Source organism: Xanthomonas sp. F10, from assembly GCF_014206815.1.
Lineage (GTDB): Bacteria > Pseudomonadota > Gammaproteobacteria > Xanthomonadales > Xanthomonadaceae > Xanthomonas_A > Xanthomonas_A indica.
Window position 1 is genome coordinate 1,016,866 of the sequence record NZ_JACHNP010000001.1, and the last position, 56,194, is coordinate 1,073,059.

A 56,194-nucleotide genomic window follows, 5' to 3' on the forward strand; every position below is an offset into this window, starting at 1 on the left:
GATAGGTGCCCCATGACGCGCGCGTTCAATTTCAGTGCCGGCCCCGCTGCCTTGCCGGAATCGGTCCTGCGCCAGGCGCAGGCGGAGATGTTGGAGTGGAACGGCGTGGGCGCCTCGATCGTGGAGCTGAGCCACCGCGGCGCCGAGTTCATGGAGGTGGCGGCACAGGCCGACGCCGACCTGCGCCGGCTGATCGGCATTCCCGACGACTACGCGGTGCTGTTCCTGGCCGGCGGCGCCACTAACCAGCAGGCGCTGCTGGCGTTGAACTTCGCCGCGCCCGGGCAGACCGTGGACTACGTGGTGACCGGGCACTGGGGCAAGACCGCGATCAAGCAGGTCGGGCCCTACGTCGACGTGCACGTGGCCGCCAGCAGCGAGGCCGGCGGCTTCCGCGACATCCCGCCGCGCGCCGACTGGCAGTTGCGCGAGGATGCCGCCTACGTGCACATCACCGCCAACGAAACCATCCACGGTGTGGAGTTCCGCGACACGCCCGACGTCGGCGCGGTGCCGCTGTTCGCCGATTTCAGCTCCAGCATCGCCTCCGAGCCGATCGACGTGTCCAAGTACGCACTGATCTATGCGGGCGCGCAGAAGAACCTCGGCCCGGTCGGCGTCACGGTGGTGATCATCCGCCGCGACCTGCTCGAACGCGCCGGCCAGCCGCGCGCGGACATCTTCGACTACCGCTCGCACGTGGCGCGCGACTCCATGCTCAACACCCCGCCGACCTGGAACTGGTACCTGGCCGGGCTGGTGTTCAAGTGGATGCTGGCCGAGGGCGGGGTGGAGGCGTTCGCCGCGCGCAATCAGGCCAAGTCGGCGCTGGTGTACGCGGCGATCGACGCCTCCGGCGGCTTCTACCGCAACGAGGTCGCCGCGTCGGTGCGCTCGCGGATGAACATTCCGTTCTTCCTGCCGGACGAGACGCTGACCACGCGTTTCGTCGCCGAATCCAAGGCGGCCGGCCTGCTGGCGCTGAAGGGCCACAAGGCGGTCGGCGGCATCCGCGCGTCGCTGTACAACGCCATGCCCCTGGCCGGCGCGCAGGCACTGGTCGCGTTCATGCGCGACTTCCAGCAGCGCCACGGCTGAGTCGCCGATTTTTGTAGGAGCGGCGTCAGCCGCGACCGGATCGCGCCGGCGATCCGGACCACCGAGGAACCCCGATCCATGGCCGCAAAGCCGAAGAAATCCCCCGCCGCCGACGCCACGCCGGCCAAGTCCGCGAAATCCGCGAAATCCGCCGCCACGCCGGCCCTGGCCGACGTGCGCGCCAAGATCGACGAGATCGACCGCACCATCCAGGCGCTGATCGCCGAGCGCGCGCAGTTCGCGCACCAGGTCGGCAAGGCCAAGGGCAAGCTCGCCGCGGCGGTGGACTATTACCGCCCCGAGCGCGAGGCGCAGGTGCTGCGCATGGTGGTGGACCGCAACCAGGGCCCACTCAGCGACGAAGTGCTGGTGCACGTGTTCCGCGAGATCATGTCCGCGTGCCTGGCGCAGCAGGAGCCGCTGAAGATCGGCTACCTGGGTCCGGAAGGCACCTTCAGCCAGCAGGCGGTGCTCAAGCACTTCGGCCGCTCGGCGGTGGGCCTGCCGATGGCCACCATCGAGGAAGTGTTCCAGGAAGTGGAAAGCGGCAACGCCGACTTCGGCGTGGTGCCGGTGGAGAACTCGGGGCAGGGCACGATCCAGGTCACCCTGGACATGTTCCTCACCTCCAACCTGAAGATCTGCGGCGAGACCGAGCTGCGCGTGCACCAGTTCCTGCTCTCGCGCAGCGGGCGGCTCGACGCGATCGAGCGGATCTACGCGCATCCGCAGTCGTTCGCGCAGACCGCCGGCTGGCTGCGCGCGAACCTGCCCAAGGTGGAGAAGATTCCGGTCTCCAGCAACGCCGAGGGCGCGCGCCGCGCGCGCAACGCCGACGACGCGGCGGCGATCGGCGGGGAGAGCGCGGCGCACGTGTATGCGCTGAAGAAGGTCATCATGAAGTCGATCGAGGACGACGCGGACAACACCACGCGCTTCCTGGTGATCGGGCGGCAGATCTTCCCGCCGTCGGGGCACGATCGCACGTCGGTGCTGGTGTTCATCCACGACAAGCCGGGTGCGTTGTTCGATGTGCTCAGTCCGTTCGCGCGGCATGGGATCAGCATGAACCGGATCGAGTCGCGGCCATCGCATCAGGCGAAGTGGGAATATGGGTTCTTCATCGATCTGGCGGGGCATGTGGAGGATGAGGCGATGAAGTTGGCGTTGGCGGAGTTGAAGGCGCATTCGGCGCAGATCAAGGTGTTGGGGTCGTATCCGGTGGCGGTGCCTTGAGGTGGTTGCGCGGTTGCTTTGGCTCTGACCGAGGCGAGGCGCTTTGGTCACGAGGAGATGTCCATTTGTAGGAGCGGCTTCAGCCGCGACGGGGCATTCCCTGAGAAATGAATCCTTTCAACAGCAAGAGCTTTAACGGCAACAGCAACAGCAACAGCTTTCGCGCTTTGCGCGAGTCACTTTTCTTTGCTTGTGCAAAGAAAAGTAACCAAAAGAAACACACCCCCGGGCGGGCTGCCTCGCGCTGCGCGCGGGGTCCGCGGACACGACGGGAATTTTCGGAAGGCACATCCATGTGCCTGCCGAAAACGACGCGCATCCTGCGCGTCGCCCCTCACGGGGTTTTACCCACCGTGTCCGCCAGCCCTCACGGGGGATTGAGAGCAACAGCAAGAACAACGGCAACAGCAAAACTGCGGCAACAGCAACAGCAACAGCAACAGCAACAGCAACAGCAACAGCGGTGATGGAGTGGGGGCGGGCGTCGCCGTGGTAGTGCAAGCGCGCGGTAACGGCGGCAGTGTCGTCTGAGTGGTAGTGGATCTTCGGGTGGTTGGACTTTCAGGAACGATGATGAGCAACGAGCAAGGCTGGATCGCAACGCGCGGCACTGCGCTGCAGGGCACGCTGACGGTGCCGGGGGACAAGTCGGTGTCGCACCGGGCGGTGATGTTCGCGGCGTTGGCCGATGGCACGTCGCGGATCGAGGGGTTTCTCGAGGGCGAGGACACGCGTTCGACCGCTGCGATCTTCGCGCGGCTCGGGGTGCGGATCGAGACGCCGTCGCCGTCGCAGCGCATCGTGCATGGCGTGGGCGTGGATGGGCTGCAGGCGCCGCAGGGCGAGCTGGACTGCGGCAATGCCGGCACCGGCATGCGCCTGCTTGCCGGGCTGCTCGCGGCGCAGCCGTTCGACAGCCTGCTGGTCGGCGATGCGTCGCTGTCCAAGCGGCCGATGCGTCGGGTGACCGAGCCGCTGGCGCTGATGGGGGCGCGCATCGACACCGAGGCCAATGGCGTGCCGCCGCTGCGCATCCATGGCGGGCAACCGCTGCGCGGCATCGACTTCGTCTCGCCGGTGGCCAGTGCCCAGGTCAAGTCGGCGGTGCTGCTGGCCGGGCTCTATGCCGAGGGCGTCACCTCGGTGCAGGAACCGCATCCCACCCGCGACTATACCGAGCGCATGCTCTCCGCGTTCGGCGTGGATATCACGTTCGCGCCCGGCCAGGCGCGCCTGCGCGGCGGCCAGCGCCTGCGCGCTACCGATATCGCCGTGCCGGCGGACTTCTCCTCGGCGGCGTTCTTCATCGTCGCCGCCAGCATCATTCCCGGCTCCGACATCACCCTGAAGGCGGTCGGGCTCAATCCGCGCCGCACCGGCCTGCTCGCCGCGTTGCGGCTGATGGGCGCAGACATCGTCGAGCACAACCACAGCGAGCACGGCGGCGAGCCGGTGGCGGACCTGCGGGTGCGCTACGCGCCGCTGCGCGGTGCGCGGATTCCGGAGGACGTGGTGCCGGACATGATCGACGAGTTCCCAGCGTTGTTCGTCGCCGCGGCCGCGGCTGAAGGCCAGACAGTGGTCAGCGGCGCGGCGGAGCTGCGGGTCAAGGAGTCGGACCGCCTGGCGGCGATGGCCACCGGGCTGCGCAGTCTGGGCATCGTTGTCGACGAGACCCCGGACGGCGCCACCATCCACGGCGGCACGCTGGGTGCGGGGACCATCGAGAGCCACGGCGACCATCGCATCGCCATGGCCTTCGCCATCGCGGGGCAACTGGCGCAGGGCGAGGTGCGGATCGAGGACGTGGCGAACGTGGCCACCTCGTTCCCGGGGTTCGACACACTGGCGCGTGGTGCTGGATTCGGGTTGCGCACAGCGTAAACGCGTTCACTACACCGGCCGCGTGTGGACGCGGCCGGCGCAAGCATCACGCCCGGATGTGCGCGATTAGTGCGACGGCTGCGGACGCGGCGGATCGTTCGTCGGCGTCGAGGGCGCGTCGGCGCGATAGCTGTAGCTGCTGGTGTCGTCGGCGCGGTCCATGGCCAGCCACCAGCCGGCGATCGCCAGGGCGAGGGCGATCACGATCATCCAGGCCCAGGGCGAGCCGCGGTCGGCCCGTGCGTGCGGTTCCCGGCGCGCAGACGACGGGCGGGCCGAGCGCTTCCACGCATCCAGCGGCTGTGTCGACTTGTACGGGGTGGGCATGGCGGCAACTCCGGTGCCTTGGGAGCGATGCCAGTGTCGCCCAAGACCCGTGCCGGTGGTGTCACCCCCATGTGAACGCTGCCCGCGCGGCCGGGTGCCGGTTCAGTTAGGGGCCCGGCTTGAAGTCGAACGGGATCTCGATGCTGGCCGGTACGGCGCGGCCATTCTGCTGCGCGGGGCGGAACTTCCAGCGGCGCACGGTCTCCATCGCCGCGCGGTCCAGGTCGCGCGAGCCGCTGCGCCGCACCAAGGCCACGCCGGCGGGCGCGCCGCTGGCGTCGACCTCGACCCGCACCACCACGGTGCCGGCATCGCCGCGGCGCAGCGCCGCCGGCGGATAGCGCGGCGGCGGGGTCTGTCCTTCCAGCGGCACCGGGCGGTCGCCCGGGGCCAGCGCGGTGGCCGTGTTGCCGGCGCCATCGCTGCCTGCGGTAGGCGCCGGTGCTTCCGTGGTCGGCGGCGCTGCCGGTGCGGTCTCCACCAGCTTCGGCGCGTCGCCGGCGGGCGCCGGCTTGGCCTGCGGCATGCTGCTGGCTGCGCTGCCGGCCGGCAGCGGCTCGGGCAGCGGCTTCACCTGTTCGGTCTCCTGCTGCACCTGCGCTGGCTGCGGCTTGTAGAAATCGTTGTCCTTGCGTCCGACCAGCCACACCATCAGGAACAGCAGCAGGCCGGCGACGAAGGCGATGCCGACGATCGCGAGCAGGCGCCGCGGCAAGTGCAGCACGATGCCGGGCTTGGAAGACGAAGGCGACGTGGACATGGGGCTCACCGTGGGGAACCGCCCGATTCTGGCATAGCCGCGGTGAATCGTGCGCCGCGGCGGGCGCGGGTCGGCAAAACCGCGACGGACAGGCGATAATCCTCGGTTCGTTCCCCTGGCACCCCGCGCCCATGCTCGATCCCGCTCTGCTTCGCCAACAGCCCGCCGACCTCGCCGAGCGCCTGCGCACCAGCCGCGGCTATGCGCTGGACGTGGCCGCCCTGGAGGCCCTGGAGGCCGACCGCAAGCGCATCCAGGTGCGGACCCAGGAACTGCAGAGCCTGCGTAACAGCCGTTCCAAGGCGATCGGCCAGGCCAAGGCCAAGGGCGAGGACGTGACCGCGCTGATGGCCGAAGTGGCCGGCTTCGGCGACGAGCTGAAGGCCTCGGAGCAGCGCCTGGACGAGATCCGCGCGCAGCTGGAGACGCTGGCGCTGGAGATTCCCAACCTGCCGCAGGCCGACGTGCCGGCCGGCAAGGACGAGGCCGACAACGTCGAACTGCAGCGCTGGGGCAGCCCGCGCAGCTTCGATTTCGAGGTCAAGGACCATGTCGAACTCGGCGCACGCCACGGCTGGCTGGACGGCGAGGCGGCGGCCAAGCTGTCGGGCGCGCGATTCACCGTGCTGCGCGGGCCGATCGCGCGCCTGCACCGCGCCCTGGCGCAGTTCATGCTGGACCTGCACACCGGCCCGCACGCCTACCAGGAAACCAACGTGCCGGTGATCGTCAACGCCGACAGCCTGTACGGCACCGGCCAGTTGCCGAAGTTCGAGGAAGACATGTTCGCCACCGCGCTGGGCGAACAGAAGCGCTACCTGATCTCCACCTCGGAGATCTCGCTGACCAACCTGGTGCGCGACGAGATCGTCGAGGCCGAGCGCTTGCCGCTGCGCATGACCGCGCACTCGCTGTGCTTCCGGTCCGAGGCCGGCAGCGGCGGCCGCGACACCCGCGGCATGATCCGCCAGCACCAGTTCGAGAAGGTGGAACTGGTCAGCGTGTGCCGCCCGGAAGATAGCGCCGCCGAACACGAGCGCATGACCCGCTGCGCCGAAGTGGTGCTGGAAACGCTGGGCCTGCCGTACCGCAAGATGCTGCTGTGCACCGGCGACATGGGCTTCTCCGCCAGCAAGACCTACGACCTGGAAGTCTGGCTGCCCTCGCAGCAGACCTATCGCGAGATCTCCTCCTGCTCCAACTGCGGCGATTTCCAGGCGCGGCGCATGCAGGCGCGCTGGCGCAACCCGGCCACCGGCAAGCCCGAGCTGCTGCACACGCTCAACGGCTCCGGCACCGCGGTCGGCCGCGCCATGATCGCGGTGATGGAGAACTACCAGAACGCCGACGGCTCGATCACCGTACCCGACGCGCTGCGCCCGTACATGGGCGGGGCCGAGCGGATCGGCTGATTGCGCCGACCCGGGCATCGGCTCCGGGCGATCCTCTGGCGTCGCCGCTGTTGTGGCGGCGACGCGCTGCGTGCGACTGCGCGTACGGGCTTGATTGCCCATGTCGCACGCGACGCGCTGTGCACCTGCATGTTGTCGACCTGGCGGGGCAGGGCAGTTGCCTGCCCGCCCATGCACGCCATGCAGCACTCGCCGCAAACGGCGTCCCGCGTGCACCAGACCTCGCACCCGTCACTTCGCGCTAGCCCGGCCAGGGTTACCCTGCGTCGTCCAGGCGTGCCTGCGTCCTGCGAGCGCGACCGGCGTCCCTGCAGCGCAAATCGTTGTGGGAGTAGAATGAACCGGATCCGATTGTCCCCATCGTTCTAAATATCGAAAGAACATGCACGACCTCAACGATCTGTACTACTTCGCCATGGTGGTCGACCACGGCGGGTTTGCCGCCGCCGAACGCGCCCTGGGCATCCCCAAGTCGCGCCTGAGCCGCCGCATCAGCCAGCTGGAGAGCGATCTGGGCGTGCGCCTGCTGCAGCGCTCCACGCGCCGTTTCGCCGTCACCGACCTGGGCATGAGCGTGCATCGCCATGCCCAGACCATGCTGGCCGAGGCGCAGGCTGCGCGCGAAGTGGTCGACCGGCTCAGCGCCGAGCCGCGCGGGCTGGTGCGGGTCAGCGTGCCGGTGTCGCTTGCGCAGATGCAGCTGCCCAAGCTGCTGCCGATGTTCCTCGACCAGTACCCCAAGGTGCGGTTGCAGTTGAACATCAGCAACCGCCGCGTCGACATCATCAACGAAGGCTACGACGTCGCCCTGCGCGTGCGTTCGCGCCTGGACGACGACGGCAGCCTGGTGATGCGCAGCTTCGGCCAAGTCCAGGAACTGCTGGTCGCCAGCCCCAAGTACCTGGACCGCGCCGGCCGCCCCAAGGACCCCGAGGAACTGACCTCGCACGTCACCCTCAGCATCAGCGAGGACGAGGCGCGGCAGCGCTGGGAACTGCACGGCCCGGCCGGCGAAGTGCGCCGCGTCGACCTGCAGCCGCGCGTGGCCGGCTTCGACTTCCCCCTGCTGCAGTCCATGGTCAAGGACGGCTTCGGCATCACCCTGCTGCCCGAGACCGTCTGCGCCGAAGCCGTGCGCAACGGCGAACTGGAAGTGGTGCTGCCGGAGTGGTCGCTGCCACAGGGCATCTGCCACGCCGTGTTCGCTTCGCGCCGCGGCCTGCTGCCGGCGGTGCGCGTGTTCATCGACTTCCTCGCCGAACACCTGCCGCGCCAGATCGAAGCCTCGCGCCTGGACTGCGGCGGCAACTGCCCCGAACGCACCAAGGCCAAGCATTCGACCCTGGGCGCGATGGCGGTCGAGGCGGGTTGATCGAGACGCCGGCCGGGCACGCTGGCCGAGCAAAACCGACGCGGGCGTGCGAAAATGCGCGCCTGTGTTTGTGGCCCGGTCGTGCTGCATCGTGTCGTTAGAGGCAGCGATCGCCTCAAACGGGGCAGGCACAGTAGCGTCGCACTCCTGCGACGTTGCGCTTCAAGCGGCTGCGACGCTCGTCCGCAGCACCGCCGCGTTCGCAAACGGAGAGATGGCCGAGCGGTTTAAGGCACCGGTCTTGAAAACCGGCGAAGGGTCAAACCTTCCGTGGGTTCGAATCCCACTCTCTCCGCCATTCGCTTCCAAGCCATTGATTTGAATGTCTGATTTGGTTGGGAGGCAGGAAGGATGCAGAAGAAGCGCTCGCATGCGCGTCCCACATCATTTCAACCGGTCGTCCACCGGCCGCTGGTCGTTCGTCCCACGTGTGCGTGTCGATTTGCGAACCGCGAAAGGCTGCAGAGCCCAAGGGCGGGACACCTGGCGATCTAGCGGAGCAGGACCTCCGCAGCATTTACGTCCTGGAGGCATCACAACCTCAAGGCTTGGCCGGCACCGATTGCGCGCGGTACTGGCTGGGCGACGCATCGAAGCTGCGCTTGAATGCAACCGCGAACGCGCTTTCGGACGAATAACCGACGGAAACGCCGATCGCGCCGACGGACAGGGTGGACGTCAGCAGGCGATGAGACGCCAGGGCCATGCGCCACCGGGTCAGATAATCCATCGGCGTCTCGCCGGTGACGCGCTCGAAATGGGCGGCGAAACTGGAGCGCGACATCCGTGCGGCAGCAGCCAATTCTGCGACCGTCCAGCGATGACTGACGTTCGCGTGCATGGCGCTCAGGGCACGATTGAGTGAGGGCACGCCCAGCGCGGCGAGCCATCCCATCTGCTGCCGGCCTGTCTCCAGATGGGCGCGCAAGGCCTCGATCAAGAGCGCCTGCGCAAGGTGTCCAGCGAGCAGATCGCTGCCTGGCCGAGGTTCGCGCAGTTCGACGATGAGCCGCCGTACGCTGGCTTGAAGCGCCGCCTTGTGGTCCTGGGACCGAATGTGGACCACGGGCGGTACGGCTGCAAGGATGGCCGCGGCATGGTGGCCGCGTAACGAAAAGAACCCCCCGATGCCTCGACACACGCCGCCGCCGTTGAGTTCAGCGACGTGGCCAGGCGGCACCTGGGTCAGGAAGGGGATGGCGTCTTGCCACGTCAAAGGCGTGCCTGCATATAGCTGCATGGCGGCGCCTCCTTTCACAAGAATCACATCACCCGGTTCCAGGGCAATCGGAAAGTCGGCGTCCTGCATCGCGAGCCTGCACTCCCCCGAATCGATGGCAAAGCATCGGATGCCGTCGGCTGGCGGGAAACGCAGTCCCCAGTCGCGCCCTGCATCCAGTCCGCGAAATCCATACGAGTTGAGCTGAACGAGGGTGAGGATGTCGGAAAGCGGATCGGTCATGTCTGGACGATAGCGATAGATGTTTCGACGATCGAACATGGGTTCGGTTGCGCGGCAACGATATTGTTGCACCTGAAAGACGTGGTGGGCCGCCGCGGCTTGAAGTCCGGCCGATGGCCGCGTTTTTCTCCTTGAGAAGCAGCATGATGAATTCGGCGTATCGGTCGCAGGCAAGCACGACAGTGAAATCCAGACGGTCGAGCTACGCATGGGGCGTGCTCGCTGTGTTGAGCGGCGCGGTGGCCCTGGTGTCTTATCGCTATCTGTTCGACCGAGGTCCCGTGCCGCCTGGGGTCGCAGCCAACCGGCATGTGCATCCATGGTTGATCGTGCACGCGACCAGCGCCGCGACGGCGCTGCTCTGCGGGCCATTCCAGTTCGTTCGCCGTCTTCGTCTGCGTCACCCGGGGTGGCATCGGGCGACCGGACGCGTCTATGTCGCGGGCTGCATGGTCGGAGGCGTCTCCGCGCTGTTTCTTGCCGCCGGCATCTCCACCGGCCCTGTCGCTGGCGCGGGGTTTGGTGCGCTTGGAATCGCTTGGATGGCGACAACGGCCATCGCGTTACGCAAGGTCCTGACAGGTCGGCTGGCTGAGCATCGGCACTGGATGATGCGCTCTTTCGCCTTGACCCTGTCTGCGGTGACGCTGCGTCTTTACCTGCCTTTCTCGACGTTTATCCTGGGCATCGAATTTGTCCTGGCCTATCGGGCGATTGCCTGGTTATGCTGGCTACCGAACCTTCTGGCCGCCGAGTGGCTGATTAGAGCTTCACCGTCGGTCCTCGAGCGAGACGACGTTGGTCCCGATTTCAAGCGGTCAGAATAGGCATCCGATTCGAGGGATCGGTCAATTGGTAATCGACGGCTCGTTGGTGACGAATGACGCTGGCATCTCCATGCATTGAATGCATGCGTGTGTAGTTCGACGCTGGGTTATGTGCATTTTGGCGGGGTGAGTCCGTGAGGCTGTTTGTTCTAGTGGGTGTCGGTTAAATCTTTATTCGGCGAAACGCGATTGATCTATTTTTCAGATCGCTTCCAGTGTGATAATCGATCACGATCCACAAGGTGGTGATTTTTTTAGTAAGCATCGAGCAGGTTGTGATTTTGCGCCATGATTTTCATGTCGTTTTAAATGGGCCATTTTGGGATGAAAAGTGGCGCAGCAAGATGGCTGAAAGATCTCTTGGTCAGCAAAAAGTAGAGATGTCGTGGCGAAAGGAACGTGGATTCGATGCGCTCATCTGTCGAAGGTATGCAATGGGGGTGGTCGCGGCAGATTCGGTAGTGACTTTATGGCCTGCCCAGGCGGGCCCTGAAGCACGTGGTTGAATGGATGCGGCACGATCGTCATGACGTGGGCCCTGGAAGGGCTCGATGATGATTCACGAGACACTTGATGCTGGCCCGGGAGCGCCATGAACGGTGTTGCCGAACGACATCTGTAGATAGAATTATTAATTGGCTTCCATTCAGTTGCAGGTTGCATTTTTTTGCAGCCCGGTGCTACCGTCGCGCCGAGCTTCCAGATTGGTGCTTGCTTTGGTGAGCAAACTTTCCCTAGGGCAATGGCGGACGCGGATGATGGCCGGGATCGGTGGCCTTGCTGCCATCGTGGCAGGGTGGGGCATCGGTCTGTTCGAGGCGAAGGAAAAGCCGCTCCCCCCGAGTCTGCCGGTGGGGCAACCCATCGCCGCGGGAGAGTGGTCGTTGCGGTTCGATCGCGTCAGCCTGAGCGACCGCCTTCCGAATGGCGACGTCATTGCCAGGTTTGGGCGCAAGGCGATCGTGCTCGAGCTGCAGGCGACCAATCGGACCGCGCGCACGAGCAGTTCGTTTCTGCGGGCGGTCAAGCTGACCACACCGATCAAGGGCATCGATCCGCTGCCGACGGCCTATCTCGTGCGCGACCGCGAAATGACCACCGAGTTGCAGCCCGGCTTGCCGGAAAAGATCGCCTTGGTCTGGACGTATCCGGCTGCAGAACGCACGGCGGCGCGCCTGCGCTTTGATGTCACTGCAAACACCTTCAAGCCGTTCGACAATCTTTACGCGCAGCCGATCTGGACCGATCCGCATCCGGCGGGGTTTATTGATCTGCAGCTTGTTGCGGCATCGTCCGACGCGTCAGCAGGTGCGTTGTGAAGCGCCTGAGGGCAGTGCTCATCGTTGCGGTCGGCGTCGTCGCCCTGGCGGGAATGCGTTGGACCATCCCTCGCTACGACCGCATTACCGGTCCGATCGCGTTCTCCGGCAATCCGGGAGAGTGGGTGCATGCCGACAATCTCGTCGTCGCCGCAGGTCCCGCGCGGCTTGCGCGGGCCATTCGCTTCAACACCGTCGGTAAGCCGCGAGTGCGCACCAGCGGTGGCGTGTGGCTGGTGATTCCGGTGCGATCGCGCGTAGAGCGTACGACCGGCCATCTCTACGGTCGAACCTGGGTGAGTGCTGACGGCCGCCGCTATCGCGCAAGCAGCCGTGCGGAAGAGGGTGTCGCGGTGCTGTCGTCGACCAAGACGCTTCAGCCCGGCCTGGAACGCAAGGATCTGCTGGTGTTCGAACTGCCGACCGCGCTTGCGGCTGGCGGCGGCACGCTGCTGCTGTCCGAACAAGGCGAGCCGCGCCTGAGCGCCGAGGCGCAGGTGCGCTATCCGGCGCTCTCTGTTGGTTCGTCGATAGATCTGCTCGACCTGGATGCGCTGCATGCCAAGCTCTGACGCCGACCTCGCCCAGGGCCTCGCCGAGCGGCGCACGCGCCGGCTGGCGATCGCCGCGTTGGCGGTGCTGGTGCCATGCACGGTCGTGGCAACCGGCTGGCGCGACATGAGCGAGATCCTCCACGTGCGTCAACTGCGGCCGGTCGAAGTCGCGCCAGGGCAACGTGCGGATTACATCGGAGCCGGGGTGCGACTCGGTGCCCTCGACGCGCTGCCGTTCGAGGCCGGGTTACCGACGGATCGGACATTTATGCGCGCGCGATTGCTCATCGAACCGCGCGATCCGCATGCCGGCAGCCGATGGCTCGACTGCAGGGTCGACCTCGTCGACGCGACTGGCCGTTCCTGGGCGTCCATCGACACGGTGCCGGATCTGTTGCAACGTGCGCTGGCCAAACCGGGCGAGCCGAAAGGTACCCGCTGTGACAGCCTGGCCGTGTCCGATGTCAAACCAGCAAATGCTGTCGCGATCGACGCCTACTACTTGGTGCCGCGTCCGCTGCCGCCGACCCTGCGGGTGACGCTGAGCACACGCGAAGGGCGCCCTGCCTATCTGCGCTTTGCGCCGCAGGAGGTGCGATGAAAGCGATTTCTGCAAACCTCGGCGCGCTCGCCCTGGTTCGCGACAGTGGCCGCCTCTGGTTTCGCTACCTGCCGCAGTTGCTGGCGCTGGCGCTGGCCGGGGCGCTGCTCAACGAGGTGCTGGTGCAGGGCGCGGTGTGGCTGGGTTATCACAACCGCCTGGCAGGGCTGTTGTCGCTGACGTTGGTGGTGCTGTTCAAGTTGGTGGTCATCGTGCTGATGTTCGAGACGCTGCGCCCGGCTTTGCCGGCGATCGCCGGCGCGTCGCAGGCGGCAACGACCGAACCTCAAGAGCAAGGGCGCGAGGCGGTCGCGCCGCGCTGGCGGCGTCTATCGGTTGTCGTCTCCCAAGCACTGGTGCCGTTCTTCGCCTATTACGCGGCCTGGGGATTCCTCGGCGACACGATCCGCGCCTATGCGCGTGAGGGCCTGGGCCGGTACAACCCGTTCGATCCCGTGTACAGTGGGTTGCTGTTCGATGTGTCCGGCGGCTGGTGGCTGGTCGCCTCGGTCGCCTTGCTGTGGCTGATCCGGCGCGCGGCGAAACAGCAGAAGCAGCGCAGCGCGCATCCGATGTGGAGCATGTTGATCGTGCTGTGCGAAGCCGGTTGGACCTTCGTCGGCATGTACGTGCTCACCGAATGGAAGGGTGGGCTGTTCCGCTGGCTGGCGCATCTGCGCATCGCCGATCTCGGCCAGCAACTGTGGCAGGGCATCAGCCATCCCATCGGCGTCGCGCATGCCGCGCTGCCGGGCGCGGTGGAGCAGGCGCCGCCGGGTGTGGCGGAAACGCTGGTGGCGATCTTCTTTTCTGCGTTGTTGCCGGTGGTCTGGCTGGCCTTGGCCGCGCTGATCTACCGCTACGACGTGCACAACGTCGAATTGAACGCGCCGGCCGGGTGGTCGCGCAAGGTCGACGGCACGCTCGGACTGTGGCGGAAATTGCCGACCTGGCTACGCGACTTCATCGGCCATTTCTGGGCGGGCACCGCCTCGCGCTATCGCGCTGCGGCCAACAGCGTGCAACTGGCCGGCGCCACCGGGCTGGCGGCGCTGGTGACGCTGATCGTGCTGTATCGCGCCCTGGACTGGGCCTCGGCCTGGGCCTGGATGGGCCTGACCCGCCTGATCGGCCCGCATCCGCAGGTGGTGTGGCAGGCGATCGCCAATCAGCTGTCGGTGGTGCTGGGCACGCCCAGCGATCCCGGCGACGGCATCCTGCCGCAGACGCTGAAGATCTGCCTGCTCGCGGCGACGCTGGAGCGCGCCTTTCGGGCCGGTCGGAGCTGGCGGGCGTTGAAGTAGTCCGCGCCGCCCGAGCCGTCGGCATCGGGCGGGGGGCGCGTCAGCCGGCGATAGAATCAGGGCCGCGACGACTGCGTGGCGAACTCGTCGAACAGCGCTTGCAGGACCGGCGTCCTGGGCATCCTGTCCAGCGGGATCTCGGCCTGTTCGAACCAGCTCCGGTCCGCCTCGGGATGCGGACCGCTGAGCACGACGGTGCCGCGGCCGAAGCTGTAGCGCGCCGCGGCCACATCGCCATTGGCGTAGGTGGCGAGCGCACGGAAGCCACCCTGGGTGCTCTTCGGGAAGTAGGGGCCGTCCTGGAAGAACACGCTGTCGGGGCGGCCCCTCCAGCGCACCGCGACGGCCTCCTCATCGATGGTGGTGACGGGGAAGCCGGGCCGGCCGACCTCGCCATCGAGATCGTCGCCGATCAGGCCCATGTTGGTGTCATCGGCAAGATAGGCGCCCATGCACAGGCCCAGATAGCCGCCGCCCCGCGCGACGAAGTCGCGGATGGCGGCGATCCGGCGCTCGCCCATCGCCTGCAGCGCGGCCGGAATGTCCTGCCCGCCGCCCGGTTGCACATAGACCGCATAGCCGCGCAGGGTGGCGGGCGTGACGTCTTGCGCCTCCTTCGGGCCGATGATGTCGACCTTGTACTGCGGACTCAGTGCCTCGATCGCGTCTTTGGCGGTTTCGGAGCAATCGTCGCAGCCGGCTGCGCCACGATAGACCGCGACACGGATCGTGGGTTGCGCGTTCGCCGCGGACACGCACGCGAACGCGAGGCAGCACAGCGCCGCCAGTCGCAATGGAAGTTTCATGGTCGGCGCTCCTGGCGCAAGTCGGAGATTCAGTGCTTGTGCGAACGCGGCAATGCGACCAGTCGGTAGTCGCCGTCGCCGATCGACGGCCCGATCTTGCAATCGGTGAGGCGAACCGCTTCCTTGCCGGCCACCTTGCGCGGCAGGCAACTGCCGCCATGCGTGCAGAACGCGCCGCCCGACGGCGTGTCGCGCGCGATGTCCACCGGCAAGGTCTGGCCCTTGTTCCAGGTGTTCTGCATGTCGTCCTTCACCGTGGCGAGCATCACCGCGTGACAGTCGGGCGCCGGCGCGCGTGCACTCGCCAGGGCGGGTACTGCCGCCAGCGCGATGATCGTGGCCAGAAGGGTGTTGCGCATGGGTGTCTCCTGTTCGTTGTGGGTAGGCACGGCACGGACGCAAAGAGCGGCACGGCTGTCGCTGGAGACTGGCCTGGGCGACGTACATTCAGCCGATCCGCCTGCAACCAGGCATGAACAAGCCCGTGCCTCGCTGCGCAGGCAACTTTTCACAGGGTGGATCCCGCGGCGGCGAGCGCGTACATGCGCCCATGAAAAACGCCGCGACGGGTCTCGTCGCGGCGCTTGGAACAGAACAGGACTGGGATGTCCCCGGAAGCGACGCCGGGCGTCGGCATCAGGACAGGCGCGCTCAGCCGGCAGCCGGCGCCTTGGTATCGCCCGCCTTGACGTCGCCCGGCTGGCACTCGCCCAGGCGCTTGCCGTCCAGCTTCATGTGCGTCTTCATCGACATGCCGCCCGGCAGGCCGCTGACCGTGGAGTGCGATTCCGACGCCATCTCGGTGGCGCTGAAGGTGCCGGTGCTGGTGCCTTCGATCTTGATGTCGCCCATCGCGCAATGCATCTTCGCGTCGATCTTGCCGTCCTTCATGTTGAAGGTGTCGTACACGCAGTTCTTCTGCATCGGCGAGGCGCTGCCGAAAATGCTCGAAGGATTGTTGATCTGCTCGGCGGTCAGGCACACCTTTGTGGTGCTCGGCGGCACCTTCGGCATCTGCGGCATGTTGCCGGAGCCGCCGGTGGTCTCACTGCTCACCTGCTCGATCCGCATCTCCCATTCGCCGGGCTGCAGCTTGGTCGCCTGCACCTTGGCCACGTCGGCGACCGAGGCGTTGGACATCGCGACATTGTCGCCGTTCTTGTCGTCGCCCTTGCTGCAGGCGGCGAGCAGCACACACACAGCAAGCGTTGCCGGCATGGTCAGACGCATGAACTTCTCCCTAAGTTATGTGAAGTGCGCGGAGCATAGCCGGGGGCGTGATTAAGATCACGTCGACGCCGCGGACTGCCGCCGGTGCGCGCATGAGCATGCAGCAGGCGTCCGCGAAGGGGAAGGATCGATCGCGGCAGATTCACTCCGTTGCCGGACAAGACAGCCCCTCGGCCACTGCGCAGGCGCGCGAGCCCGCCGACAGCGGTGCGCAGTGCGAATGCGTGTGTGTCGTGCACGGATCATTCCGTTCGGCTCTGCTAGCGTCGGCGCCGCCGCGCGTGACCTCCACGCCATCCGCTCCAGGTTCGCCCTTCGATGCCCAGCCTCGCCGAACGTCCCGTCATCCTCGAACGCAAGCGCACCCTGAAGATGGCCCGCTCCGCACACGCCTACGTGCGCGGCAACACGGCCAGGTTCTACGAATGGCTGGCGGCGTCGCCGGCGGCGCGCCGCGTGCCGATGGGCCCGGCGATCTGGATCTGCGGCGACTGCCATCTCGGCAACCTGGGTCCGGTTGCCGACGGCGAGGGACGTGTCGAGATCCAGATCCGCGACCTCGACCAGGGCGTGATCGGCAATCCTGCGCACGATCTCATCCGCCTGGGCCTGTCGCTGGCCACCGCGGCCCGCGGTTCGGACCTGCCCGGCGTCACCACTGCACGGATGATGGAGGCGATGGTCGACGGCTACGGCGCCGCCATCGAGGATCCGACCCGCGATCACCCCGGTGCCGAACCGGAGACCGTGCGCAGCATCCGCCGCGAGGCCTTCGGCCGGCGCTGGCGCCACCTGGCCAAGGAGCGTCTGCAGGCGGTGGAGCCGCGCATCCCGCTGGGCGAGAAGTTCTGGGCGTTGGCGCCGGAAGAGCGCGAGGCGTTGGAACGGCTGTTCGCCGATCCGGCAGTGGCGCAGATGGTGCTGTCGCTGAAGGGCAAACCCAAGGATCGCGAGGTACGCCTGGTCGATGCCGCGTACTGGATGAAGGGCTGCAGTTCGCTCGGCCTGCTGCGCTACGCTGCGATCGTGGCCTTGAAGACCGGCAAGGGCCACTGGTCGTATGCGCTGGTCGATCTGAAGGAGGCGGTTGCCCCGATCGCGCCGGCGGCGCCGGATGCGCGGATGCCGGCGGACAACGCCGAACGCGTGGCCGCCGCGGCGCGGGCGCTGTCGCCGTACCTGGGCAGCAGGATGCTGCCGGTGCATCTGTTGGGCCGCTCGCTGTTCATCCGCGAACTGTCGCCGCGCGACCTGAAGCTGGAAGTGGACCAGTTCAATCACGTCGAGGCGGTGCGCTCGGCGCGCTATCTGGCCTTCGTCGTCGGCAAGGCGCATGCGCGGCAGATGAAGCCCAGGACACGTGCCGCGTGGCTGCAATTGCTGGATGCGGACCGGCGCAAGGCCATCGACACGCCGTCGTGGCTCTGGGAGAGCGTGGTCGCGCTCGCCGGTCATCACGAAGCCGGCTATCTGGAGCACTGCCGTCGTTACGCGCTGGCCGCCTGACGGCAGTCATCGCCAGGCGCGATCCGTTTCAGTCGCGCGCGTAACCCAGATCCAACGCCATGTCCCACCGGTCCAGCCCCGGACCGTAGCCGTTCGCCACCACGCGTTCGACGGCGAAGCCGAAGCGCGCATAGAACGCCTGGGTGTGCTGGCTGGTGTCCAGTTCGATCCGCGCCACGCCGCTGCGCCGGCAGGCGTCGAGCCGCGCTTCGGTCAAGGCACGGCCCAGGCCCTGGCGGTGCAGGCGGCGGTCGACCATGCCCCAGCCGAAGCCGGCGACGCGGCCATCGTCGTTCAGCGCGTGGCCGCCGCAGGCCACGACCGCGCCTGCGCGGACGATGACCAGGTAGTGCCAGGCGCCGGCGTCGCGCTCCAGGAAGCGCGCGAAGGCGGCGCGTTCGCTGTGGTCGAAGAACTGCGGGACGTTGCTGTCGAACAGCGCCAGGCAGGCGGCGTGGTCCTGCGCCGCGTACGGACGGATGGTGTTCACCCGGGCAGTGTGCCGCAGGCGGCCGGTCATATCGTGGTGGCGTCGGGTGCGGGCGCTCGCATCGGCCATTTCCGACTCGGGTGTCGGAAAATTTCGCCGGGCCTGTCCGGGATCCGCAGCGGGGTGGTGTCCGGAAGCGGGAAGGGGGAGGGTCAGATAATTCTGACGTGAGATCAGGATTGTCCTGATAACGTTTTCCCCACTGTGCCAGCATACTGGCCTCGGCCTGACGCAGGGACCGTCGCGCGCCTTCCGAGGAAGCGCAGGCAGGTCACTCGACCCTGCGTGCCGAGCCTTGAGTAAGCTCGGCAGGGTTTTGATGACAACAGCATGACGTTTCGCGAAGTGCAGATGAGCACATCGTGAAGCGTCGTCGTTTGTCTACGAATTCGTATTGCCCTGAATAATTCACGCAGATAGTCTGATCGTGCGGTATCCGCTGCGTTGGGGTTATACGAGATGGCCATCAGGGTTTTTCTGGTCGATGATCACGCTCTTGTCCGTACGGGCATGAAGCTGATCCTGTCGAATCAAACGGATATCGAGATCGTCGGCGAGGCCGACAGCGGCGAAACGGCGCTCCCGCAGATCCGGCAGCTGAAGCCGGACATCGTCCTGTGCGATCTGCACATGCCCGGCGTCAGCGGGCTGGAAGTCACCGAGCGCATCGTCAAGGGCGACCACGGCACCAAGGTCATCATCGTCTCGGTGCTGGAAGACGGCCCGCTGCCCAAGCGGCTGCTGGAAGCCGGTGCGTCCGGTTACGTCGGCAAGGCCGGCGATGCGCAGGAATTGCTGCGCGCGGTGCGCGACGTGGCGATGGGCAAGCGCTACCTCGGCGCCAACATCGCGCAGAACCTGGCGCTGGCCAATCTGGAAGGCGGCGGTTCGCCTTTCGATGCGCTGTCGCCGCGCGAACTGGAGGTAGCCTTGCTGCTGACCCGCGGCCTGCGCCAGGAAGACATCGCCAAGCGCCTGAGCCTCAGCGCAAAGACCGTCAACACACACAAGGCGCGACTGTTCGAGAAGGTCGGCATCCAGGACAACATCGCCCTGGCGCGCCTGGCCACGCAGTACGGCTTGCTGGATCCGACGCACCCGCTGTAATCGGAGGCGCCTGGCGATCTGTAAAAGAGCGGCCTTCGGGCCGCTTTTGCTTTTTTGCTTGCGCGAGCGCGCAGACGTGTCCGCAGTGGATCGACCGCAACCATGCGTCTTCCGGCATCGCCGACGTCCCCAGCACTCGCGCGTGCCGCGGTCGGAAACTGGGTGCCGCCGCGGCATTACGTGGTGCAAGCACGGGGGAGGAGGTGGTACACGCGCTGCGCGCAGCATCATTCACGACTGCAGGAGCGTCCAGCGACGCGGACATGCATGCATTGGTGTGACTTCCAGACACTTCGGTCGCCTGCCTTCCGTGCAACACGTACTCCATCCACCGCCCGTTTTCGTAGGAGCGGCTTCAGCCGCGACAGCCGTACCGGTGATGGTTGTCGCGGCTGAAGCCGCTCCTACGAGGTGATGGCGTATCTCGTTGAGCCACGGCAAAGCGCGCTTTGGCGAGGCTTTCGAGCCACTGCCACTGCCACTGCCATTGCCACGCCACTGCCACCGCCACGCCACTGCTGCGCCGAACGGGATGCGCGGAGAGAGTGCGCGTGCAGACGAGCGTCTTGCGCCGTAGCGACGGACGCGCTTCACGGGCCCCCTAGAAAAAAGCGGCCCGAAGGCCGCTTTTTTCATGCCGCAACAGCAGGAGTGAGGATCAGGTGCGATCCTTGTGCTCGTCGCCGTCCGCCTTGTCCGCGGCATGCGGCGCATGTGCTGCGGACTGCGGCGCGGCGGCAGCAGCACGTTCCTTCCTGCCCGCTTCGTCTGCAGCCGCGACCTGCGTCGAGGCAGTGGCGGCGGACGTTGCGGTGTCGCTGCTTGCCGGCGTGGCCGATGCGGCCTCGGTCGGCGCGGCGGCCGCTGCATCACCACTGTGCGGGACGTTCGCCGGCGCACCGGCGAAGGCGTCGAGCATGGTGGTCTGCACGGGCGCGTAGGCCGGCTTGGCCGGGGCAGCTTCTTCCGCACGTGGCTCCGCGAAAGCGGCGGGCGTGGCGGTGACGGCCGGTGCTGCGCTCGGCGCGGCTGCGGCTGCCGCCGGCGCGGTCACGCTCGCCGGATCCTCGACCGTGGCCGTGGCATCCGCGGCGTCCGGCTCCGCGACCGGGGCCTTGGCGGCGGTCGCGGTCGGTTGCTCGACGGCAGTGGTGACCGCCTGCGGCTGGGGCGCGGCCGGTGCGGCGGCCGGTGTTGCGCGTTCGGCCGGTGCCGCGGCGCGCTCGGTGCCCACGGTCTGCTGCGCTGCCGGCGTCGTCTCGGCGACCGCTGCCGCAGGTGCGGCAGCCACCACCGTGTCGGCGTGGGCGACGGCGGCATCGCTGGCGCCCTGGGTGGCAGCGGCCGGCGCGGTCGGCGCAGGCGCTGCGATGACGGCGTCGGCCGGCGCGGTCGGCTGCATCGGTGCGGTGGCCGGCGCAGGCACGGGGTCGACGGCGATCGGCGCGGGGGACTGGGCTGCGTCGTCGGCCGGTGCCGGTGCGCTGCTGGCGGCGGCTGCACGCTCGCGGCGCGGCTCGCGCTTTTCCTGCGGCTCGCGCTTCTCCTTCTCCTGTACGGGCGGCTGCGGCTTGGACGCGGGCGCGTCGCCGGCAGCGTCGTCGTCGAAGTCGAACTCCGGCTGGCTGCGGCTCGGCGCCTGCGCGCTTTCGCCGTCGCTGTCGCCGGCGTCCAGATCGGCGTCGTCCAGACCGGCGGCATCGCCGGCGGCGCCGGCTTCGCCATTGCCACGGCGGCGGCGGCGGCCACCACGACGGCCGCGACGGCGGCGGCCACCGGCATCGCCGGTCCCGTCCTCGCCCTCGGCGCCTTCGCCGGCAGGCACGGCCTGAGCGGTTTCGGCGGCGCTTTCGCGCTCATCGATGCTGGTCGCTGCGGCGGTCGGCGATTGCGCCGGCGCGGCGGTGGCCTCGACGGCCGCTGCCGGCTCCTGGGACGTGGCGATCGCGCCACCGGCGACCGCGGCGGCGGCCAGGGTGGTGGCGTCCTGCACCGGCGTCACCGGGCTGGTCGCGACAGGCGCGGCCTGCTGCTTGGCGACGGCCTCCTCGGCGCGCGGCTGACGCGGCGGCTTGTCGCCCTGCGCGGCAGCCTGCGCCGGCTCCTGCTGCGGCTTGGGCTGGCGCGGCGGGTTCTGCGGCTGCTGCTGCTTCGGCGGCTTGGGCGTCTGCGGCTGCTGCTGCGGCTTGGCCTGCTGCGTGGCCTGCTCGTTGCGCGGCGCCTTGGGCTGTGGGTTCTGCTGCCCGGCCGGCGCGGCGGCGCCATTGCCGTTGCCGGCGCGGCGCTCGTCGCGGCGTGCGTTGCCGCCGCCGTTGTTGCCGTTGCCGCGGGCGGCATTGCCGCCCTGGCCACCGTTGCGGTTGCCGTCACGGCGCGCGTTGCGGTCGCTGCGATCGCCACGGTCGTTGCGGTTGCGGTTGCCGTCCTGCGGGCGCTGACGCTGCGCCGGCTCGGCGGCGGCCGGGGCGGGGGCCGGGCTGTCGCCGGCGCCGAAGATGCGCTTCAGCCAGCCGACCACGCCGGTGGCCGGCGGCGCGATCGGCGTGGGCGCGACGACCGGGGCCGGTGCCGGCGCGGCGGCCGGTTCCTCGACCACTTCGCGCACCGGGGCCGGCTGCGAGTGCTTCACATTGGTCACCGCAGGCGCCGGAATGTTCAACTGCGCCTTGGTCAGCGCATGCACCGGCAGCTTGCGCGGGGTGCCGCGCTGGTAGCTGGGCTTGGTGCTTTCCTCGCCCAACTCGTTCTCGCGCAGGCGGGTCACTTCGTAGTGCGGGGTGTGCAGCTGCTCGTCGGCGACGATCACGATCGGCGCGTCGTGGCGCTTCTCGATCTCGCTGAGCGCGCGGCGCTTCTCGTTGAGCAGGTAGTTGGCGATCTCCACCGGGGCCTGCACCAGCACCTGCCCGGTGTTCTCTTTCATCGCATGCTCTTCGGCGACGCGGATGATCGACAGCGACAGCGACTCGACGCTGCGCATGCGGCCGTGGCCGTCGCAGCGCGGGCAGACGATCTGGCTGGATTCGCCCAGCGACGGGCGCAGGCGCTGGCGGCTCATCTCCAGCAGGCCGAAGCGCGAGATGCGGCCGATCTGCACCCGCGCGCGGTCGTACTTGAGCGCGTTCTGCAGGCGGTTCTCGACCTCGCGCTGGTGCTTGTTGGAGGCCATGTCGATGAAGTCGATCACCACCAGGCCGCCGAGGTCGCGCAGGCGCAACTGGCGCGCGACTTCTTCGGCCGCCTCCAGGTTGGTCTGGAACGCGGTGTCCTCGATGTCGCTGCCCTTGGTGGCGCGCGAGGAGTTGACGTCCACCGCGGTCAGCGCCTCGGTCTGGTCGACCACGATCGAGCCGCCGGAGGGCAGGCGCACGCTGCGCTCGTAGGCGGCCTCGATCTGCGACTCGATCTGGAAGCGGTTGAACAGCGGGATGTCGTCGGTGTAGTGCTTGAGCTTGCGCAGGCTCTGCGGCATCACCTGCTGCATGAATTCCTTGGCGTCGCCGTACATCTCCTCGGTGTCGACCAGGATCTCGCCGATGTCGGCGCGCAGGTAGTCGCGCAGGGCGCGGATGATCAGCCGCGATTCCTGGTAGATCAGGAACGGCGCCGGCTTGGCCAGGGCGGCCTCGGCGATCGACTTCCACACCTGCAGCAGGTAGTCCAGGTCCCACTGGAGCTCTTCGGCATCGCGGCCGACGCCGGCGGTGCGGATGATCACGCCCATGTCGTCGGGGATGTTCAGCTTGTCCAGCGCTTCCTTCAGCGCGGCACGGTCCTCGCCCTCGATCCGGCGCGAGACGCCGCCGGCGCTGGGCGAGTTCGGCATCAGCACCATGTAGCGGCCGGCCAGGGAGATGAACGTGGTCAGGGCCGCGCCCTTGTTGCCGCGCTCCTCCTTGTCCACCTGCACCACCACTTCCTGGCCCTCGCGCAGCAGTTCGCGGATCGTCGCCTTGTTGTGGTCGACGCCGGCCTGGAAGTAATCGCGGGAGATTTCCTTCAGTGGCAGGAAGCCGTGGCGCTCGCCGCCGTATTCGACGAAGGCCGCTTCCAGCGAGGGTTCGAGCCGGGTGATGCGGCCCTTGTAGATGTTGGACTTCTTCTGTTCCTTGGACGGCTGCTCGATGTCGATGTCGTACAGGGTCTGGCCGTCCACGATGGCCACACGCAGTTCTTCTGCCTGCGTGGCGTTGATCAGCATTCGCTTCATTGTTGCGTTCCTCGCGCTGCTACCGCGCGGAACGCCATGGGGTTTCGCTTCTGGTCACGCTTCGTCGCCCATCGCGCAGGCGCGGGGTGGGCGTCTTGGGTTTCCAGCGCTACGACACCACGGCGAGCCGCGGGAGCGCTTCTTGCTTTTAGGTGGTTCAGGACCGGCGGCGACTCCAGCCAGGCTGGGCGCCGCACGGGGCATGTTCAGCGCGGACGCTTGCGGCATCCGGCGATGGCCGGGCAGGCCGGTGAGCCGCTAACATGGCCGCCCCGGGGGCGGTGGTCGCGCACTGTGCCGGAATCGTCGTAAGCCGGGCTTCTGGCCCTCAACTAACTTCCAACGAAATCAAACCCTTATCTCGCCCCCCGAGTGTAACAGAATAAACTGCCTGATGACTTCCCCCCCGATCCCTCCGAAGCCGCGCGATGTCGCGACCAGCGCGGTGCGCATTCTCAAGGTCCCGGAAGACAGGGCCGGACAGCGCGTAGACAATTTCCTGCTCGGCCAGCTCAAGGGCGCGCCGCGCAGCCTGATCTACAAGCTGATGCGCAGCGGCCAGGTGCGGGTCAACGGCGGCCGCACCAAGGCCGAGCGCAAGCTCGAGGCCGGCGACGAGGTGCGCATCCCGCCGGTGCGGCTGACCGAGGAGGGCGAGAAGAGCGCGCCGCCGGATGCGTTCATGGCCCGGCTGGAGGCGGCGATCGTGTACGAGGACGCGCGCTTGCTGGCGCTGAACAAGCCGTCCGGGGTCGCCAGCCACGGCGGCAGCGGCATCAGTTTCGGCGCCATCGAGACGCTGCGTGCGCTGCGTCCCAATCAGTCGCTGGAGCTGGTGCACCGGCTCGATCGCGACACCTCCGGGCTGCTGATCGTGGCCAAGAAGCGTTCGGCGCTGACCGAGCTGCAGGCGCTGATGCGCGAGGACGATCGGGTCCAGGGCCGCGGCATCAGCAAGCGCTACCTGACCCTGCTGGTCGGGCGCATGCCCGATGGCACCATGAGCGTGGATGCGCCGCTGCACATCGGCCTGCGCCAGGGCGGCGAGCGCCACGTGCAGGTGAACGCGGCGGGCAAGCCGTCGCTGAGCCATTTCCGGGTACTGGAGCGGCGCGGCGGGCATTCCTACTGCGAGGTGCGGATCGAGACCGGCCGCACCCACCAGATCCGCGTGCACGCCCAGCACCTGGGGCATCCGGTCGCTGGCGACGACAAGTACGGCGATCCTGCAGTCAACAAGCGCCTGCGCGAGCAGATCGGACTCAAACGTCTGTTCCTGCATGCCGCCTCGCTGGAGTTCGCCCTGGACGACGGCAAGACACCTTATCTATTGAACGCGCCGCTGGCCGACGAACTGGCCGAGGCGCTGAACCGCCTCGGCTGAGGCCGGCGCGGCGGGAGCGGCATGCGGCCGCCCCGCGTTGCGTTCAGCTGTCGTGATGGTCGTGGTCGTGGTGCCCGTCATGGTGGGCCGGGGCCGGCCGTTGTGCCGGGTGCGATTCGGCCGGCCGCGGCGCCGGCATGCGCGGCGGCGGAGAGAACCGGGCCACGCGCTGCTCCTGGCGCGGTTCCGGCATCGGCGCACGCATCGCCTCGCGCGGCATCTCCGGCGCGCGCGCCTCGCGCTCGGGCGCCGGCGCATGCCAGGCCTGGGCGCGCGGCGCTTCGGCCGGCATCGCCGCGCGCGGCGGCTGCGCGCGGGCCATCTCGCGGGCGAAGCCGGACGGCTGCATGCCCGGGTCGCCGTGTCGCGGTGGTTCGGCGAAGCGCGGCGCCGGCATGCCGCCATGATTGGCGACGGCCTCGCGCGGCATCGGCGTGGGCGACAGTGCCTGCGGCACCGGCCGGCCGTGGAACTGCGGCACCGGCATCGACGGAGCCGAGCGTGGCGCGTTCGGCTGGGCCATTGCCAGGGCGCGTTGCGGTGCCGGGGCACGCGGCGCGAAGCCGGGCAGCAGGCGCTGGTCGCGCGCGGCGGCCATGGCCGCCGGGGTGCCCGGAGCCGGCAGGCGCTGCATCGGCGGCGCCATCGCCGCCACCGGGCGACCGGCCTGCAGCATCTGGCTGGTGAAGTGCGGCATGGTCTGCGGCATCGCCGGCGGCTGGGCGCGGGCCGGCCCGAACGCGGCCGCCGGAGTGCGCGCGCCCATCGCCGCGGCAGCCAGCGCGGCGCCCGGGGCATGCGCGGCGGCGAAGGCCTGCTGCGCGGCCGGCCCACCCATCGGCATCGCCGGGGCTGGCGCGCCGCGGTAGTCGTTGTGCACGTAGCTGTGGTTGTCGTAGTGGTTGTTGATGATGGTGGTGCGCGGTGCGTACACGCTGTTGCGGTAGACCACGTAGTTCGGCGCCGACGGCGGCGCGTTCCAGTTCACCCCCCAGTTGTTCCAGCCCCAACTGTGCCATGGCGGCGCCGGTTCCAGCCAGCCGAACACGCTGTGGTGGTGGTGTTCGAGCGCGTCGCCGACCAGCACGCCCACGCCGAAGGAGATGATGCCGGCGGTGACCAGGTCGCCGGTGTCGTAGTAGGGGCGCGGCGGACGGTAGCGGTATTCGCGGTAGACGTTGACCGGAGCGCCGTAGACCACGTCGGGGTCGTAGCGCGGCACGTAGACCACGTCCGGCTGCGCCGGCTCGATGACGATGGTGCGGGTCGGCGGCGGCACCGCGTCGGCATAGGCCGGCGCCGGTTCCACTACGGTGCGCTGAACCACCTGCACGCGCTGCTGTGGGGTGCTGCGCAGGTGGCCCTGCGCCTGCGCGCGCTGGCGCATCACCTGCACCGCGTCCAGCACCTGGTTGGGATCGTGGGCATAGGCGTCGCCCAGCGCGCGGGTCCAGTCGCCGTTGCCGGCCAACTGGTCGACCACGTCGGGGAAGGCGGTCAGCGCCTTGACGCTGGGATCCCAGGGCTGCGACGCGGCCGCTTGCAGGCGGTCGGTGGCGGACAGGGTGCGGTTGTTGCGCAGCCAGTCCTGCGCGGACACCACCTGGTCCGGATACACCGAGGCGGCGAGGGTCTGCGCCAACAGCTTGTCCGGGAACAGCGCGATCGGCGCCACCAACTGATACAGCTGGTCGGCGGTGGGCGGGACGTAGGGGGCAGGCGCGGGCGCCGCAGCGGGGGCGCCGGTGTCGGCCTGTGCTGCGGGAGCGGGCGCGTCTTGTCGCTGGCAGGCGCCCAGCGCCACCACGCTCAGCGCGGTGAACAGGGCCAGCCTGGCCGGGGGCAGGGGGCGGAGATCCATGCGACACCTCATCGGAGCGGGGCGAAGGTGGCCGCAGCATGCGCCGCCCTTGGTGTCTGCGACCTTTCTGCGCGGCGCTGCCGCGCAGGCCAGCGAGCCCGCGTTCAGCCGGCGCCGGCGGGTGCGCTCAGACCGGCGCGGACAGGCGGAACAGCACCAGACTCAAGGCCAGCGTGGCCATGCCCGCGACCAGGCCGTACACCGTCTCGTGTCCCTGCGCATAACGCTTGGCCGCCGGCAGCAGTTCGTCCAGGGCCAGGAACACCATCACCCCGGCGATCAGCCCGAACACCGCGCCGAACACCGCATCGGACAGGAAGCGCGCCAGCGCGACGTAGCCGATCAGCGCGCCGATCGGCTCGGCCAGGCCGGACAGCAGGCTGGCGGCGAAGGCATAGGACTTGCGGCCGGTGGCGTAATGCACCGGCACGGCGATGGCGATGCCTTCGGGGATGTTGTGCACGGCGATGGCGAAGGCCAGGGGCATGCCCACCGCCGGGCTCTCCAGCGTCGCGAAGAAGGTGGCCAGGCCTTCCGGGAAATTGTGCGCCGTGATCGCCACCGCCGTGAGCAGGCCGACGCGCTTGACGTAGGCGCGGTTGTCGTCGCGGAACAGCGGATCGCGGCTGTTGAGGCTTTCGTGCGGATTGGGCACCAGCCGGTCGATGGTCACGATCAGCACCATGCCGGCCAGGAACGCCAGGGTGGCGTAGGCCTGGCCCAGGCGTGGATCGAAGGCCTCGCTGAAGGCGGCGATCGACTTGCCGAGGATCTCGGTCAACGACACGTACACCATCGCGCCGGCGGAGAACGCCAGGCCGAAGGCGAGCAAGCGCGGATTGGGGCCTCTGCTGAACAACACCAGCACGCTGCCCAGGCCGGTGGCCAGGCCGGCGCCGAGGGTCACGGCGAGCGCGACCAGGACATTGTGCAGCGGGATCTCCAGCATGCGCCGGCGGCTCCAAGGAAAGAGGCGTCGATCAAACCCGGCGCGGTGCGGGTGTCGCGTGAAGGCGCGGCGCGCGCGCCCGTGGTTGGGGCGGGAGACTTGAGGTTCAGCCGGCCTTGTGCGCCTGCGCGTCCAGCGCGAAGCAGTGGTCCGGGCGCGGCTGCGGCGGATTGAAGTTGACCGGCACCTGGATGGTCCACGGCACTGCCTGGCCGTTGCGGGTGGCGGGTTTGAACGTCCAGCCGCGCACGGCCTCCTGCGCCGAGGCGTCCAGCTTGGCCTGGCCGCTGCCGGTGACCACGTTCACGTCGGTCGGCTTGCCCTGCACGCCGACCACCACCTTCAGCACCACCGTGCCGCCGAGTCCGGCGCAGGCCACGTCGATCGGGTAGTCCGGCGGCGGCGTCTTCACCGCGGCGACCTCGGTCGGCGGCTGGGCCACGGTGTGTTGCTGCGATTGTTGGGATTGGCCGCAGGCGCTGAGCAGCACGGCGCTCAGGCAGGCCAGGGGGAACAGACGACGGGCGGCGACGGTAGCGATCATCGGGATCATTCCGAAAGGGCGGAGGCCTTGGCGGCGCAGATGAAGTCGTTTTCGCTGAGGCCACCGACGTCGTGGGTGGAATAGCGCACCACCACGCGGTCGTAGTGCACGCCCAGGTCGGGGTGGTGGTCCTCGCGGTGCGCGATCCAGGCCAGCGCGTTGACGAAGGCCAGGGTGCGGTAGTAGTCGGGGAAGCGGAAGGTGCGGCTGATCGCGTTGCCGTTCTCGACGACTTCCCACCCGGGCACCTGCGGCAGCAGTTCGGCCAGGCGCGCCTGGGTCAGTTTGTACTCGCTGCCCTTGCAGGGCGAGCAGTGGGCCTGGGCGAGCGGGATCAGGTCGTTCATGGAGGGTCTCTGCGGTGGAACGGACAGGGCCGATCAACATACCGCCCGCGATGAGCGCAGGGCGTGGAAGGGTCTAGAATACCCGCATGATCCAGATCTCAGACAACGCACAGGCCCATTTCCGCAAGTTGCTCGAACGCGAGGCCGTGCCCGGCATGGGCGTGCGCCTGAGCGCGGTCGATGCCGGCACCCCGCGTGCCGATGCGCGGCTGGAGTTCGCCGAGCCGGCGGACCTGGCCGGCGACGAGTGGGCGATCGACTGCGCCGGCTTCACCTTGTACGTGGCGGCCGACAGCGTCGCCTGGCTCGACGGCGCGGAAATCGACTACGTCACCCAGGGCACCGGCCAGCAGCTCACCATCAAGGCGCCGAAGATCAAGGGCGAAGCACCGGGCGAAGCGGCCTCGCTGGTGGAGCGGGTGCGCTGGGTGGTGGAGAACGAGGTCAATCCGCAACTGGCCCAGCACGGCGGCCGCGTGGCGGTGCAGGAAGTGTCCGCCGATGGCGTGGTGCTGCTGCGCTTCGGCGGCGGCTGCCACGGCTGCGGCATGGCCGACGTGACCTTGAAGCAGGGCATCGAGAAGACGCTGATGGGCCGGGTGCCGGGGGTGACCGCGGTGCGCGACGCCACCGACCACGACAGCGGCAGCGCTCCCTACATTCCGCGCGATTCGGCCGCCTGACGTCCCGCTGCCGGTGACGCGCGCCACCGACATCCTCGATGTGTTGTTGGCGCGTACGCCGCGCAAGCTGCTGCGCGACCGCCGCACCGGTCTGCCATACGCATGGGCGCACTGGATCGCGGCGCAACCTGCCGTGCCGCGGCCGTTCGCCGCCCCGGAGCTGATTGCGGCGATGCCACCGGCGCAGCCGCCGGTGACCACGCGTCTGCCGGCCTTGCCGCTGTGGCAGGCGTTCCGCCGCCTGTGGTGGCAGCACTGGGATCCGGCGCCATACGACCAGCGCTGGTGGCGGCGCATCGCCGTGCTGCTGAGCCTGCTGCTGCATCTGCTGTTCGCGGTGTTCCTGCTGTGGGTGGCGTTCGTGCGCTGGCTGCCGCCGCGCACCGATGCGGACGCCGCCGGCCGCGTGCAGGTGGAATTCGTCGGCCGCGGCACGCCCGCCGAGAGCGGCGGTGGTGCGCCGGCCGAGGCGGCCGCGTCCACGGAGGCGACGTCGCCGACGCCACCGCGTGCGCGGCGCGCCCTGTCCGCGCGGCCACGCCCGACGCTGGCAGCCGCTCCTGCACCTGCACCAGCCGCGGAGCCGACCCCGGCAGTGCCGGCGCCCGCGCCGACCACGGCCAGTGCGCCACCACCGCCACCGGCGGAGCAGCCGCTGCAGGTGACCGAGACGCCGACGCCCACGCGCGACTTCGTGCTGCCGCCGCCACCGAGCGTGCGTGTACCGGTGCCCACACCGCGCGCGGTCGTGCCGCCCGACGTGCAGGTGCCGGTGCGCGAGGTCGAGGTGGTCACCGACGTGCCGACCGTGGCGCAGTTGCGTCCGCGCGACATCGCGGTGCCGCGCCCCGCCGCACCGCAGGTGCAGGTGCGCGAACGCGAGGTGCCGGCGCCGCTGCCGCAGGTGCAGGTCCCGGTACCACAGCTGCGCACGCCGGCGCCGACGCCGATGCTGCGCAGCGCCGACGTGCCGCAGGTGCGCCAGATCGAAGTGCCGACGCCGAGCACCGCCACGGCGACCGCGCCCACGCCGGCGCCGGCGGCCGCCCCGGTCGCCAGCCCGGACCCCGCCCCAGCCAGCGCGCCGACCCCGCAACAGGCACCGGCCGCCTCGGCTGGCGCCGCCGCCAGCGCGTCGGCCAAGCCGGCGGCGCCCGCGGCTGGCACCGCGCCGCCCGGCAGCCAGGCGACGAGCCCGGGCAGCGGCCCGGCACCGGTCGCCCGCGATGGAGGCTGGGCCACGCCGCAGCGCGGCGACGACTGGGGCGCGGCCGCACGCAACCGTCCCGGCGATGCCGGTGCGGGCGCCAGCAAGGGCGGCGGCTTGTTCAATGCCGACGGCAGCGTGCGTCTGGCCGATGGTCGCGGCAACGAGCAGGCGCCGGCGCGCAGCGCGCCCGGCGCCGAGACCGACACCTGGACGCGCGATCGCATCGAAAAGGCCGGCGAGTGGCTCAAGCGTCCGCCGTACGACTACACGCCGACCTCGTTCGACAAGTACTGGCTGCCGAACGCGACGCTGCTGGAAGAGTGGGTGCGGCGCGGCATCAAGTCGGTGAAGATTCCGATTCCCGGCACCACCAGCAGCATTTCCTGCGTGATCTCGATCCTGCAGGTGGGCGGCGGCTGCGGCATCACCGATCCCAATCTCAACGAGCAGCCGGCCGGCGCGCGACCGCCGCCGAACGTGCCGTTCAAGCGCGAGCTGCAGGAAGACAACGGCAGTCGCTGAGCGGCCGGTGCGGGCTCGGCGTCAGAAGAGGGCGCCGCACATCACCAGCTTTCAGCGCACGCGAACCGGGCGCAGCTTGCCCTGAGTGGGCGGCCTCAGCCGGCAAGGCGTTCCCTGAGAGTCCTCGGCGCGGCGGAAAGCCGCTCCAAACGACCTGCCGCGCATGGCGTGCTGTCTCGTAGGAGCGGCTTCAGCCGCGATGGGCTTTACCGGGAACGCCGGTCGCGGCTGAAGCCGCTTCTACGTGTGTGCCGCACGTCGTCGGATAAGGTCGGAGCGACATCGGTTTGCGCACCACGAGCAAGTGGCGGTGAGCTTGTCACGCATCGACGGCGGCGCATCCGCAGCGCGCTGAGCGCGGTCCCGTCGCCGCTGCTCGGCGCAGCGTGGTGCGCGCCGCCGCGCACGTCCTCCGACATGCCTGGTCCGGCGGACGTCGCCCGCTCAGTTGACGCCGTGCAAATCGCGCAACTGGCTGCTGCGCGAGCCGAAGTAGGCGGCCAGGTCGGCGATGTCCTGGTCGCTCAGTTGCGCCGCCTGCGGGCTCATCAGCGGATGCGTGCGGGTGCCGCCGCGGTAGGCCTGCAGCGCGTGCGCGAGGTAGTCGCCATATTGGCCGCCGAGCTTGGGGTAGGTCGGGTCGATCGGCGCGTTGCCGTCGGCGCCGTGGCAGTCGATGCAGCTCTGCCCGGTGGCCTTGCCCTTGGCGTGGGCCAGTTTGTCGCCGGCCTCGATGCGCCCGGCGGGCAGGCCGGCGGAGGAGCCGGAACCGTGCTCGCCGCTGGCGTGGCCGGGGTCGCCGGCGGAGGTGCTGGTGGATTCCACCTGCGATTGCGAACAGGCCCCCAGGCACAGGGCGGCAAGCAGGACGAGGGCGGGACGCAAGGCGTGCGCGGCGTTCGGCATGGGAGGCCTACTTGAGGGTGGACAGGAAAGCGGCGATGTCGGCGATCTCCTGGTCGGAGAAGCTTTCCGCCTGGGCCTGCATGGTCGGATGCTTGCGCTTGCCGAGCCGGTATTCGGTCAGCGCCTGGGTCAGGTACTGCGCCGACTGCCCGCCGATCTTGGGGATGCGGTAGCTGGGGTAGGCGTTCTTGTAGCCGGTGACGCCGTGGCAGCCCTGGCAGGTGTAGGTGAGCACCCGGCCGTTGGCGGCATCGCCCTGAATGGGCGCGGGCGCCGCGGCAGCGGCGGCGGGAGCGGCGGGCGCCGGCGCGGTCTTCGCCATGGCCGGGGCGGCCCCAACAGAAACGAGTACGGCCAGAGCAAAACAAGCGGCTAGCGGCTGCGTGCGCATGGTTTCGTGGTCCGGAGGACGGATTGGGGTTCCGGCGTGGGGGAACACGGAACGGCCCGAGTATAGCCTCACCTTTCGCGGCTCCGAAACTGGCCGCCGCGGCGGACCCGTGACCTTTGGGGCATTCGGCATGGTGTCGACTGGTGATCTACTTATCTACAACACCATTTACGCCATCCACCGGGGATACGACGATGACGCGACCGCTTCCGCGCCGCACTGCCACTTGCGCTGCCGCGCTGCTGGTCACCACCACGCTGCTGCTCGGCGCCTGCAAGCCGGCCGCCGAGGCCAAGGCCAAGGCTGCCGACAGCGAGAAGGCGCCGGAGGCGGTGCCGGTGGAAGTGGCCGCGGCCAGCCGCCGTGCGGTGGCTGCAAGCTACAGCGGCACCGCGGCGCTGGAGGCACGCGCCGAATCGCAGGTGGTCGCCAAGACCTCCGGCGTGGCCCTGGCGGTGCTGGCCGAGGAGGGCCAGCAGGTGCGCGCCGGGCAGCCGCTGGTGCGGCTGGACCCGGACCGCGCGCGGCTGGCGCTGGCGCAGAGCGAGGCGCAACTGCGCAAGCTGGAGAACAACTACCGCCGCTCGCAACAGCTGGTGGGCCAGCAACTGGTCAGCGCGGCCGACGTCGACCAGATCAAGTACGACCTCGCCAACGTGCGCGCGCAACACCAGTTGGCCTCGCTGGAACTGTCCTACGCGACGGTGGTGGCGCCGATCTCCGGGGTGATCGCGTCGCGCTCGATCAAGACCGGCAACTTCGTGCAGATCAACACGCCGATCTTCCGCATCGTCGACGACTCGCGCCTGGAGGCCACGCTCAACGTGCCCGAGCGCGAACTGGCCACGCTCAAGACCGGGCAGCCGGTGACCCTGCTGGCCGACGCGCTGCCGGGCAAGCAGTTCCGCGGCCGGGTCGACCGCATCGCGCCGGTGGTGGACGCCGGCAGCGGCACCTTCCGCGTGGTGTGCGCGTTCGACGAGGGCGCGCAGGCGCTGCAGCCGGGCATGTTCGGGCGCATCCGCATCGATTACGACCAGCGCGCCGATGCGCTGGTGGTGCCGCGGCTGGCCCTGCTCGACGACGGCGAGCCGGCGGTGTTCCGCGTGGTCGCCGGCAAGGTCGCGCGGGTGCCGGTGACGCTGGGCTATGCCGAAGGCCCGTGGGTGGAGATCCGCCAGGGCCTGCAGGCCGGCGACCAGGTGGTCACCGCCGGCAAGGTCGCGCTGCGCGACGGCAGCCGCGTGCAGGTGATCGCGCCGCAGCGCGCGATCGCCAACGCTGCGCCCGCCACCGCCGCCGGAGCGCGCTGATGCACGGCGCTGGTCCCGACCCGCACGCACCGCCTGCGCCCGCTGCGCACGGCGGCGGCCTGGTCGAATTCGCCACCCGCCGCCGCGTGACCATCGCGATGATCACGCTGACCATGCTGCTGTTCGGCGCGATCGCGCTGCACGGGCTCAAGGTCAACCTGCTGCCGGACCTGAGCTATCCGACCCTGACCGTGCGTACCGAGTATGCCGGCGCCGCGCCGTCGGAGATCGAGACGCTGGTGACCGAGCCGGTGGAAGAGGCGGTCGGCGTGGTCAAGAACCTGCGCAAGCTCAAGTCGGTCTCGCGCACCGGGCAGAGCGACGTGGTGCTTGAGTTCGCCTGGGGCACCAACATGGACCAGGCCAGCCTGGAGGTGCGCGACAAGATGGAGGCGCTATCGCTGCCGCTGGAGGCCAAGGCGCCGGTGCTGCTGCGCTTCAATCCCTCCACCCAGCCGATCATGCGCCTGGTGCTGTCGAGCAGGACCGCCGCGCACAGCGACGCCGAGGCGGTGCGCGCGCTGACCCAGTTGCGCCGTTACGCCGACGAGGACCTGAAGAAGAAGCTGGAGCCGGTGGCGGGCGTGGCCGCGGTCAAGGTCGGCGGCGGTCTGGAGGACGAGATCCAGGTTGACATCGACCAGCAGCGGCTGGCGCAGCTCAACATGCCGATCGACACGGTGATCGCGCGGCTCAAGGACGAGAACGTCAATCTCTCCGGCGGGCGCCTGGAGCAGGGCACGCAGCGCTACTTGGTGCGCACGGTCAATCAGTTCGCCGACCTGGACGAGATCCGCAATCTGTTGCTGACCACCCAGGGTGCCGGCAGCAACGCCGCCGACGCGGCCCTGCAACAGATGTACGCGATCGCCGCCTCCACCGGCTCGGAAGCGGCGCTGGCGGCGGCGTCGGCGGCGCAGAGCGCCACGTCCAGCACCACCACCAGCGTGGCTGGCGGCATGCCGATCCGGCTCAAGGACGTGGCGCAGGTGCGGCAGGGCTACAAGGAGCGTGAGGCGATCATCCGCCTGGGCGGCAAGGAAGCGGTGGAACTGGCCATCTACAAGGAGGGCGACGCCAACACCGTGGCCACCGCGGCGGCGCTGCGCCAGCGCCTGGAGCAATTGCAGGCGCAGATTCCCGCCGACGCCGAGTTGACCACGCTGGAAGACCAGTCGCGCTTCATCGAGCACGCCATCGGCGACGTCAAGAAGGATGCGGTGATCGGCGGCCTGCTGGCGATCCTGATCATCTTCCTGTTCCTGCGCGACGGCTGGAGCACCTTCGTGATCGGCCTGTCGCTGCCGGTGTCGATCGTGACCACCTTCTTCTTCATGGGCCAGCTCGGGCTGAGCCTCAACGTGATGTCGCTGGGCGGGCTGGCGCTGGCCACAGGCCTGGTGGTGGACGACTCCATCGTGGTGCTGGAAAGCATCGCCAAGGCGCGCGAGCGCGGCCTGAGCGTGCTCGATGCGGCGATCGTCGGCACCCGCGAGGTCGGCATGGCCGTGGTCGCCTCGACCCTGACCACGATCGCGGTGTTCCTGCCGCTGGTGTTCGTGGAAGGCGTGGCCGGGCAACTGTTCCGCGACCAGGCGCTGACCGTGGCGATCGCCATCGCGATCTCGCTGGTGGTGTCGATGACCCTGATCCCGATGCTCAGCTCGCTCAGAGGCCGTGCGCCGCTGGCGTTCCCGGTGGAGCCGGCGGCACCGCGCTGGCAGCCGCAGCGCGGCTGGCTGACGCCGCTGGCCTGGAGCCGGCGCGGCGCCGGGGCGGCGGTGCGCGGCATGTTCTTCGGCGTGGCCTGGTTGTGCGTGCGGCTGTGGCGCGGCGCGGTGGCGGTGGTTGCGCCGGTGATGCGCAAGGCCAGCGACCTGGCGATGGCGCCGTACGCGCTGGCCGAGCGCGGCTACCTGCGGCTGCTGCCCGGCGCGCTGGCGCGTCCGGGCTGGGTGCTGGGGCTGGCGGCGCTGGCCTTCGCCGCGACCCTGGCGGTGGCGCCACTGCTGGGCGCCGACCTGATCCCGCAACTGGCGCAGGACCGCTTCGAGATGACCGTGAAGCTGCCGGCCGGCACGCCGTTGCGGCAGACCGACGCGCTGGTGCGCGAGTTGCAGGAAGCGCATGGCAAGGATGCCGGCGTGCAGGCGCTGTACGGGGTCAGCGGCAGCGGCACCCGGCTCGACGCCAACCCCACCGAGAGCGGCGAGAACATCGGCAAGCTGACCATCGCCATGGCCGGTGGCGGCAGCGCCCAGTTCGAGGCGCAGCAGAGCGAGCGCATGCGCGCGACGATGCGCAACCATCCGGGCGTGCAGGTCGGTTTCAGTCGGCCCGAGTTGTTCAGTTTCTCCACGCCGCTGGAGATCGAACTGCGCGGCCAGGACCTGCAGACGATCCAGCACGCCGGGCAGAAGCTGGCGGCGCTGCTGCGTGGCAACGGCCACTTCGCCGACGTCAAGTCCACGGTGGAGGAGGGCTTCCCGGAGATCCAGATCCGCTTCGATCAGGAGCGCGCCGGGGCGCTGGGGCTGACCACCCGGCAGATCGCCGACGTGGTGGTGAAGAAGGTGCGCGGCGATGTCGCCACCCGCTACAGCTTCCGCGACCGCAAGATCGACGTACTGGTGCGCGCGCAGCAGAGCGACCGCGCCAGCGTCGACAGCATCCGCCGGCTGATCGTCAATCCCGGCAGCAGCCGGCCGGTGACCCTGGACGCGGTCGCCGACGTGGTCGCCACCACCGGCCCCAGCGAGATCCACCGCGCCGACCAGATCCGCGTGGCGATCGTCTCGGCCAACCTGCGCGACATCGACCTGGGCGGCGCGGTGCGCGAAGTGGGCGAGATGGTGGCGCGCGATCCGCTCGGCGCCGGTGTCGGCATGCACATCGGCGGCCAGGGCGAGGAACTGGCGCAGTCGGCGCGCTCGCTGCTGTTCGCGTTCGGCCTGGCGGTGTTCCTGGTGTACCTGGTGATGGCCTCGCAGTTCGAGTCGCTGCTGCATCCCTTCGTCATCCTGTTCACCATCCCGCTGGCGCTGGTCGGCGCGGTGCTGGCGCTGCTGCTGACGGGAAAGCCGGTGTCGGTGGTGGTGTTCATCGGCCTGATCCTGCTGGTAGGCCTGGTGACAAAGAACGCGATCATCCTGATCGACAAGGTCAACCAGTTGCGCGAGGAGGGTGTGGCCAAGCGCGCGGCGTTGATCGAAGGCGCGCGCTCGCGGCTGCGGCCGATCGTGATGACCACGCTGTGCACGCTGTTCGGCTTCCTGCCGTTGGCGATCGCCAGTGGCGAGGGCGCCGAGGTGCGCGCGCCGATGGCGATCACCGTGATCGGCGGGCTGCTGGTGTCCACGCTGCTGACCCTGCTGGTGATCCCGGTGGTCTACGACCGCCTGGATCGCCGCGCCGATGCGTACTACGCAGAGCGCGGGCGGCGCGCGCGGCAACGCGAGCAGGGCGAGCAGCGCCTGCAGGACGGCGAGGGCGCACCGGCATGAGCGTCGCCGAGTTCAGCATCCGCCGTCCGGTCACCACCATCATGTGCTTCGTGTCGCTGGTGGTGGTCGGGCTGATCGCCGCCTTCCGCCTGCCGCTGGAGGCCTTGCCGGACATCTCCGCGCCGTTCCTGTTCGTGCAGTTGCCGTATACCGGCTCGACCCCGGACGAGGTCGAGCGCAACCTGGTGCGGCCGACCGAGGAAGCGCTGGCGACGATGACCGGGATCAAGCGCATGCGTTCGACCGCCACCGCCGATGGCGCCAACATCTTCATCGAGTTCTCCGACTGGGACCGCGACATCGCCATCGCCGCCTCCGACGCGCGCGAGCGCATCGACGCGATCCGCGCCGACCTGCCGGCGGACCTGCGGCGCTACAACGTGTTCAAGTGGTCCAGCAGCGACCAGCCCGTGCTGAAGGTGCGGCTGGCCGGCGCGGCCGACCTGACCGGCGCGTACGACATGCTCGACCGCGAGTTCAAGCGCCGCCTGGAGCGCATTCCCGGGGTGGCCAAGGTCGAGGTGTCGGGCGCGCCGCCGAACGAAGTCGAGATCGCCATCGCCCCGGACCGGCTCAGCGCGCACAACCTCAGCCTCAACCAGCTCAGCGAGCGCCTGGGCAAGCTCAACTTCTCGCTGTCGGCCGGGCAGATCGACGACAACGGCCAGCGCCTGCGGGTGCAGCCAGTCGGTGAACTGCGCGACCTGCAGGAGCTGCGCGACCTGGTCATCGACGCCAAGGGCCTGCGCCTGGGCGACATCGCGCAGGTGCGGCTGAAACCGACCCGGATGAGCTACGGCCGGCGCCTGGACGGGCGCCCGGCGGTGGGCCTGGACGTGTTCAAGGAGCGCAGCGCCAACCTGGTGGAGGTGTCGCGCGCGGTGCTGGCCGAGGTCGAGCAGATCCGCAAGCAGCCGGCGCTGAGCGACGTGCAGGTCAAGGTCATCGACAACCAGGGCAAGGCGGTGACCTCGTCGCTGGCGGAGCTGGCCGAGGCCGGTGCGGTCGGCCTGCTGCTGTCGGTGACGGTGCTGTTCTTCTTCCTGCGCCATTGGCCGTCGACGCTGATGGTGACCCTGGCGATCCCGATCTGCTTCGCCATCACCCTGGGCTTCATGTACTTCGCCGGGGTCACCCTCAACATCCTGACCATGATGGGCCTGCTGCTGGCGGTGGGCATGCTGGTGGACAACGCCGTGGTGGTGGTGGAGAGCATCTACCAGGAGCGCGAGCGCATGCCCGACCAGCCGCAGCGCGCCTCCATCGTCGGCACCCGCAACGTCGCCATCGCACTGTCGGCCGGCACCCTGTGCCATTGCATCGTGTTCGTGCCCAACCTGTTCGGCGAGACCAACAATATCAGCATCTTCATGTCGCAGATCGCCATCACCATCTCGGTGTCGTTGCTGGCGTCGTGGCTGGTGGCGGTGAGCCTGATCCCGATGCTGTCGGCGCGCATGCGTACTCCGGCGCTGGTGCATTCCCCGCGCGGGCTGATCCCGCGCCTGCAGCGCCGCTACGCGCGGGTGCTGGCGTGGTCGCTGGCGCACCGCGGCTGGAGCGTCTGCGCGATCGTGCTGATCAGCGCGCTGAGCGTGATCCCGATGATGCAGACCAAGAAGGACATGTTCGGCGGCGACGGCGGCGAGCAGGTCTTCATCGGCTACCAGTGGAAGGGCGCCTACACCCGCGAGCAGATGGCAGAGGAAGTGACCCGGCTGGAACGCTTCATCGATGCGCGGCGTGCGCAGTACCACGTGACCCAGGTGTATTCCTGGTTCAGCGAGGAGGAAGGCAGCAGCACCACGCTGACGGTGGACCTGAAGCAGGTCCGCGATCTGCCGGCCCTGATGGAACGCATCCGCAAGGAACTGCCGCGCTCGGCGCGGGTGGATTTCCACGTCGGCAACAGCAACGGCGGCGATGGCGGCAACGGCGGCGGGCAGACCGTGCAGGTGCAACTGGTCGGCGATTCCACCGAGGCGCTGCGCGCGCTCGCCGACGACGTGGTGCCGGTGCTGGCGCGGCGCAAGGAACTGCGCGACGTGCGCGTGGACAGCGGCGACCGTAGCACCGAGCTGGCGGTGCGGGTGGACCGCGAGCGCGCCGCCGCGTTCGGCTTCAGCGCCGAGCAGGTCGCCAGCTTCGTCGGCCTGGCGCTGCGTGGCGCGTCGCTGCGCGAATTCCGCCACGGCGACAACGAGGTGCCGGTATGGGTACGCTTCGCCGGTGCCGAGCAGGCGACGCCGGAGGATCTGGACAGCTTCAACGTGCGCACCCAGGACGGGCGCAGCGTGCCGCTGCTGAGCCTGGTCGATGCGCAGCCGCGCGCGGCCGCCACCCAGATCGCCCGGACCAACCGGCAGACCACACTGACCATCACCGCCAACCTCGGCGCCAAGGTGACCGCGCCGGAAGCCAAGCAGGCGATCGAGGACACGCTCAAGGCGGTCAGCTTCCCGGTCGGCTACCGCTACAGCTTCGACGGCGTGGAAGGCCAGGACGACGACCAGGCCAGCAAGCAGATGCTGTTCAACCTGTTGATCGCGCTGCTGATGATCTACGTGGTGATGGCCGCGGTGTTCGAATCGCTGCTGTTCCCGGCGGCGATCATGAGCGGCGTGCTGTTCTCGGTGTTCGGCGTGTTCTGGCTGTTCTGGATCACCGGCACGAGCTTCGGGATCATGGCCTTCATCGGCATCCTGGTGTTGATGGGCGTGGTGGTGAACAACGGCATCGTGATGATCGAGCACATCAACAATCTGCGCCGGCGCGGCCTGGGCCGTACCGAGGCATTGATCGAAGGCTCGCGCGAGCGCCTGCGGCCGATCATGATGACCATGGGCACGGCGATCCTGGCGATGGTGCCGATCTCGTTGACCACCACGCAGATGTTCGGCGACGGTCCGGCCTACTACCCGATGGCGCGTGCGATTGCCGGCGGCCTGGCGTTCTCGACCGTGGTCAGCCTGCTGTTCCTGCCGACCATCTACGCGATCCTCGACGATCTCAGCAATGGCGTGGCGGGGTTGGTGCGGCGCGCGCGTGGTATCGCCGCACCGCAAGCCGCATGAGCGTTTCGTAGGAGCGGCTTCAGCCGCGACAGGCGTCTCAGGGAAGGCCCGTCGCGGCTGATCCCGCAAAAGGGGACAAGAGCCGCTCCTACGAGGTCAATGCCTTCGGCTGTTCAACCCGCCAGCTTGCCGAAGATGCGGAAGCCGGCCAGCCACACGCCGAGCATGCTGCCCAGGTTGGTCAGCAGGAAGGTCAGCACCACCCGCGAGACGCGGTTGCGGTACCAGCCGCGCAGGTTCTGCGCGTCGTCGCGCAGCGCCAGGAAGTCGCCATAGGCCGGCTTGCGCATGTGCACTTCGACCAGGGCACTGAACGCACCGGCCGGCACGCCGGGGCGGAACGGCTTCAGCGGCGCGGCGATGGCGCCGGCGATCACGCTCAGCGGATGGCCGCCGGCCAGGATGCAGCCCAGTCCGGCCAGGCCACCGGTGAACAGCACCCACTGCAACAGCAGGTCGGTACCCAGCGCGAAGCCGCCATGCCAGTAGCCCCAGGCCACGCCGCCCAGCACCAGCGCGGTCAGGGTCAGGGTGATCCACGGCACCTTCTTCTTGGTCGGCACGTCTTCCAGCGCCTTGCGCAGCGTCGCCGGGTCGTCCTGGTCGCCCTGCAGGTGTCGCGCCAGGCCGGCCAAGTGGCCGGCGCCGACCACCGCCAGCACCTCGCGCACGCCGGCGCCCGTGGCACCGTCCAGCGGCTCGGCGTTGTCGGGCAGCGGCAGCGCGCGCTGCTGCGCCTGTTCCTCGCGCAGGCGCGTCGCCATGTAGTGGTCGCGTTCGGCGATGATGGTTTCGTACAGCGCCGGGCTCTCGCTGGCGAAGTCGCCGAAGCTGGCCTCGAGCATGTCGCCCTGCTTGAGCTTCTCGATCTCCGCCTCGCCGACCTCGTCGGAGGCGAACAGGCCGCCGAGCAGGCCGCTGGCCAGCTTCAGCTTGCCGAAGAAGCCGAGCCGGCTGGAGGCGCGCTTGAAGGTCAGGCCGACTTCGCGGTCGATCAGGTACACCGGCAACTGCCGTTCGCGCGCCAGCAGCACTGCGCGCTTGAGCTCGGCGCCGGGCTCGATGCCCAGTTGCTCGGCCAGGCGCCGCTGGTAGGCGGCCAGCGCCAGGTTGGCGGCGAACAGGGCCACGCGGCCCTTGCGGATCACCTGCACCAGGTCCAGCTTGGTCAGCGCGTCCGGATCGGTCAGCGCCTGCAGGCGTTGCGGATCCAGTTCCACCGCCACCGCATCGAAGCGGCCGCTGCCGATCGCCCGTTCCACGGCGGCAACGCTGGCCAGGGACACGTGCGCAGTGCCGAGCAGGGTGTAGCGGACGCCGTCGCGTTCGACGATGCGGTACGGCTGGCCGTCGAACAGCGCGTCGTCGCCGTCGGCCTGGGAAAGTTCGTTCATTCCATCACTCATCGGAAGGCGCCTCGGCAGCGCCGGGGCTCAGCGGGCATGGGGGTGTGAAGGCACGGCCGCGACGGGCATGGGCGCCTGCGGCCGGGTCGCGCTGCGCCGCGGGGAGCGGCGCAGCACACGCACAGACCCGGCACGGCGCGGCGGCTCAATCGATGTAGCGCTTCAGCAGGTCGCCGTAGGCATCGATGCGGCGGTCGCGCAGGAACGGCCAGATCCGCCGCACGTGCTCGCTGCGCTGCAGGTCCACGTCGCACACCAGCACGGTCGGCTCGCCACCGGCCTCGGCGATGAACTCGCCCTGCGGGCCGAGCACGTGGCTGTTGCCCCAGAACTGGATGCCCGACGCGCCCAGCGGCGAGGGCTCGTGGCCGACCCGGTTGCAGCTCAGCACCGGCACGCCGTTGGCCACCGCATGGCCGCGATGGCTGAGGATCCAGGCATCGCGCTGGCGTTCCTGCTCGGCCTGTTCGTCGTTGGGATCCCAGCCGATCGCGGTGGGATACAGCAGCAGCTCGGCGCCGGCCAGCGCCATCAGCCGCGCCGCTTCCGGGTACCACTGGTCCCAGCACACCAGCACGCCGAGGCGGCCGACCGAGGTCTGGATCGGAGTGAAGCCCAGATCGCCCGGGGTGAAGTAGAACTTCTCGTAGAAGCCCGGATCGTCGGGGATGTGCATCTTGCGGTACTTGCCCAGCAGGCTGCCGTCCTTTTCGAACACCACCGCGGTGTTGTGGTACAGGCCGGCGGCGCGGCGCTCGAACAGCGAGCCGACCAGGACCACGCCATGGCGCTTGGCCAGCGCGCCCAGGCGCTCGGTGCTGGGGCCGGGAATCGGCTCGGCCAGGTCGAATTCGTCCACCGACTCGTGCTGGCAGAAGTACGCGCCGTTGTGCAGTTCCTGCAGCAGCACCAGCTGCGCGCCCTGCGCGGCGGCCTCGGCCACACGCGATTCGATCGCTGCCAGGTTCGCCGCGGCGTCGCCGTGGTTGCGCTCCTGGATCAGCGCGACGGAAAGAGTGTTTCGGCTCATTGCGGAATCAAGGTTCGCGGTAAACCGGCATGGTAGCGCGGATGGCCGCGCGGCAGGTTCCGGGGAGATGAATCCCGCGCCGCGCGTGGCGGCGGCACGGGTGGGGTCGGCGCCGCGCCGGCGTGCGGCGCAGGTGGGGCGGCTCAGTCCGCCAGCAGGCCGGCCGGCAGCTGCATGGTGATGCAGTGCAGGCTGCCGTTCTGCCAGATCAGCGCGCGGCAGGGGATCGGCACGATCTCGTGCTGCGGGAAGGCCTGCGCCATCACGGCCTGCGCCTGCGCATCGGCCGCATCGCCGTAGGCCGGCATCAGCACCGCGCCGTTGACGATCAGGAAATTGGCGTAGGAGGCGGCCAGGCGCCGGCCCTCATCGATGACCGGCTGCGCCCACGGCAGCGGGAACAACCGATAGGGCGCGCCGTCGGCGGTACGCAACGCGGCCAGTTCGGCGCCCATCGCCTGCAGCTCGGCGTAGTGCGAATCGCCGGCGTCGTCGCAGGCCTGGTAGACGATCGCGTCGGTGCCGGCGAAGCGGGCCAGGGTGTCGATGTGCGCATCGGTGTCGTCGCCTTCCAGGTAGCCGTGATCCAGCCACAGCACGCGCTGCTGCGCCAGCCAGTCGGCCAGGTCGTGGCTGAGCGATTCGCGGCTGCGCTGCGGATGCCGCTCGTGCAGGCACTGCCAGGTGGTCAGCAGGGTGCCGGCGCCGTCGCAGTCGATGGCGCCGCCTTCCAGCGCGAAATCGATGCGGCGCACGTCGCTGTCGGCGAACAGCGCTTGGTCGGCCAGCACGCTCACCAACTGGTCGTCACGGCTGGCCTGGAACTTGCCGCCCCAGCCGGTGAAGCGGAAATCCAGCAGCTGGAAGCCGCCGCCGGCGCGCGCCAGGGTGATCGGGCCGGAGTCGCGCAGCCAGGTGTCGTCGTACTCGGCCTCGACGAAGCGTACCCGCTGCATGTCCACCCGCGCCGAGCGCAGCCGCGCCTCGGCATAGATCTGCAGGTCGGCATCGGCCACGCAGATCAGCACCCGCTGGAAGCGCACGATCGCGGCGACCAGGGCGATGTAGGTCTCCTCGACCTCGGCCAGGCGCTCGGCCCAGTCGGTGCCGGCATGCGGCCAGGCGATCAGGATGGCGGACTGGGGTTCCCATTCCGCGGGAAGGCGAAGACGATCAGACATTGCGACCACTGCTCACGTGCTGTCAGGCCGAAGCCCAGCTGTTATTTACGTCCCCGCACTGGGATGTGCGGGCTCTTGCCGGGGACGTGCGTTAACGGATCGCCGGCTTCGGGCCGATCTCGTTGGCGTCGGCCTTGTTGGCGACCACGTCCACCACCTTCTGCTTCTCGAAGTACACGGTGAAGGCCGGATAGACCCAGCGGTTGATGGTCGGCCACTGCCGCTTCTGGCCGCCGCGCGGCTCCAGCTTCTGCTGCGGGGCGCCGTAGCGCGCCTGCACCTGGGCCATGCTCAGGCCGCGCGTCGGCAGCGCCGCCGCAGGCTCCTCCTTGACCCGATCGACCAGCAGGGTCTCGGCGTGGGCGCCGCCGGCCAGGCCCAACACGGCCAGCAGCGGCAGGACGGACAGACGATGCTTCATCACGTGTACTCCCCAGAGGACGAACGCCGATTACAGCAAACTTCGGCAACAAAAAACCGCCCGAAGGCGGCTTTCGTCGACGACCGGCCACCGCTGCGCGCGGCGCGGCAGGGCAGGCCGGGTCGGATCAGCGCTGACGCGCCTTGAAACGGGGGTTGGACTTGCAGATCACGAAGACCTTGCCGCGGCGGCGGACCACCTTGCAGTCGCGGTGACGGGCCTTCGCCGACTTCAGGGAGGACAGGACTTTCATGGCACACCTCGGCGTAAACTTGTGGATTCGAAGGAGGGCGGCACGGCCGAAACCATGGCGCGGGATCAGTAAGCCGGCGATTGTAGCCTGGTTTTCTTCATGGTTTCAACTGCTTGCGCCAGCAGGGCCGGCGTCGGCGCTACAATGCGCCGCCCCCCGTCCGAGGAACCGCATGAACGAGCCCGCTCCCGTCCTGACCATTGATGGCCCTTCCGGCGCCGGCAAGGGGACCGTCAGCCGCATCGTCGCCGCCCGCCTGGGCTGGCATTACCTGGATTCGGGGGCGCTGTACCGGGCGGTCGGGGTCGCGGCCAGCTGGGCCAATCTGGACATTTCCGATGCCGCCGCCCTGGTGCGCTGCACCTTCGACACCCGGGTTGACTTCGACGAGGTCGCCGGCGGCGGCCTGCGGGTCCGCATCAACGGTGCCGACGCCACCGACGAATTGCGCCTGGAGACCACCGGCGCGGTCGCCTCGGCGATCGCCGCCATTCCCGAGGTGCGCGCGGCGCTGAAGCAGCGCCAGCGGGCCTTCCGCACCCCGCCGGGGCTGGTCGCCGATGGCCGCGACATGGGGACGGTGATTTTCCCGGACGCCCCCTACAAGGTGTTCCTGACCGCCAGTGCCGAGGAGCGTGCCCAGCGCCGGCATAAGCAGTTGAAGGAAAAAGGGGTTTCGGTTATATTCGACGACCTGCTGCGCGAGATCATGGCCCGCGACGCACGCGATGCCCAACGCGCGGTGGCCCCGCTGAGGCCGGCAGACGATGCCGTCCTCCTCGATACCACCGGGATGGACATCGACCAGGTGGTGGGCCGCGTCCTGCAGTTGCTGCCGCTCTGAGCGGCGCGCAGGGCAGGGCAGCAGGGTGGCGCCGTCATGGAGCCACCGGTTCCTCGCAACACCCGCAACATGCATGTTCCATCGATCGTTCCAAAGGCTCCGCTGCGCATTCCGCGCTGCGGTTTTTCCATTCCACACCCGGCCGCTGTTCGGGCCGACTAACCAGGTGGGCAGTCGCTGTTTTCCAGAAGAAAACGCCCTGTCCGTGTGTCCACTAGAGTAATTTCAAATGACCGAATCTTTTGCCGAACTGTTCGAAGCCAGCCAAGCCAACCTGGCCAAGCTGAAGCCCGGCGCCATCGTCACCGGTACCGTCGTGGAAGTCCGCGGCGACGTGGTGGTGATCAACGCCGGCCTGAAGTCCGAAGGCATCGTGCCGATCGAGCAGTTCCGTAACGACGCTGGCGAAATCGACGTCGCCGAAGGCGACCTGGTCAAGGTCGCGCTCGACTCGCTCGAGAACGGCTTCGGCGAGACCGTGCTGTCGCGCGAGAAGGCCAAGCGCGCCATGGTGTGGGACGAGCTGGAAGAAGCGTTGGAGAAGAACGAGACCATCACCGGCCGCATCAGCGGCAAGGTCAAGGGTGGTTTCACCGTGGACATCAAGGATGTCCGCGCGTTCCTGCCCGGTTCGCTGGTGGATGTGCGCCCGGTGCGCGACCCGGCCTACCTGGAAGGCAAGGAACTGGAGTTCAAGCTGATCAAGCTGGACCGCAAGCGCAACAACGTGGTGGTCTCGCGTCGTGCGGTGGTCGAGAGCGAGCACTCGGAAGAGCGCGAGCAGCTGATGGACAAGCTGCAGGAAGGCGCGATCCTGAAGGGCGTGGTCAAGAACCTGACCGACTACGGCGCGTTCGTGGACCTGGGCGGCATCGACGGCCTGCTGCACATCACCGACATGGCCTGGAAGCGCGTGCGCCATCCGTCCGAAGTGGTCAACGTCGGCGACGAGCTGGACGTGCGCGTGCTGAAGTTCGATCGCGAGCGTAACCGCGTCAGCCTCGGCCTGAAGCAGCTGGGCGAGGATCCGTGGGACAACATCGCGCGTCGCTACCCGGCCAACAGCCGCGTGTTCGGCAAGGTCTCCAACGTCACCGATTACGGCGCGTTCGTCGAGATCGAGCCGGGCGTGGAAGGCCTGGTGCACGTGTCCGAGATGGACTGGACCAACAAGAACGTCAACCCGTCCAAGGTCGTGCAGGTCGGCGACGAAGTCGAAGTGATGGTGCTGGACGTGGACGAAGAGCGTCGCCGCATCTCGCTGGGCATGAAGCAGGTCGCCGCCAATCCGTGGGAGACCTTCGCCGCCACCCACAAGAAGAACGACAAGGTGTCCGGCCAGATCAAGTCGATCACCGACTTCGGCATCTTCATCGGCCTGGACGGCGGCATCGACGGCCTGGTGCACTTGTCCGACATCAGCTGGAACACCACCGGCGAAGACATCGTGCGCAACTTCAAGAAGGGCGACACGCTGGAAGCCGTGGTGCTGGCAGTGGACCCGGAGCGCGAGCGCATCAGCCTGGGCGTCAAGCAGCTGGAGCAGGATCCGTTCGGCCAGTACATGGCCGCCAACCCGAAGGGCTCGAAGGTCGAGGGCGTGGTGCGTGAAGTGGACGCCAAGGGCGCCACCATCGACCTGGCCGACGGCATCGAAGGCTACGTCGCCGCGCGCGACATCGCCAACGAGCGTGTCGACGACGCCAGCCAGCACCTGAAGGTTGGCGACAAGATCGAAGCCAAGTTCGTGGGCATGGACCGCAAGGGCCGCACCCTGCAGCTGTCGATCAAGGCCAAGGACGATGCCGAAATGCGCGAAGTGCTGGAGGAATACCAGTCCGCGTCGGGCGGCACCACCCAGCTGGGTGCGCTGCTGCGCGCGCAGCTGAACGGCAACAAGTCCGAGTAATCCGCCACACGCAGCGTTACTGGCACGGCCCGGTGTTCCCGGGCCGTGCCAGGTTGCGACCCCACTGCACGCATCCGTAAATGACCAAATCCGAGCTGATCGAAATCCTGGCGCGCAAGCAGGCGCATCTGAAGTCGGACGACGTCGATCTGGCGGTGAAGTCGTTGTTGGAAATGATGGGCGGCGCCCTGTCCGGCGGCGATCGCATCGAGATCCGCGGCTTCGGCAGCTTTTCCCTGCATTACCGGCCGCCGCGCCTGGGACGCAATCCCAAGACCGGCGAGTCCGTTGCGCTTCCCGGCAAGCACGTGCCGCATTTCAAGCCCGGCAAGGAGCTGCGCGAGCGCGTGAGCGGCGTCGTCCCGGTCGAATCCGACACGCCTTGAGCCCGGCGTCCGGCGCTTGCCGGAATCCACGCCTGTTCGGCTAATCTAGTGTCTCCCGACGCTGGAGTTGCTCATGAAGATTGCACGACTGCTGATCCTGCTGGTGTTGCTGTTGGCCGGCCTGGTCATCGGGTCGCTCAATTCGCAGCCGATCCAGATCAACTTCGTGTTCTCCAGCATCGCCACCACCTCCGGCATCGCCATCATCGTGTCGCTGTTCGCGGGCGTGTTGATCGGCGCCTCGCTGGTCCTGGCGGCCCTGGTGATCCCCCTGTATGCCAAGCTGCGTCGCGCCAACAAGGCCGCGAACGCCGCTGCGCCGGCCGTCGCGCCGGTCTCTCCCCATGCCCACCAGCCCTTGGACGGACGCTGATCTTCGATGGACTTTCTGACCGAGTGGTTCTGGTTCTTCCTGTTCCTGCCGCTGGCGGCGCTGAGCGGCTGGGTGATCGGTCGCCGTGGCGGCCAGCGCCATGGCGATACCCAGGTCAGCCGGCTCTCCAGCACCTATTTCCGCGGCCTCAACTATCTGCTCAACGAGCAGCCGGACAAGGCGATCGAGCTGTTCCTGCACATCGCCGAACTGGACAAGGAAACCTTCGAGACCCAGGTCGCGCTCGGCCACCTGTTCCGCCGCCGCGGTGAAGTCGACCGCGCCATCCGCCTGCACCAGGGCCTGGTCCAGCGCGGCGACCTGAGCGATGCGCAGCGCGTGCAGGCCTTGCTGGCGCTGGGCGAGGACTACATGAAGTCGGGGCTGCTGGACCGCGCCGAAACCGTGTTCACCGAACTGGCGCAGATCGACCAGCGCGCCCCGCAGGCGCTCAAGCACCTGATCGGCATCTACCAGGCCGAGCGCGACTGGGAAAAGGCAATCGACAACGCTACCCGCTACGAAGAGGTGACCGGCGAGCCGATGGGCAAGCTGATCGCTCAGTTCGAATGCGAACTGGCCGACCGCTATCGCGCCTCGGGCAAGAACGACCTGGCGCGGGCGGCGATCGCGCGCGCCTACCAGGCCGACGCCAAGTCGGTGCGCGCCGGCATCCTGGAAGGGCGCATCGACGTCGACGACGGCAACGACGAGGCCGCCATCCGCGCCTTCGAGCGCGCCGCGCGTCATGACCCGGACTACCTGCCGGAGATCATGCCGGCGCTGATGGACTGCTACCGCCGCGGCAACGACCTCAGCGGCGCGCGCGCGTTTCTCTCGGAAATGACCGAGCACTACCGCGGCATCGCCCCGGTGCTGGCGCTGACCCGCCTGATGGAGTCGCAGGAAGGCATTTCCGCCGCGCGCTCCTACCTGGGCCGGCAGCTCAAGGACCGGCCGTCGGTGCGCGGCGAGTCGGCGCTGATCGACCTGACCCTGGCCGAGGGCGCCGATTCCACCGCGACCCTGCAGGATCTCAAGCACATCACCGACCAGTTGCTGGTGCGCAATCCCAGCTACCGCTGCACCCGCTGCGGCTTCGGCGCGCGCACCCACCACTGGCAATGCCCCAGCTGCAAGGAGTGGGGCACGGTCAAGCCGCTGCTCAACTACGCGGTGGTGTAGTGCCCATCGCAGGAGCCGCGCTGCTCTTGGCGCTCGGGGTGTTCAGCGCGGCCGGCACCTGGCTGTCGCGCCGGTACGCGCTCAAACGCAAGTTGATGGACGCGCCCGGCGAGCGGCGCAGCCACACCGTGGCGACACCGCGCGGCGGTGGCGTGGCGATCGTGGCGGCAGTGCTGCTGGCCTGCGGCTGGGCCGCGCTGCAATGGCCGCAGCAGGGCGCCGGGATCGCCACCTTCGCCGCGGGCCTGCTCCTGGTTGCCGGCGTCGGCTGGTGGGACGACCACCGCTCGCTGTCGGCGGGGCTGCGATTGCTGGTGCACGCGGTGGCGGCGACCCTGCTGGCTGCACTTGTCTACAAAACGAACCAGCCGCTGTGGATGGTCGCGCTGGCGTGGTTGGCGACGGTCTCGCTGATCAATATCTGGAATTTCATGGACGGCATCAATGGCCTGGCCAGCAGCCAGGCGATGCTCGCCGCCGTCGGATTTGCCTGCCTGCTGCCGGCGCCGCTGCGCTGGCCATGCTGGGTCCTGCTGGTGGCCTGCGCGGGATTTCTGCCGTTCAACTATCCCCGTGCCCGCATTTTCCTCGGCGATGTCGGCAGCGGCGCGCTTGGCTACCTGATCGCCGCGCTGTTCGCCTGGTGCATCGTCGCCGGCGAGCAGGCGCCATGGCTGCCGGCATTGCCGCTGTCGGCCTTCGCCATCGACGCCGGCTTCACGCTCGCCTCGCGCATGCTCGCCGGCGAACGCTGGTGGCAACCGCACGCGCAACATTTTTATCAGCGTTGGGTACACACCGGCAGTAGCCATGCTGTCGTCACGCTCGCCTACGGTTTGTTCAGCATTGTCGCGATTACAATTGCGCGGTTGGGCAGACCGCTGGATGCGGGTACGCAGGCCGGTCTGACGATCGCCTGGTTCTGTTCGGCAGGTGTGCTTTGGCTGGCTTTGCGCAACCGGATGCGCCGAACTCTTACGGATTACTGATGCTTTCCACGCGCGACCGAGTCACCGAATTGTTTCCCAAGGCCTCCGTGGTCATCCACGATCTGGCCATCGTCTGGGTCTGCTGGCAACTGCTTCACGCTGCGCGTTACACCATGCTCCCCGGCGAGCACCCGCTGCCGTTGTGGAACCTCAACACTGTGATCGTGTTGGCGGCGCAGGGCCTGGTGTTCTGGAAGGTCGGCCTGTACCGCGGCCTGTGGCGCTTCGCCAGCGTTCCCGACCTGCTGAACATCTTCAAGGCCAGTTTCTATGGCCTGGTGGCGATCGTCCTGGGGCTGGCCTACAGCCGTTTCGATGCGATCCCGCTGTCGGTGCTGATGGTGTACCCGTTCGCGCTGTCGGCGCTGCTGGGCGCGCCGCGCCTGCTGTACCGCGCCTGGAAGGATTATCAGATCGCGCACTCGGACGATAGCGCGCGGCGCGTGCTGATCGTCGGCGCCGGCCGTGCGGCCGAGGCGCTGGTGCGCGACCTGCGCCGGTCCGGCGCCTATCAGCCCGTGGGCTTCGTCGACGATGCCGGCCATCTGCACGGTGCCAAGCTGCAGGGTCTGCCGATCCTGGGCCGCATCGACGAAGCCGGCGCGATCGCCAAGGAGACCGCGGCCAAGCTGCTGGTCATCGCGATCCCGTCGCTGGACGCGGCCGGCATGCAGCGCGTGGTGGCGATCTGCGAAAGCACCGGCCTGCCGTTCCGCACCGTGCCGCGCCTGCTCGACGTGCTCGAAGGCCACTACCTGCCGGGCGAGCTCAAGGAGGTCGCGATCGAGGACCTGCTGGGGCGCAAGCCGGTGACCCCGGACTGGAAGCTGATCAAGGGCTGGCTGTCCGGGCGGACCGTGCTGGTCACCGGCGCCGGCGGCTCGATCGGCTCGGAACTGTGCCGGCAGTGCGCGCGTCATGGCGCGCGCAAGATCGTGCTGCTGGAGATCAACGAACTGGCGCTGATCACCATCCATGCCGACCTGCGCCGTACCTTCCCCGATCTGGAGATCGACTGCGTGCTCGGCGACTGCGGCGATCCGGCGGTGATCCGCCATGCCATGCGCGTGGCCGAGCCCGACGCCGTATTCCACGCCGCGGCCTACAAGCAGGTGCCGTTGCTGGAGCAGCAATGCCGCGAGGCGGTGCGCAACAACGTGCTGGCCACCGAGAACGTGGCGCGCGCCTGCGTCGCGGCCAAGGTCTCGACCTTCGTGTTCATTTCCACCGACAAGGCGGTCAATCCGGTCAACCTGCTCGGTGCGTCCAAGCGCTACGCCGAGATGGTGTGCCAGTCGCTGGACGACCAGGCGGTGAGTACGCGCTTCGTGACGGTGCGCTTCGGCAACGTGCTGGATTCGGCCGGCAGCGTGGTGCCGCTGTTCCGCGAGCAGATCCGCCAGGGCGGCCCGGTGACCGTCACCGATCCGCAGGTGACGCGCTACTTCATGACCATTCCCGAGGCCAGCCAGCTGATCGTGCAGGCCGCGGCGTCCGCGTCGCATGGCGCCATCTACACCCTGGACATGGGCGAGCCGGTGCCGATCCGCCTGCTGGCCGAGCAGATGATTCGCCTGGCGGGCAAGCAGCCCGGACGCGACATCGCCATCGTCTACACCGGCCTGCGGCCGGGCGAGAAGCTGCACGAGACGCTGTTCTACGCCGACGAGAACTATCGGCCGACCTCGCATCCGAAGATTCTGGAAGCGGGCGTGCGCAGTTTCTCGCGCGAGGACGTGCTGCGCGGCGTGCAGCAGTTGCGTGCCGCCGTGGCCGACTACGACAGCGAGACCATCGAGAAGGTGCTGCGCATGACCATGCCGGAGTTCGCGCCCTTGCGTCAGCACGACGATCACGACGGCTCCGCTACCATCGTTCCATTCCCCGCACGCGAGGCCAGAAGGCTCTGATGAGCAAGAGAATCCGCAAGGCAGTATTCCCGGTGGCAGGTTTGGGCACCCGCTTCCTTCCCGCCACCAAGACCGTTCCCAAGGAAATGTTGCCGATCATCGATCGGCCGTTGATCCAGTACGCCGTGGACGAGGCGATCGAGGCCGGTTGCGACACCCTGATCTTCGTCACCAACCGCTACAAGCACGCGGTTGCGGATTATTTCGACAAGGCCTACGAGCTGGAGCAGAAGCTGGAGCGCGCGGGCAAGCGCGAACAGCTGGAGATGATCCGCCATGTGCTGCCCGAGGGCGTGCGCGCGATCTTCGTGACCCAGGCCGAAGCATTGGGCCTGGGCCATGCGGTGCTGTGCGCCAAGTCGGTGATCGGCGACGAGCCGTTCGCGGTGCTGCTGCCGGACGACCTGATCTGGAACCGAGGCGACGGCGCGCTGAAGCAGATGGCCGATCTCAACGAGCGCAGCGGCGCCAGCGTGATCGCGGTGGAAGACGTGCCGCACGAGAACACTGCCAGCTACGGCATTGTCGCCACCGAGGCCTTCGACGGCCGCAAGGGCCGCATCGCCCAGATCGTCGAGAAGCCCAAGCCGGAAGACGCGCCGAGTGATCTGGCGGTGGTGGGGCGCTACGTGCTCAGCTCGAAGATCTTCGATCTGCTGGAAAGCACCGGCACCGGTGCCGGCGGCGAGATCCAGCTGACCGACGCCATCGCCGCGCTGCTGAAGACCGACGAAGTCGACGCCTATCGCTTCGAGGGCACCCGTTTCGATTGCGGCACCCACCTGGGCCTGGTCGAGGCGACCATCCGCTTCGCGCTGGAGAACAAGAAGCTGGCCAAGCCGGCACGCGAGAAGCTGACCCAGATGCTCGCCGAGGAGTGAGCCTGGCGCCGCGTGCCGCTGCAAGGGCGGTGCGCTGGTCGAGTGCTGATGCATTAGCTTTAAGCAACTGATTCGACCGGATAGGTTGAATCGAATGACAAACAAAAAAGGCAGCCGTGAGGCTGCCTTTTTTGTGTGCGCGCGGGTCTGTACAGCAATGCTTGATGCCGGACCCTCACCCCAACCCCTCTCCCGGTGGGAGAGGGGCTATGTGCTGCTCCCTTCTCCCATCGGGTGGCCCGCAGGAGGGCCGGATGAGGGGAGGGTGCCGCCGCTTACAGCGCCTCGATGATGCCCGCGGCGCCCATGCCGGTGCCGATGCACATGGTGACCATGCCGTACTTCTGCTTGTGTCGGCGCAGGCCGTGCACCAGGGTGGCGGTGCGGATCGCGCCGGTGGCGCCCAGCGGATGGCCCAGGGCGATGGCGCCACCCAGCGGGTTGACCTTGGACGGATCCAGGCCGCTGTCGCGGATCACCGCCAGCGACTGCGCGGCGAAGGCTTCGTTGAGCTCGATCCAGTCCAGCTGGTCCTTGCTCAGGCCGGCCTGCTTGAGCGCCTTCGGAATCGCCTCGATCGGACCGATGCCCATCACTTCCGGACGCACGCCGGCGACCGAGAAGCTGACGAAGCGGGCCAGCGGGGTCAGCCCGTAGTCCTTGATCGCCTGCTCGGAGGCCAGCAGCACCGCACCGGCGCCGTCGCTCATCTGCGAGGAGTTGCCGGCGGTGACGCTGCCGCCGAACTGGCCGTTGCGGAACACCGGGCGCAGCTTGGCCAGGCCTTCGATCGAGCTGTCCGGGCGCGGGCCTTCGTCGGTATCGACCAGCTTCTTGCGCAGCGCGATGACGTTGCCGGCCAGGTCGGGCTGGTGCGAGACGATCTCGTAGGGACTGATCTCGTCGCGGAACTCGCCGGCGGCGATCGCGGCCATGGCCTTCTGGTGCGAGGCGAGGGCGAAGGCGTCCTGGTCCTCGCGCGACACCTTCCATTCCTCGGCCACCTTCTCGGCGGTGATGCCCATGCCGTATGCGATGGCGACATGGTCGTCAGCGAACACGCTCGGCGACAGCGCCACCTTGTTGCCCATCATCGGCACCATCGACATCGATTCGGTGCCGCCGGCCAGCATCAGGTCGGCGTTGCCCAGACGGATCTGGTCGGCGGCCAGCGCCACCGCCTGGATGCCCGAGGAGCAGAAGCGGTTGATGGTCTGCCCGGCCACCGAGTTCGGCAGGCCGGCCAGCAGCACGCCGATGCGCGCCACGTTCATGCCTTGCTCGCCCTCGGGCATCGCGCAGCCGATGATCGCGTCGTCGATGCGCGAGGTATCGATGCCCGGCGCCTGTGCCACCACGGCGCGCAGCACGTGCGCCAGCATGTCGTCGGGACGGGTATTGCGGAACATGCCCTTGGGCGCCTTGCCGACCGGCGTACGGGTGGCGGCGACGATGTAGGCTTCCTGGATCTGTTTGCTCATTTGGCTTTCTCCGAAAGCCGGGATTGGGGATTCGGGATTGGGGATTCGTCAGAGCGGATCCCGGCACCCGAATATTTCCTGCCCGGCGGATGAATTTGTGGGAGGCGAGAATCGTTGGCAGTGGGGATGCGCTGTTGCGAATCCCCAATCCCGACTCCCGAATCTCAGTTCCTGAGGGGCTTACCCGTCTTGAGCATGTGCCCGATGCGCGCCTGGGTCTTTTCCTGCTGGGCCAGTTCGACGAAGTGCTTGCGCTCGAGCTTGAGCAGCCATTCCTCGTCCACCAATGCGCCGCGATCGACCTCGCCGCCGCAGACCACGGTGGCGATGCGGGTGGCGATCTCGTAGTCGTACTCGCTGATGAAGCGGCCTTCCAGCATGTTGACCAGCAGCATCTTGAAGGTGGCGATGCCGACGTCGCCGGCGACCTGGATGCGTCGCGCCGGCAGCGGCGGGCGGTAGCCGCCCTCGGCCAGGGCACGCGCCTCGGCCTTGGCGATGTACAGCGATTCGTAGCTGTTGAACACCACCTTGTCGGTGCCGCGCAGCAGGCCCAGCTCCTTGGCGTTGACCGCCGAGGTGGAGACCTTGGCCATCGCCACGGTCTCGAAGGTCTTCTTCAGTTCGGCGAACACATCGCCGCCCGGACCCGCGGTCTGCGCCGCGCGCACCGCGATCTCCTTGAGGCCGCCGCCGGCCGGCAGCAGGCCCACGCCGGCCTCGACCAGGCCGATGTAGCTCTCCAGCGCGGCCACGGTCTTGGCGCTGTGCATCTGGAACTCGCAGCCGCCGCCCAGCGCCAGCCCGCGCACCGCCGCGACCACCGGCACCAGCGAATACTTGATGCGCTGGCTGGTGGCCTGGAAGTTGGCGACCATCGCCTCGAACGCATCGACCTTGCCGGCCTGCAGCAGGCCCAGCGCGCCGGCCAGGTCGGCGCCGGCCGAGAAGGGTTCCTTGTGCTGCCACAGCACCAGGCCCTTGAAGTCCTTCTCGGCGCGGCCGACCGCTTCCTGCAGACCATCGAGCACCTGGTCGGACACGGTGTTCATCTTGGTCTTGAAGCTGACCACGGCGATGTCGTCGCCGTCGTGCCACATGCGCAGACCGTCGTTCTCGAACACGGTCTCGCCCTGCGCGAACTTCTCGCCCAGCAGCGGATCGGGGAAGCGCTGGCGCTTGTACACCGGCAGCGCCGAGCGCGGCAGCTTGGCGTCGCGCGCCGGGCTGTACGAGCCTTCGGCGGCGTGCACGCCGTCGCGGCCGTCGAACACCCAGTTCGGCAGCGGCGCGCTGCTCATGCTCTTGCCGGCGGCGATGTCGTCGGCGATCCACTGCGCGACCTGCTTCCAGCCGGCGGCCTGCCAGGTCTCGAACGGACCCAGCGCCCAGCCGTAGCCCCAGCGGATCGCCAGGTCCACGTCGCGCGCGGTCTCGGCGATGTCGGCCAGGTGGTAGGCGCTGTAGTGGAACAGGTCGCGGAAGGTCGCCCACAGGAACTGCGCCTGCGGATGCTGGCTCTCGCGCAGCTTGGCGAACTTCTCGGCCGGATTCTTGATCTTCAGGATCTCGACCACGTCCGGCGCCGCGGCGCGGTCGGCCGGGCGGTAGTCCTGCTTCTGCAGGTCCAGCACCACGATGTCCTTGCCGACCTTCCGGAAGATGCCGGCGCCGGTCTTCTGGCCCAGCGCGCCCTTGCCGATCAGCGCCTCCAGCCACTTCGGCGCCTTGAAGAAGGCATGCCACGGATCGT

The 56,194-nt window shown here is 68.6% G+C and carries 49 protein-coding genes and 1 tRNA gene (1 of these 50 cut by a window edge); 29 read left to right on the top strand and 21 right to left on the bottom strand.

Annotated elements, in window-relative coordinates:
• Positions 1 to 12 precede the first annotated feature (12 nt).
• The 4 genes from serC (at position 13) to aroA (ending at position 4,218) form a co-directional block, all read left to right on the top strand.
• Entirely contained in the window at positions 13 to 1,098 is a 1,086-nt protein-coding gene (gene serC, locus FHR56_RS04515; protein WP_184502417.1) for a 3-phosphoserine/phosphohydroxythreonine transaminase, read from the top strand.
• A gap of 78 nt (positions 1,099 to 1,176) precedes the next feature.
• On the top strand, positions 1,177 to 2,334 hold the full coding sequence (gene pheA, locus FHR56_RS04520; RefSeq protein WP_160947846.1) for a prephenate dehydratase: 1,158 nt from the start codon (positions 1,177 to 1,179) through the stop codon (positions 2,332 to 2,334).
• Between the two features lie 107 nt (positions 2,335 to 2,441).
• On the top strand, positions 2,442 to 2,801 hold the full coding sequence (locus tag FHR56_RS04525) for a hypothetical protein (protein WP_160947845.1): 360 nt from the start codon (positions 2,442 to 2,444) through the stop codon (positions 2,799 to 2,801).
• Between the two features lie 103 nt (positions 2,802 to 2,904).
• Positions 2,905 to 4,218: a 3-phosphoshikimate 1-carboxyvinyltransferase gene (gene aroA / locus FHR56_RS04530; RefSeq protein ID WP_184502418.1), complete on the top strand. Its 1,314-nt coding sequence runs from the start codon at positions 2,905 to 2,907 to the stop codon at positions 4,216 to 4,218.
• Between the two features lie 66 nt (positions 4,219 to 4,284).
• Here aroA and FHR56_RS04535 read toward each other — a convergent pair whose 3' ends face one another.
• Together FHR56_RS04535 and FHR56_RS04540 are read right to left on the bottom strand one after the other, a co-directional pair.
• A complete protein-coding gene (locus FHR56_RS04535; protein ID WP_184502624.1) occupies positions 4,285 to 4,545 on the bottom strand; it encodes a hypothetical protein in 261 nt (86 codons plus the stop codon).
• A 106-nt stretch (positions 4,546 to 4,651) separates the two neighbouring features.
• Positions 4,652 to 5,305, bottom strand: coding sequence for an energy transducer TonB (locus tag FHR56_RS04540; RefSeq protein ID WP_184502419.1), 654 nt, complete (start codon positions 5,303 to 5,305; stop codon positions 4,652 to 4,654).
• A gap of 131 nt (positions 5,306 to 5,436) precedes the next feature.
• Between FHR56_RS04540 and serS the strand changes: the two genes are divergently transcribed.
• The 3 genes from serS (at position 5,437) to FHR56_RS04555 (ending at position 8,387) form a co-directional block, all read left to right on the top strand.
• Positions 5,437 to 6,717 carry a serine--tRNA ligase gene (gene serS, locus FHR56_RS04545; protein ID WP_160947842.1) on the top strand — a complete coding sequence of 427 codons (1,281 nt, stop codon included), beginning with the start codon at positions 5,437 to 5,439 and terminating at the stop codon, positions 6,715 to 6,717.
• A 382-nt stretch (positions 6,718 to 7,099) separates the two neighbouring features.
• The gene (locus tag FHR56_RS04550; RefSeq protein WP_160947841.1) at positions 7,100 to 8,089 is read left to right on the top strand and encodes a LysR family transcriptional regulator; all 990 of its coding nucleotides are present in this window, start codon (positions 7,100 to 7,102) and stop codon (positions 8,087 to 8,089) included.
• A gap of 208 nt (positions 8,090 to 8,297) precedes the next feature.
• Positions 8,298 to 8,387, top strand: a tRNA-Ser gene (locus tag FHR56_RS04555).
• A gap of 243 nt (positions 8,388 to 8,630) precedes the next feature.
• On the opposite strand, the gene FHR56_RS04560 is transcribed toward FHR56_RS04555, so the two are convergent.
• Complete coding sequence (locus FHR56_RS04560; RefSeq protein WP_202407042.1) at positions 8,631 to 9,590, bottom strand: AraC family transcriptional regulator; 960 nt, start codon at positions 9,588 to 9,590, stop codon at positions 8,631 to 8,633.
• Between the two features lie 74 nt (positions 9,591 to 9,664).
• Between FHR56_RS04560 and FHR56_RS04565 the strand changes: the two genes are divergently transcribed.
• From FHR56_RS04565 to FHR56_RS04590, 6 genes are all read left to right on the top strand, one after another.
• Complete coding sequence (locus FHR56_RS04565) at positions 9,665 to 10,378, top strand: DUF2306 domain-containing protein (protein ID WP_202407041.1); 714 nt, start codon at positions 9,665 to 9,667, stop codon at positions 10,376 to 10,378.
• A gap of 245 nt (positions 10,379 to 10,623) precedes the next feature.
• Positions 10,624 to 10,884: a hypothetical protein gene (locus FHR56_RS04570; protein WP_160947840.1), complete on the top strand. Its 261-nt coding sequence runs from the start codon at positions 10,624 to 10,626 to the stop codon at positions 10,882 to 10,884.
• A gap of 213 nt (positions 10,885 to 11,097) precedes the next feature.
• A complete protein-coding gene (locus tag FHR56_RS04575) occupies positions 11,098 to 11,697 on the top strand; it encodes a hypothetical protein (protein WP_343160767.1) in 600 nt (199 codons plus the stop codon).
• On the top strand, positions 11,694 to 12,269 hold the full coding sequence (locus tag FHR56_RS04580; protein WP_160947839.1) for a hypothetical protein: 576 nt from the start codon (positions 11,694 to 11,696) through the stop codon (positions 12,267 to 12,269). The genes FHR56_RS04575 and FHR56_RS04580 overlap by 4 nt, the downstream gene beginning before the upstream one ends.
• Positions 12,256 to 12,852 carry a hypothetical protein gene (locus tag FHR56_RS04585; RefSeq protein WP_160947838.1) on the top strand — a complete coding sequence of 199 codons (597 nt, stop codon included), beginning with the start codon at positions 12,256 to 12,258 and terminating at the stop codon, positions 12,850 to 12,852. The genes FHR56_RS04580 and FHR56_RS04585 overlap by 14 nt, the downstream gene beginning before the upstream one ends.
• Entirely contained in the window at positions 12,849 to 14,156 is a 1,308-nt protein-coding gene (locus tag FHR56_RS04590) for a hypothetical protein (RefSeq protein ID WP_160947837.1), read from the top strand. The genes FHR56_RS04585 and FHR56_RS04590 overlap by 4 nt, the downstream gene beginning before the upstream one ends.
• A 56-nt stretch (positions 14,157 to 14,212) precedes the next feature.
• Here FHR56_RS04590 and FHR56_RS04595 read toward each other — a convergent pair whose 3' ends face one another.
• The 3 genes from FHR56_RS04595 to FHR56_RS04605 all read right to left on the bottom strand — a co-directional run bounded on the left by FHR56_RS04595 (position 14,213) and on the right by FHR56_RS04605 (position 16,192).
• Positions 14,213 to 14,962 carry a BPL-N domain-containing protein gene (locus tag FHR56_RS04595; RefSeq protein WP_237473328.1) on the bottom strand — a complete coding sequence of 250 codons (750 nt, stop codon included), beginning with the start codon at positions 14,960 to 14,962 and terminating at the stop codon, positions 14,213 to 14,215.
• 29 nt (positions 14,963 to 14,991) lie between these two features.
• Positions 14,992 to 15,321 (bottom strand): hypothetical protein, encoded by a 330-nt coding sequence (locus FHR56_RS04600; protein WP_019797935.1) that lies wholly within the window; start codon positions 15,319 to 15,321, stop codon positions 14,992 to 14,994.
• 292 nt (positions 15,322 to 15,613) lie between these two features.
• Positions 15,614 to 16,192: a DUF3617 domain-containing protein gene (locus FHR56_RS04605; protein WP_202407040.1), complete on the bottom strand. Its 579-nt coding sequence runs from the start codon at positions 16,190 to 16,192 to the stop codon at positions 15,614 to 15,616.
• Between the two features lie 318 nt (positions 16,193 to 16,510).
• Between FHR56_RS04605 and FHR56_RS04610 the strand changes: the two genes are divergently transcribed.
• Positions 16,511 to 17,698 carry a DUF2252 family protein gene (locus FHR56_RS04610; protein WP_160947836.1) on the top strand — a complete coding sequence of 396 codons (1,188 nt, stop codon included), beginning with the start codon at positions 16,511 to 16,513 and terminating at the stop codon, positions 17,696 to 17,698.
• A 28-nt stretch (positions 17,699 to 17,726) separates the two neighbouring features.
• Here the strand turns inward: FHR56_RS04610 and FHR56_RS04615 are convergent, their stop codons facing one another.
• A complete protein-coding gene (locus tag FHR56_RS04615) occupies positions 17,727 to 18,188 on the bottom strand; it encodes a GNAT family N-acetyltransferase (protein WP_160947871.1) in 462 nt (153 codons plus the stop codon).
• A 459-nt stretch (positions 18,189 to 18,647) separates the two neighbouring features.
• Here FHR56_RS04615 and FHR56_RS04620 point away from each other — a divergent pair, with 459 nt between their 5' ends.
• Positions 18,648 to 19,295 (top strand): response regulator, encoded by a 648-nt coding sequence (locus FHR56_RS04620; RefSeq protein WP_160947835.1) that lies wholly within the window; start codon positions 18,648 to 18,650, stop codon positions 19,293 to 19,295.
• 658 nt (positions 19,296 to 19,953) lie between these two features.
• Here FHR56_RS04620 and FHR56_RS04625 read toward each other — a convergent pair.
• Positions 19,954 to 23,496, bottom strand: a complete 3,543-nt coding sequence (locus FHR56_RS04625) for an Rne/Rng family ribonuclease (protein ID WP_184502588.1) — start codon at positions 23,494 to 23,496, stop codon at positions 19,954 to 19,956.
• A gap of 403 nt (positions 23,497 to 23,899) precedes the next feature.
• Between FHR56_RS04625 and FHR56_RS04630 the strand changes: the two genes are divergently transcribed.
• A complete protein-coding gene (locus FHR56_RS04630; protein ID WP_160947833.1) occupies positions 23,900 to 24,889 on the top strand; it encodes an RluA family pseudouridine synthase in 990 nt (329 codons plus the stop codon).
• A 43-nt stretch (positions 24,890 to 24,932) separates the two neighbouring features.
• Here FHR56_RS04630 and FHR56_RS04635 read toward each other — a convergent pair whose 3' ends face one another.
• The 4 genes from FHR56_RS04635 to FHR56_RS04650 form a co-directional block, all read right to left on the bottom strand.
• On the bottom strand, positions 24,933 to 26,750 hold the full coding sequence (locus tag FHR56_RS04635) for a DUF3300 domain-containing protein (RefSeq protein WP_160947832.1): 1,818 nt from the start codon (positions 26,748 to 26,750) through the stop codon (positions 24,933 to 24,935).
• Positions 26,751 to 26,877: 127 nt separating this feature from the next.
• Positions 26,878 to 27,699: a zinc transporter ZupT gene (gene zupT / locus FHR56_RS04640; protein ID WP_019798069.1), complete on the bottom strand. Its 822-nt coding sequence runs from the start codon at positions 27,697 to 27,699 to the stop codon at positions 26,878 to 26,880.
• 106 nt (positions 27,700 to 27,805) lie between these two features.
• Positions 27,806 to 28,243, bottom strand: a complete 438-nt coding sequence (locus FHR56_RS04645; protein WP_160947831.1) for an energy transducer TonB — start codon at positions 28,241 to 28,243, stop codon at positions 27,806 to 27,808.
• Between the two features lie 5 nt (positions 28,244 to 28,248).
• Positions 28,249 to 28,590, bottom strand: a complete 342-nt coding sequence (locus FHR56_RS04650) for a 4a-hydroxytetrahydrobiopterin dehydratase (protein WP_019798438.1) — start codon at positions 28,588 to 28,590, stop codon at positions 28,249 to 28,251.
• Between the two features lie 86 nt (positions 28,591 to 28,676).
• Here FHR56_RS04650 and FHR56_RS04655 point away from each other — a divergent pair, with 86 nt between their 5' ends.
• Positions 28,677 to 29,273, top strand: coding sequence for an NfuA family Fe-S biogenesis protein (locus tag FHR56_RS04655; protein WP_019800223.1), 597 nt, complete (start codon positions 28,677 to 28,679; stop codon positions 29,271 to 29,273).
• A gap of 13 nt (positions 29,274 to 29,286) precedes the next feature.
• Positions 29,287 to 31,005, top strand: coding sequence for a transmembrane repetitive protein (locus tag FHR56_RS04660; protein ID WP_160947830.1), 1,719 nt, complete (start codon positions 29,287 to 29,289; stop codon positions 31,003 to 31,005).
• Between the two features lie 444 nt (positions 31,006 to 31,449).
• On the opposite strand, the gene FHR56_RS04665 is transcribed toward FHR56_RS04660, so the two are convergent.
• Both FHR56_RS04665 and FHR56_RS04670 read right to left on the bottom strand, forming a co-directional pair.
• A complete protein-coding gene (locus tag FHR56_RS04665; RefSeq protein ID WP_160947829.1) occupies positions 31,450 to 31,911 on the bottom strand; it encodes a cytochrome c in 462 nt (153 codons plus the stop codon).
• Positions 31,912 to 31,918: 7 nt separating this feature from the next.
• Entirely contained in the window at positions 31,919 to 32,302 is a 384-nt protein-coding gene (locus FHR56_RS04670; protein WP_160947828.1) for a cytochrome c, read from the bottom strand.
• 194 nt (positions 32,303 to 32,496) lie between these two features.
• Here FHR56_RS04670 and FHR56_RS04675 point away from each other — a divergent pair, with 194 nt between their 5' ends.
• The 3 genes from FHR56_RS04675 to FHR56_RS04685 are packed head-to-tail and all read left to right on the top strand — an operon-like array spanning position 32,497 to position 40,192.
• Positions 32,497 to 33,615, top strand: coding sequence for an efflux RND transporter periplasmic adaptor subunit (locus tag FHR56_RS04675; protein ID WP_160947827.1), 1,119 nt, complete (start codon positions 32,497 to 32,499; stop codon positions 33,613 to 33,615).
• Positions 33,615 to 37,118, top strand: coding sequence for an efflux RND transporter permease subunit (locus tag FHR56_RS04680; protein ID WP_160947826.1), 3,504 nt, complete (start codon positions 33,615 to 33,617; stop codon positions 37,116 to 37,118). Before FHR56_RS04675 ends, FHR56_RS04680 begins: the two co-directional genes overlap by 1 nt.
• A complete protein-coding gene (locus FHR56_RS04685) occupies positions 37,115 to 40,192 on the top strand; it encodes an efflux RND transporter permease subunit (protein ID WP_160947825.1) in 3,078 nt (1,025 codons plus the stop codon). The genes FHR56_RS04680 and FHR56_RS04685 overlap by 4 nt, the downstream gene beginning before the upstream one ends.
• 113 nt (positions 40,193 to 40,305) lie before the next feature.
• Here the strand turns inward: FHR56_RS04685 and FHR56_RS04690 are convergent, their stop codons facing one another.
• The 5 genes from FHR56_RS04690 to ykgO all read right to left on the bottom strand — a co-directional run bounded on the left by FHR56_RS04690 (position 40,306) and on the right by ykgO (position 44,483).
• Positions 40,306 to 41,586: a TraB/GumN family protein gene (locus FHR56_RS04690; protein WP_184502420.1), complete on the bottom strand. Its 1,281-nt coding sequence runs from the start codon at positions 41,584 to 41,586 to the stop codon at positions 40,306 to 40,308.
• Positions 41,587 to 41,743: 157 nt separating this feature from the next.
• Positions 41,744 to 42,628 carry a carbon-nitrogen hydrolase gene (locus FHR56_RS04695; protein ID WP_160947823.1) on the bottom strand — a complete coding sequence of 295 codons (885 nt, stop codon included), beginning with the start codon at positions 42,626 to 42,628 and terminating at the stop codon, positions 41,744 to 41,746.
• Positions 42,629 to 42,771: 143 nt separating this feature from the next.
• The gene (locus FHR56_RS04700; RefSeq protein ID WP_160947822.1) at positions 42,772 to 43,809 is read right to left on the bottom strand and encodes an agmatine deiminase family protein; all 1,038 of its coding nucleotides are present in this window, start codon (positions 43,807 to 43,809) and stop codon (positions 42,772 to 42,774) included.
• A 91-nt stretch (positions 43,810 to 43,900) separates the two neighbouring features.
• A complete protein-coding gene (locus FHR56_RS04705; RefSeq protein ID WP_017913727.1) occupies positions 43,901 to 44,230 on the bottom strand; it encodes a hypothetical protein in 330 nt (109 codons plus the stop codon).
• Positions 44,231 to 44,357: 127 nt separating this feature from the next.
• Positions 44,358 to 44,483, bottom strand: a complete 126-nt coding sequence (gene ykgO / locus FHR56_RS04710) for a type B 50S ribosomal protein L36 (protein ID WP_010342887.1) — start codon at positions 44,481 to 44,483, stop codon at positions 44,358 to 44,360.
• A 172-nt stretch (positions 44,484 to 44,655) separates the two neighbouring features.
• On the opposite strand from ykgO, the gene cmk reads away from it, so the two are divergent.
• The 8 genes from cmk (at position 44,656) to galU (ending at position 52,960) form a co-directional block, all read left to right on the top strand.
• The gene (gene cmk / locus FHR56_RS04715; RefSeq protein WP_160947821.1) at positions 44,656 to 45,327 is read left to right on the top strand and encodes a (d)CMP kinase; all 672 of its coding nucleotides are present in this window, start codon (positions 44,656 to 44,658) and stop codon (positions 45,325 to 45,327) included.
• Positions 45,328 to 45,556: 229 nt separating this feature from the next.
• Entirely contained in the window at positions 45,557 to 47,236 is a 1,680-nt protein-coding gene (gene rpsA, locus FHR56_RS04720; protein WP_010342889.1) for a 30S ribosomal protein S1, read from the top strand.
• Between the two features lie 80 nt (positions 47,237 to 47,316).
• On the top strand, positions 47,317 to 47,622 hold the full coding sequence (locus tag FHR56_RS04725; RefSeq protein ID WP_010342890.1) for an integration host factor subunit beta: 306 nt from the start codon (positions 47,317 to 47,319) through the stop codon (positions 47,620 to 47,622).
• Positions 47,623 to 47,695: 73 nt separating this feature from the next.
• On the top strand, positions 47,696 to 47,995 hold the full coding sequence (locus FHR56_RS04730) for a LapA family protein (RefSeq protein ID WP_010342891.1): 300 nt from the start codon (positions 47,696 to 47,698) through the stop codon (positions 47,993 to 47,995).
• 6 nt (positions 47,996 to 48,001) lie between these two features.
• Positions 48,002 to 49,180 carry a lipopolysaccharide assembly protein LapB gene (gene lapB, locus FHR56_RS04735; protein ID WP_160947820.1) on the top strand — a complete coding sequence of 393 codons (1,179 nt, stop codon included), beginning with the start codon at positions 48,002 to 48,004 and terminating at the stop codon, positions 49,178 to 49,180.
• Positions 49,180 to 50,169: a glycosyltransferase family 4 protein gene (locus FHR56_RS04740; RefSeq protein ID WP_160947819.1), complete on the top strand. Its 990-nt coding sequence runs from the start codon at positions 49,180 to 49,182 to the stop codon at positions 50,167 to 50,169. Before lapB ends, FHR56_RS04740 begins: the two co-directional genes overlap by 1 nt.
• Positions 50,169 to 52,079 (top strand): nucleoside-diphosphate sugar epimerase/dehydratase, encoded by a 1,911-nt coding sequence (locus tag FHR56_RS04745; RefSeq protein WP_160947818.1) that lies wholly within the window; start codon positions 50,169 to 50,171, stop codon positions 52,077 to 52,079. The genes FHR56_RS04740 and FHR56_RS04745 overlap by 1 nt, the downstream gene beginning before the upstream one ends.
• The gene (gene galU, locus FHR56_RS04750; RefSeq protein WP_160947817.1) at positions 52,079 to 52,960 is read left to right on the top strand and encodes a UTP--glucose-1-phosphate uridylyltransferase GalU; all 882 of its coding nucleotides are present in this window, start codon (positions 52,079 to 52,081) and stop codon (positions 52,958 to 52,960) included. Before FHR56_RS04745 ends, galU begins: the two co-directional genes overlap by 1 nt.
• A 275-nt stretch (positions 52,961 to 53,235) precedes the next feature.
• On the opposite strand, the gene FHR56_RS04755 is transcribed toward galU, so the two are convergent.
• Positions 53,236 to 54,441 (bottom strand): acetyl-CoA C-acyltransferase, encoded by a 1,206-nt coding sequence (locus FHR56_RS04755; protein WP_160947816.1) that lies wholly within the window; start codon positions 54,439 to 54,441, stop codon positions 53,236 to 53,238.
• A 164-nt stretch (positions 54,442 to 54,605) separates the two neighbouring features.
• Positions 54,606 to 56,194, bottom strand: the 3' portion of a protein-coding gene (locus FHR56_RS04760) for a 3-hydroxyacyl-CoA dehydrogenase/enoyl-CoA hydratase family protein (protein ID WP_160947815.1). 784 nt of this gene lie beyond the right edge of the window; the window shows 1,589 of its 2,373 coding nt (coding positions 785–2,373); the start codon falls outside the window, past its right edge; it ends in the stop codon at positions 54,606 to 54,608.

Bases quoted from the DNA above. Each gene is read 5' to 3' on its own strand.
- serC (WP_184502417.1), top strand. From the start codon at position 13: ATGACGCGCGCGTTCAATTTCAGTGCCGGCCCCGCTGCCTTGCCGGAA.
- pheA (WP_160947846.1), top strand. From the start codon at position 1,177: ATGGCCGCAAAGCCGAAGAAATCCCCCGCCGCCGACGCCACGCCGGCC.
- FHR56_RS04525 (WP_160947845.1), top strand. From the start codon at position 2,442: ATGAATCCTTTCAACAGCAAGAGCTTTAACGGCAACAGCAACAGCAAC.
- aroA (WP_184502418.1), top strand. From the start codon at position 2,905: ATGATGAGCAACGAGCAAGGCTGGATCGCAACGCGCGGCACTGCGCTG.
- FHR56_RS04535 (WP_184502624.1), bottom strand. From the start codon at position 4,545: ATGCCCACCCCGTACAAGTCGACACAGCCGCTGGATGCGTGGAAGCGC.
- FHR56_RS04540 (WP_184502419.1), bottom strand. From the start codon at position 5,305: ATGTCCACGTCGCCTTCGTCTTCCAAGCCCGGCATCGTGCTGCACTTG.
- serS (WP_160947842.1), top strand. From the start codon at position 5,437: ATGCTCGATCCCGCTCTGCTTCGCCAACAGCCCGCCGACCTCGCCGAG.
- FHR56_RS04550 (WP_160947841.1), top strand. From the start codon at position 7,100: ATGCACGACCTCAACGATCTGTACTACTTCGCCATGGTGGTCGACCAC.
- FHR56_RS04560 (WP_202407042.1), bottom strand. From the start codon at position 9,590: ATGTTCGATCGTCGAAACATCTATCGCTATCGTCCAGACATGACCGAT.
- FHR56_RS04565 (WP_202407041.1), top strand. From the start codon at position 9,665: ATGGCCGCGTTTTTCTCCTTGAGAAGCAGCATGATGAATTCGGCGTAT.
- FHR56_RS04585 (WP_160947838.1), top strand. From the start codon at position 12,256: ATGCCAAGCTCTGACGCCGACCTCGCCCAGGGCCTCGCCGAGCGGCGC.
- FHR56_RS04590 (WP_160947837.1), top strand. From the start codon at position 12,849: ATGAAAGCGATTTCTGCAAACCTCGGCGCGCTCGCCCTGGTTCGCGAC.
- FHR56_RS04595 (WP_237473328.1), bottom strand. From the start codon at position 14,962: ATGAAACTTCCATTGCGACTGGCGGCGCTGTGCTGCCTCGCGTTCGCG.
- FHR56_RS04600 (WP_019797935.1), bottom strand. From the start codon at position 15,321: ATGCGCAACACCCTTCTGGCCACGATCATCGCGCTGGCGGCAGTACCC.
- FHR56_RS04605 (WP_202407040.1), bottom strand. From the start codon at position 16,192: ATGCGTCTGACCATGCCGGCAACGCTTGCTGTGTGTGTGCTGCTCGCC.
- FHR56_RS04610 (WP_160947836.1), top strand. From the start codon at position 16,511: ATGCCCAGCCTCGCCGAACGTCCCGTCATCCTCGAACGCAAGCGCACC.
- FHR56_RS04620 (WP_160947835.1), top strand. From the start codon at position 18,648: ATGGCCATCAGGGTTTTTCTGGTCGATGATCACGCTCTTGTCCGTACG.
- FHR56_RS04625 (WP_184502588.1), bottom strand. From the start codon at position 23,496: ATGCTGATCAACGCCACGCAGGCAGAAGAACTGCGTGTGGCCATCGTG.
- FHR56_RS04630 (WP_160947833.1), top strand. From the start codon at position 23,900: ATGACTTCCCCCCCGATCCCTCCGAAGCCGCGCGATGTCGCGACCAGC.
- FHR56_RS04635 (WP_160947832.1), bottom strand. From the start codon at position 26,750: ATGGATCTCCGCCCCCTGCCCCCGGCCAGGCTGGCCCTGTTCACCGCG.
- zupT (WP_019798069.1), bottom strand. From the start codon at position 27,699: ATGCTGGAGATCCCGCTGCACAATGTCCTGGTCGCGCTCGCCGTGACC.
- FHR56_RS04645 (WP_160947831.1), bottom strand. From the start codon at position 28,243: ATGATCGCTACCGTCGCCGCCCGTCGTCTGTTCCCCCTGGCCTGCCTG.
- FHR56_RS04650 (WP_019798438.1), bottom strand. From the start codon at position 28,590: ATGAACGACCTGATCCCGCTCGCCCAGGCCCACTGCTCGCCCTGCAAG.
- FHR56_RS04655 (WP_019800223.1), top strand. From the start codon at position 28,677: ATGATCCAGATCTCAGACAACGCACAGGCCCATTTCCGCAAGTTGCTC.
- FHR56_RS04665 (WP_160947829.1), bottom strand. From the start codon at position 31,911: ATGCCGAACGCCGCGCACGCCTTGCGTCCCGCCCTCGTCCTGCTTGCC.
- FHR56_RS04670 (WP_160947828.1), bottom strand. From the start codon at position 32,302: ATGCGCACGCAGCCGCTAGCCGCTTGTTTTGCTCTGGCCGTACTCGTT.
- FHR56_RS04675 (WP_160947827.1), top strand. From the start codon at position 32,497: ATGACGCGACCGCTTCCGCGCCGCACTGCCACTTGCGCTGCCGCGCTG.
- FHR56_RS04680 (WP_160947826.1), top strand. From the start codon at position 33,615: ATGCACGGCGCTGGTCCCGACCCGCACGCACCGCCTGCGCCCGCTGCG.
- FHR56_RS04685 (WP_160947825.1), top strand. From the start codon at position 37,115: ATGAGCGTCGCCGAGTTCAGCATCCGCCGTCCGGTCACCACCATCATG.
- FHR56_RS04690 (WP_184502420.1), bottom strand. From the start codon at position 41,586: ATGAACGAACTTTCCCAGGCCGACGGCGACGACGCGCTGTTCGACGGC.
- FHR56_RS04695 (WP_160947823.1), bottom strand. From the start codon at position 42,628: ATGAGCCGAAACACTCTTTCCGTCGCGCTGATCCAGGAGCGCAACCAC.
- FHR56_RS04700 (WP_160947822.1), bottom strand. From the start codon at position 43,809: ATGTCTGATCGTCTTCGCCTTCCCGCGGAATGGGAACCCCAGTCCGCC.
- FHR56_RS04705 (WP_017913727.1), bottom strand. From the start codon at position 44,230: ATGAAGCATCGTCTGTCCGTCCTGCCGCTGCTGGCCGTGTTGGGCCTG.
- ykgO (WP_010342887.1), bottom strand. From the start codon at position 44,483: ATGAAAGTCCTGTCCTCCCTGAAGTCGGCGAAGGCCCGTCACCGCGAC.
- cmk (WP_160947821.1), top strand. From the start codon at position 44,656: ATGAACGAGCCCGCTCCCGTCCTGACCATTGATGGCCCTTCCGGCGCC.
- rpsA (WP_010342889.1), top strand. From the start codon at position 45,557: ATGACCGAATCTTTTGCCGAACTGTTCGAAGCCAGCCAAGCCAACCTG.
- FHR56_RS04725 (WP_010342890.1), top strand. From the start codon at position 47,317: ATGACCAAATCCGAGCTGATCGAAATCCTGGCGCGCAAGCAGGCGCAT.
- FHR56_RS04730 (WP_010342891.1), top strand. From the start codon at position 47,696: ATGAAGATTGCACGACTGCTGATCCTGCTGGTGTTGCTGTTGGCCGGC.
- lapB (WP_160947820.1), top strand. From the start codon at position 48,002: ATGGACTTTCTGACCGAGTGGTTCTGGTTCTTCCTGTTCCTGCCGCTG.
- FHR56_RS04745 (WP_160947818.1), top strand. From the start codon at position 50,169: ATGCTTTCCACGCGCGACCGAGTCACCGAATTGTTTCCCAAGGCCTCC.
- galU (WP_160947817.1), top strand. From the start codon at position 52,079: ATGAGCAAGAGAATCCGCAAGGCAGTATTCCCGGTGGCAGGTTTGGGC.
- FHR56_RS04755 (WP_160947816.1), bottom strand. From the start codon at position 54,441: ATGAGCAAACAGATCCAGGAAGCCTACATCGTCGCCGCCACCCGTACG.